Consider the following 44,229-nt stretch of genomic DNA (forward strand, 5'->3'; position numbering starts at 1 on the left):
CAGGTGTGGCAGAGCGGGGGGCCAAGCCCCAGGTATCTTTTGTGCGAAGAACAGCGCTTCGCGCGGTTCGAATGCTGTTCAACCCGTTGAGACCGGACGACTATCTTGCGTTGATCAACCCGTTGTGGACGACGCGGGAACTGCGTGGGCAGGTAGTTCGCGTCGCGCCGGAGGGCTCGGAGGCGGTGTCCGTCTTCATTCGTCCCGGCTTCGAATGGGCTGGTCACGTGCCAGGACAGTACGTCCGGCTCGGTGTTCTCATCGACGGTCGTTACCACTGGCGGGCCTATTCCTTGACGTCCGACCCGGACCCTGTCGACGGCCTGGTCAGCGTAAGTCCCAAACTCGTGCCCGAGGGGACTGTGTCGCCGTACCTTGTCGGCACCATCCGCACAGGCGACATCGTTCGTCTCAGTGAGGTCGAAGGCGAGTTCACCCTCCCCGACCCGCTGCCGGAGAAGATGGTCTTCATCAGCGCGGGCAGCGGCATCACGCCGATCATCAGTATGCTGCGCAGCCTCGACCATCACGACCAGGTTCGAGACATCGTGGTGGTTCACTCGGTTCACACCCGCGAGCAGCTCATGTTCGCGGACACCCTCGACGAGCTGGAGGCCAAGCACAACGGCCTCGCCGTGAAGCTGCGCATCACCAGCGACGAAGGCCGCATGAAGGCGACCGAATTGGACGAACTCGTGCCCGACTGGCGAGAACGTGACGCATTCTGCTCCGGCCCGGGTGAGCATCTGGACGATCTGAAGTCCTACTGGAAAGACCAGGGCGATTACGACAGATTCCACCACGAGAGTTTCCAACCGGTCATCGGGGGGAACGCGGAGGAAGGTGAAGGCGGCGTGGTCGCGTTCACCAACAGCCAGAAGAAGGTCGAATGCGACGGTGGAACGACCATTCTCGCGGCCGGTGAGGACGCCGGTCTCGACCTCACCTTCGGGTGCAGGATCGGCATCTGCCACACCTGCGTGGGAACTCTGAAATCCGGACGGATACGGGACCTTCGAAACGGGGACGTCTCAGAACCGACCGGCCAAGCGGTACGCATCTGCGTGAACACAGCGGAAGGCGACATCGAAATCGAGCTTTGACATCTTCTGGGAGGACATAGATGACGATCGACGACGCAACCAGGACCGACCCGAGCAGGACCGAACCGGTCAATCCTCTGGCGCATCTGAGCGACGAGACCATAGCCGAGCTCGCCAAGGAGTTCGACGCCATTCACGACGAGGTGTACGCGAGCCTCGGCGCCAAGGACCGCAAATACATCACGTCCGTCATCGCAGCTCAACGGCAGTTGTTGGTTGCCGGCAGAGTTCTGCTTCTGGGCTCGACGAGCAAGCCCGCCTGGGTTGCAGGTACCGCGTGCCTCGGGATCGCGAAGATTCTCGAGAACATGGAGATCGGCCACAACGTCATGCACGGTCAGTGGGACTGGATGAACGATCCGGAGATCCATTCGTCCGTGTGGGACTGGGACACCGCGTCGACGGCCCAGTCGTGGAAGCACTCGCACAACTACGTCCATCACACGTACACGAACATCCGTGGCAAGGACAAGGATCTCGGTTACGAGATCATGCGCATCGACCCCAACCAGAAATGGCACCCCGTCTATCTCGCGCAGCCGTTCTACAACGTTCTGCTGATGGCGTTCTTCGAATGGGGAGTCGCGCTGCACGATCTGGACATCGAGGCGATCCGCCGGGGCGAGAAGCCCGTGAAGGAACTGGTCCGCGATCTCAAAGGAATTGCAGGAAAGGCACGCCGGCAGTTCGTCAAGGACTACGTGGGTTGGCCGACCATCAGTGCGGGCGCGTTCGCTCTGGCGCAGCTGGCGAGCGGCGGCCGCCTGCGTGAGAGCAAGAAGTCGAGGCTAGCAGCGAAACTGCGTGGCTCCAGCCGCTTCGGAAAGTCGAAGAGGACGACCGGTTTCCTCGACTCCCGGTTCAGCGGCGTCGAGAGCACGTTCCTGGCGACCCTGGCCGCGAACTTCACCGCCAACATCATCAGGAACGTGTGGTCGCACGGCATCATCTTCTGCGGTCACTTTCCGGATCAGGCCTACACCTTCAGCCAGGAGGAAGTAGAGAACGAGACACGGGGCGGGTGGTACGTCCGTCAGTTGGTCGGCGCCGCGAACATCGACGGCGGGCCGCTGTTCCACCTGATGAGTGGCAACCTGAGTTACCAGGTCGAGCACCATCTGTACCCGGACATGCCGAGCACCAGGTACTCCGAGGTGTCGCCCAAGATCAAGGACATCTGCGAGCGGTACCAGCTCCCGTACAACACCGGACCGCTCATCCAGCAGTGGACCATGGTGCATCGCACGATCGCGCGTCTCGCCTTACCGGGTGGCAAGGCTCGGCCGAAGCCCGGACCGTACCGACCGGAGGAAGCATGGCGCCGCAAGTTCGACGATGCTCCCTCCGAGAGCGAGGCCGCGCGGTCGCGTAGCCGCGTTCCCGCAGGCCATCCGGACGCAGGTCCGGAGCACTCGTCCGGTGGCGTCGACGTCGAGCCGCCGCCCCGCGGCGACGACTGACGGTCTCGGTTCACAGCACACCATGTCGGGCGTCCTCGGTTCATGGAACCGAGGACGCCCGACGTGTGTTCCGGCTGGGTGTGCTCAGGCCTCGTGGCGTGCGTACAGGGCCCGGGCGGCGGCGTCGAACTCGGCGGCACTCATCCGGCTGTCGACGGCTCGCTTGACCAGTTCGGCATGAGTCTCGCCCGCCAACCCCGTCAACGGCTGGTCCAGATCGAGGTTCGACGGGAACGCGTACCCCTCGGCCGACGCAGCGATGACGTTCTCCACGTCACGGGTGCGGCCGCTCTCGGTCCACTCGAGCAACGTCGGGTACAGAGCCGATCCGATGGCTTCACGGTCGACGCTGTCCAGTGCGCGGCCGAACGCCGAGGAGACCTGCAGCAGATTCGCCATGCGGTAGATGTCCGTCGACGTGTTGTGACCTGCCGCATGGAAGAGCGCCGGGTTGAAGAAGACGGCGTCGCCCTCCTCCAACGGAAGCTGAATGTAGTTCTCCGCGAAGTACTCCCGGAACTCGGGCAGGTTGAACGCGATGTACCCGGCCTCGAACTTCTGGGAGTAGGGAAGGTACATCGTCGGGCCGCTCTCGATCGGCATGTCGCAGTGAGCAACTGCACCTTGAAGGGTGAGGGCGGGCGACAGACGATGGACGTGCGCACGGAATTTCGCGGCGGTGTCCGTCGACATGAAGCCGAGGTGGTAGTCGCGATGCGGGTTCTGAGCCGCACCACCGGGATTGACAACGTTGATCGCCGAGGTGACCTGATACATCGGGCCGAGCCATGCCTCGGAGACGAGAGCGAGAATGTCGTTGGAGTAGTAGCGGGCGTAGAGCTCCGGCTGGACCAAGGCCAGCTTCTGCAGCGCAGACCAGATCCTGTCGTTGGCGCCCGGCTTGGCGAAGTGATCGCCACCGACGACGCCGGTTGCGTGCTGCTGCTCGATGATTCGCCGGTACTCCGCCGTCGTCTCCGCAAGCGCGTTCTCCGACGTGAACGCCTTCTTGAACACCACGATGCCCGGACCGTTCAGCAAAGCGTCGGCGAGCTCGTCCTGGATGTCCGAGCGGGCGTCCGCATCTGCGGCCTGCGCCGTCAGTGCGGCGGCGTCGTAGATCAGGACGTTCGACGCGACGTCGGCCGCATGGGGGTAGTCCGCCAGTTCGGTGGTCTGCGCGACGAGTTCACGAAATTGGTCGATGTTGCAGTCCGATTCGCTGAGCCTGTCGGTCCGCGGGGTCTGCCGGATGTCATTGGTCATGATGAGGTTCCTCGAAGTTCGGAGGGATCGTTCCTGGATGCAAGCTTGCCAAGACAGATGTGGCCGATCAACGAAAAAAACCATCAAGATCCCCTCGAGCAACGGACGCGTTTCTCGAGGGGAATTTGATGGATCGGCCCGTTGATCGAGACCTGCGTTCCCGGGGACGATGAGCAGATGATCTCCGATGAGCCGGTGAAGTCCACGGACAATGCGCCCCGAGTCCCCGCCGACATGATCGCCGCGTGCTGGACGTCCGCAGGCAACGTGCGTCCCGACGCCTCCCCCGCGGTGAGCCCGATTCCCATCTCCGAACGGATCGCCGCCGTCGCGTCCGCGGGTTTCGCCGGGATGGGCATCGTGGCGGCGGATCTGGCCGCGATCGAGTCCGGCGTCGGATTGCACACTCTCCGAGCGATGTTGGACGATTCGCCGCTGAAGTTCGTCGAGATCGAGTTGCTGGAGAAATGGTGGATTCCGCGAGGCGAGGACGGCAACACCTTCGCCGTCCGTGACTTGCTGTTCCGCGCATCCGACGTGCTCGGTCCGACTCACATCAAGATCGGATCGGAGAACGCAGAACCTCGCGACCTCGCTCCGTACACCGAACCACTGCTGGAACTCACTCGCCAGGCCGCAGAACACGGAACGCGGATCGCGATCGAACCGATGCCGTTCTCGATCGTCTCGACCATCCCTGCCGGGGCCGATCTCGCCCGATCCACCGGTCACCCCGATTGCGGGATCATCGTCGACGCGTGGCACGTGTTTCGGGCGGGCACGACGTTGGACGAGCTGCGCGACTCGCTGACGTCGGATGTCGTGTTCGGGATCGAACTGGACGACGCCGATGCAGAGGTGGTGGGTACGTTGCTGTCCGACACGATGGACAATCGTCGGCTCTGCGGCGACGGCACGTTCGATCTCACCGGACTGGTCGGGGTCCTGCGCGACATCGGCTACACCGGTACGTGGGGTACGGAGATCCTCTCGACCGAATTCCGTTCCACTCCCCTCGATCTCGCTCTGAAACGAGCGATCGACACCGCACGCGCCTTCGTCGAGTAGTCAGAACATGTTGAACGGGGTGAGCACGCGAATCGCCGACGACTTGGCGGACACCGGCGCCAGCGCGCCTTGCGCGTGCATCAGCATTCGGCATGCTCGATTCGCGTCCGCGCGCAGGTCGTGATCGAGCACGACGGTGATCCGATGCCGGTACAGCAATTCACGGTTGTCGGCGTCCAGGTCGTGGGCCACGAACACCGAACAGTCGCGGCCGAGCTTGTCGAACGCACGCACTATCGCGGAGTTCCCCCCGCCGCACGAGTAGACGGCGACGATGTTCGGGTTACGTTCCAGCGCATCGAGAACCAAAGTCTCGACGCGCGAATCGAGCCCGTCGTTCTCCGCGATCTCCACCACCGACCGCGGACGGTTGTCGCCGGTTCCGGAGATCCGGCGCATGGCGCTTCTGAATCCGATCTCTCGTTCTTCCTCACCGCGGTAGGAGTTGCTGCTCAGGGTGATCAGCACGTCGCCGGGGGTCTCGCCCAGCATTTTGGTGACCAAGTACGCGGCCGTCTCCCCCGCTGCACGATTGTCGATCCCGACGTAGCCGACCCGTCGGCTCCCCGGCACGTCGGTGACGTGGGTGACGACAGGTATTCCGGCTGCCACGACACGGTCGATCGCGTCGACGATCTCCGGAACGGCGGGAGCCTTCACGATGACTCCGTGGGACGACCCGGCAGCGATCCGGTCCAACCGCTCGACGAGCGAGCCGACGGATCCGTGCTCCTGCAAGTGGAATCGAGCTCGGACCAACGCAGGTTCGAGAGCCGGTAGTTCGGCCTCGATCGCGCGTTTGACGGCACCCGAGAATCGATTGGGAGCGGACATGACCACGTCGAACATGAACTTGCGTCCGGCGACTCGCAGCTGAGCTCGTTGATTGTCGAGGTCTGCGATGGCCTTCTCGACCGCGTCCTTGGTCGATTCACGAACGCCTGGACGCTTGTTCAACACTCGATCGACGGTGGCTTCGCTGAGTTCGGCCTGCTGGGCTATCTCGCGCACCCGGTATCGGTGGGGCATGGGTGCTCCTGATGGGATTTCGGCATCCGTACGGCGCGAAGGTCCATCACCGTACCCGCAGAGAATATCAGCGGCCGTGAACCGTTTTTCCTGAATCCAGCATCTCGAATGCGTCGAGGATCATGCGTCGGGCCACGTCGATCCTCCGCTCGTTACCGGCGAACCGATCGAGCAGTGCCCGCTGGAAGATTCCGTCGAGCAGGATGTACGCAGCCCCGCTGTCCAGCGCCGGCTCCGTTCCTCTGAGCGCGCAGAACCTGCTCACGACGCGCCAGATCATCTCCTCGCGTCGGCCCTCGATCTCGAGTACGTCGTCCCGGAACGAACTGTCGAACAGACTCTGATTGCGCAGGTCGTACCACAGTCGATGCACCAATGCGTCCGACTCCAGTGTGTCGAAATACATGGTGCGGAATCCGGTGAGCAGCTGTTCGTCGCTCTCGGCGGCCTCGACCACTTCGTCGTACCGGGTGACGCAGATGGCTTCGTACTGGCGCACGGCGTGCGTGATCAGGTCGAGTTTGTCCGAGAAGTAGTAGTGCAGCACGCCGTGCGAGTACTCGGAGTTGAGGGCGATCTCTCGCAGTGAGGTGCGCGCATATCCCAACTCGGCGAGGGTGTGCAACGTTGCTTGCGCCAGCTCGGTCCGCTTGGCCTCGAACTTGTTCTTGGCGCGCTCCTCGATGCGGCCACGTGCGTCGGCGGCCTCGTTCATCACCCAGCCCTCCCTTCGCGACGAACACCAGCAGGTTCCAACCCTGCGGCGTCATCGCAGTGTATTCCCGACGGCGTTCGAGTTTTCTGGGCACTTGTCCAAATTTTTCTTGACGTTCGTCCAAATATTGCCATAGTGTGACTCGTGACACACAACGGGCCCGGGGTTCTTCTTCCCGAACGCCCCGATCTCGATCCCACCGTGGCCGACTCCTGTGCGCTCGGCCGATGACGAGAGGACCTACTGCCATGCCAACCGACAAGCGTGTAGTCGTGTACGGAGCGTCCGGGTACACCGGCCGCCTGATCTGTGAGTATCTGCGCGAGTACAACATTCCGTTTCTCGCGGCAGGACGCGATCACGCGCGGGTCGAGGCCATCGTGGATGCCGTCCCCGGAATCGATACCGTCGAGCACGACATCGCGGAGGTCGAACATTCCAAAGATGCACTGGTGGAGGCTTTTCGCGGAGCCGAGGTAGTACTGAACACCGTAGGCCCGTTCTCCAGATGGGGTCACGCAGTGGTCGAGGCAAGCCTGGAGATCGGGGCTCATTACACAGACACCAACGGCGAACAGGACTGGATGATCGACGTCGAGAAAAAATACGGCGCGGCGTTCGCCGAACGAAACCTCGTTCTCACACCAGGATTGGCGCAGATGTACAGCATCGGCGAGATCGCGGCGAACATCTGCCTCGAGACACCGGGGCTGGACACGCTCGACATCCAGGTGTTCTGGAAGGGGCATCCCACCGTCGCATCGACCAACACGATCCTCACCAACGCCGCATTCTCCAAGGCGTACTTCCTCGAGCAGAACGAATACGTGGAATGGCCCGCCGAGGACGGTATCTACCAGGTGGTGGTCCCCGGGCAGCACGATCTCGGCCTTGCCTTGCCGTGGGGCGGAACGTCACATCCGGTGTGGTTCAAGAACGATCCCCGCGTAGCCAATGCACGCGCACTCGGCGGCGTCATCAATCGACCGCTCATGCTCGGGGTCCCCCAGATCATCGCTGCGGCGCTCGAGCAGATGGAAGGAAAGTCCGACGCCGAAAAGTACCAGATCATCGACACCATATCGGCGTCCGTACGTAGCGAGACTCCGCCGCGAGAGAATCCACGGATCAACACCTCGTTGGATTCGGTCTACGCATCCGGACCCCTCGGACGGGTGCACACCGTCATCCACGGCAACTGCAACTACAAGCAGACGGCGTTGCTCAACGCGTACGCAGCGTCGCATCTACTTCAGGCACCGCCCCGAGCAACGGGCTTCGCGTCGAGCTGCCAAGCGTTCGGCCACCGTGAACTCCTCGGCGTACTGCGCGCGTTCGGTCTGGTTCTCGATCCCATCGTCACCGCGCACAGCTAGGCCGGGACGATGCGATTGTCCGACTATCTCGACAAAGGGATGTCCCTCGGCCGTGATGCACCGTGTATGACGATGGGTGAGTACACGCGAAGCTACGGCGACGTCCACGACGACACCGTGGCCATCGCGGGGGCGCTTCAGCGTGCAGGTATCGAGACCGGCGACCGCGTTGCCGTGCTGTCGGCCAACGATCCGCGCGCGTTGACGTGCGTGTTCGGTATCTCCCGTGCTGGGGCGGTGTGGTGCCCGGTGAACCCGCGGAACGAGGCCGACGAGAACCGCCAACTCTTCGATCTGTTCGGGTGCAGGTTTCTCTTTTTTCAGAAGGCGTTCGCGGAACTGGTGACCGAGATCCGTGACCGGCTCCCCCTGCTCGAGTGGCTGGTGTGCCTCGACGGCGATGTTCCGGGTGCACTTGCGTACGACCGATGGCTCGCCGATCACGTGGCCGAACCCGACACCAGCCGTCGCCCCGCCGACGGTCTGTGCATGATCGCCGGTACGGGCGGAACTACCGGCAGGCCGAAGGGCGTTCGCCTCACCGAGGAGAACATGATGGTCTCCACGGCCACGGCTCTGATGAGTTACCCGTTCGGCGAGCGGCCGCAGTACCTCGCGCTGGCGCCGCTGACACACTCTGCCGGGGTACTGACTTTTCCCATCCTGAGCCTGGGCGGACACGTGGTGATCATGCCCGCGCCCGACGTCGGCCGGTTCCTGGAGCTTGTCGACGAGCATGGCATCACGCACGCCTTCCTACCTCCCACCGTCGTGTACGGATTGCTCGACCACCCAGCACTGGATTCGACGGACCTGTCGTCGTTGCGGTGCCTCTGGTACGGCGCCGCACCGATGTCGCCGACCCGGCTCGAGGAAGCACTGCGACGCATCGGCCCCGTCCTCGGGCAGTTGTTCGGGCAGACGGAGGCACCCAACATGATTGCCACGCTCGCGCCGGCCGACCATTTCCGAGACGACGGTTCGATCGCCACCGAGCGGCTCGCATCGGCCGGCCGGCCGACGCCGCTCACCACGGTCGCGATCATGAGCGAAGCCGGGCTCCTGCTCGGGCCGGGCGAGCGAGGTGAAATCGTCGTCCGGGGTCCACTGGTGATGGCGGGCTATCACGAGAATCCCGACGCGACAGCAGAAGTCGGTGCGTTCGGCTGGCACCACACGGGCGATATCGGGTACCTCGACGACGACAACTTTCTGTACATCGTCGATCGAGCGAAGGACATGATCATCTCCGGCGGTTTCAACGTGTACTCCGCCGAGGTCGAGCAGGCACTTCTCGCACATCCAGCGGTGAAGGAAAGCGCCGTTGTGGGGTTGCCCGACGACAAGTGGGGAGAACGTGTCTCGGCCGCTGTGCAGCTGAGACCGGATCGACAGGCATCCGAGACCGAACTGATCGCTTTCGTGAAGAAGCGCATCGGAAGCATGAAAGCCCCCAAACAGATAGAGATCTGGGACGACCTCCCCCGCTCCAAGGTGGGGAAGATCCTCAAGACCGAAGTACGCACCACGATGCAACTCCACTCGAACACGAAAGGAAACACACCATGACCGAACTCGAGGGCAAGCGCGTGTTCGTCACCGGATCCGGCGCCGGAATCGGAAAGGCCATCTCGGCACTGTTCGTGCGACGCGGAGCCCGAGTCGTGGTCAGCGACATCGACGAGGCGGCCGCCGCCCGAGCGGCCGAGGAGATCGGCGCGGCCGGGATCGCCAACTGCGACGTCACCGACGAGGAACAAGTGCAGGCAGCCGTCGGGCAGGCCGTGGAAATCCTCGGAGGTCTCGACGTTCTGGTCAACAACGCCGGTATCGAGATCTCGTCACCGCTTCTTCAGCAGTCGACCGAGAGCTTCGACAAGATCTACGCCGTCAACGTGCGCGGGCCGTTTCTGGCCATGAAAGCCGCAATCGGGCCGCTCGTGGAGTCTCGAGGGAACATCGTCAACATAAGCTCGGTCGCCGGCATCGGCGGAAGCCCGCTGCTCGGATCCTACTGCGCCACGAAAGCTGCACTGATCCAGTTGACGCGCGTCGCGGCTGTCGAGATGCGGCCGTCCGGCGTTCGAGTCAACGCGGTGTGCCCCGGGTTCGCGGACACTGCGATGGTGGACCGACTCGTTCCGGATTTCGAGGCGGCAACACAGGTTCCGTTCGGAGACCTGGTTGCCGCCAAGCAGGGCCGACTCGGCACTCCGGAAGACATCGCCGAAGTGGCCGCGTTCCTGGCGTCGGACCGCGCATCATGGGTCACCGGTAGCCACTACGTTCTCGACGGTGGTCTCACGGCATCCCTCGTGTAGCGCGCCGCTACCGGGTGCCGGCGGCAGCGAGGTCCGCGATGGCGTCGATGTTGGTGTTGTCGATGAACGACGGACCGGTCAGCACCGCCTGGCCTCCGCCGATCGTGTTCTTGTTGTTCAGGTACAGCCACAGCGAATCGATCGCGAGGTAACCCTGTAGGTACGGCTGCTGGTCGATGGCCCATTGGACGTCGCCGGACTTGATGGCATCGACCAACGCTGCATTGGTGTCGAAGGTGGAGACAGTCGCGCCGGACCCCGCCGCGGACACCGAATCCACTGCGGTCAGTGCGATCGGCGCTCCCAGCGTGACGATCGAATCGATGCTCGGATCCTGTTGCAGTTTCGCTTGGATCGTCGATTGCACGGACGGCAGGTCCTGTCCGTTGACGTTGAGGTTCTCGATCGTCCCACCGAATCCTTCGGCGATGCCTGCGCATCGCGCTTCGAGCTGAACGGCGCCTTGTTCCTGAATCACGCAGATGGCGTTGGTCGCGCCGTCCGCCTTCAATCGTTCGCCCGCGGCGATGCCCGCGATCCGCTCGTCCTGCCCGAAGTATCCCTGCAGTCCCATGTCTTTCCAGTTGTCGTAACCGGAATTGAAGGCAACCACGGGTAGCCCCTGGTCGATTGCGGACTCGACGTTGGTCTTCATCGCGTCCGGCTTGGCCAGTGTCACGGCGATCGCGTCCACGCCCGAATCGACCGCATTCTGAACGAGATTCGCTTGGCCCGGGGCGTCGACTTCGCCGTTGTAGCGCAGTTCGATGTTGTCCTTGGCGGCCGCGGCCTCGGCGCCCTTGCGGATCAGATCCCAGAAGGTGTCGCCCGGAGGCGCGTGGGTGATCATCGCAATCGTGGCCCTGGGCGTGTCCGCAGTCCCGCCCTCTGCAGACGGGCCGGTCGATTCCGGGGCTCCCCCGGTGCTGCTGCACGCAGTGAGCACCACGGCAAGAGCTATCGATGCGGCAAGTGCGGTCGGTGCGGTGCGCGCGGTGGACGCGGCCCTGCTGCGACGATTCGTGATCACGTGTTGTCTTCCTTCTTCGATTCGAGATGCGCCGGGTACGCGCGTTGAGATGCCAGCTAGACCGAACTATTTGACCGGTCTAAACAACGAGAACGCCACCACTATGAAGCAGGTCACATCCCTCTGTCAACACCCCGCAGGCGCCTCTTCCAGCGGTTCGTCGCGCCCGAATTGGTAAATGTGATTCAGATCACAACGACGTTTGCTTTTCCCATTAGAAACCGACTGAGTATCTGCAATTTTCAATCACACACAGAAGAGGTGCTCCGATGAGCTTCATCGACAAGGCCAAGAACGCAGCAGAAGACGCATTGGGCAAGGCCAAGGAGGTCGTGGGTGACGCGACCAACAACAAGGACCTCGAGGCCGAGGGCAAGAAGGACCAGGGATCGGCGGGCGTGAAGAAGGTCGGCGAGAACATCAAGGACACGTTCAAGTAACCACCGTTCAGGCCCGCCAGGGTCCCCGCACACGCCGGGACCCTGCGGGCCGAACCCTTCGACACGACAACCGCGCCACCGCCAAGTTTCACACTCCGAGTTCCAATTCAGCCCCGAGGAAGCATCATGACCACCACCGACTCCACCTCCGTACGCCCCGCACCACGCCGCCGCGGAGGAATCACCTCCAAGCTCGCGCTGATCGTCGCCCTGATTCTGGCCATCGCGCTCGTCGTGTTCGTGCTCCAGAACACGGTGCACACCCGGATCAACTTCATCGGTTGGAACTTCGACCTCGCGCAAGGTGTGTCCCTACTGGGCGCTGCGGCAGTCGGCGCGGTCATCGCCCTCGCGGTGGTTGCGGCTCTGCGGCTTCGACGCGCGGTGCGTTGACCGATGCTTCCACTTCTGGCTCGAAAGTACTTGTACCGGTACCTGTTCGTCGCGATCGCGCTGCCGATTCTCGCGCGAATTCTGGTGCTCGGGGGTCTGGCAATCGAGAGGCGATCCGGCAAGCCGAACTTGATCTCCAAGGTGTTGACGAAAAGCGGGAGGTTCGCCGAGCGCCGAGCGGAAAAGGCCTCCGGTAAGCACGCCGCATGATGACGTAGGCGGTTACTCGTGTCGACGGCGATCGGAGTCGACACTCGGGAACAATCGGTAACAGTCGATGGTTCTCTTCCTCATGGCTCCGATCACCGTCGACATCTGGTCCGATATCGCCTGCCCGTGGTGCTTCATTGGCAAGCGCCGCTTCGAGGAAGGCCTCGCGGCATCCGGCCAGGACGGAAACGTCCACGTCGTGTACCACAGCTTCGAGCTTGCGCCCGACACCCCAGTGGACTTCGACGGTTCCGAGGTCGACTTTCTGTCGGGGCACAAGGGCATCCCCGCCGATCAGGTCCAGCAGATGCTCGCGCACGTCGAAAATATCGCCGCGTCCGTCGGGCTGAACTACGACTTCGACGCGCTGCAACACACCAAGACGCTCAAGGCGCATGAACTTCTGCATTACGCCAAAGCGCACAACAGGCAGCTCGAGCTTGCCGAGCGCCTGTTCCTGGCCTACTTCACCGAGGGCAGGCACGTCGGACGGATATCCGATTTGGCCGACCTCGCCGCCGATGTCGGACTCGACCGGGCGGACGCCGAAGCCGCTCTGACGGCGGGCAGGTATTCGGATGCCGTCGCTTCCGACATCGACCAAGCCCGCACCTTCGGCATCAACGGTGTCCCCTTCTTCGTGATCAACGGCAAGTACGGGGTGTCGGGTGCACAGGAGCCCAGCGCGTTCGCTGATGTCCTACGCACCGTAGCCGCAGAAACCACAGCCGACACCGCCGCGGCCGATGTCTGACCCGGCATCAGGGGCCGCTTCGGGCACGTCGTTCCGCATGCTCGGTGAACCCGCCGAGGCATGCGCGGGCGGCGTGTGCGCATGGCCCCCGGCGGGTGAAGAAGAGCTCTCCGACGCCCCGGCCGACCCGACGTAGCGAACCAGCGCTGCATCGCGTGGTGACTTCAGCGAGATGCCGTGGTCACTAGACTGGCGGCCGTGTCCAGTATCGATCAGCCTCACTCGGATCGACCGCCGGCCGAGCCGTCCGGAACCGGCCGCCGCCAACAGGACCGGAGCCGGGAGACCCAGGGCAAGATCCTGAGTGCGGCAGTCACGGTGCTGATCGAGCACGGGTACTCGGGAGCGTCGACCCTGCGGATCCAGCAGCAGGCCGGGGTGTCTCGCGGCCGATTGTTGCATCACTTTCCCTCGCGCGAGAAGTTGCTCAGTGCGGCAGTCCACCACTTGGCGCTCGAGCGCATCCGTGGTCTGCACATCAGCTCGGACATTCCCCAGGAACTCAAGGCGCGGATTCGGGCAGCTATCGACGCGATGTGGTCGAACTACAGCCAGCCCTACTTCTGGGCATCGAACGAGCTGTGGAATGCTGCGCGCACCAACGACGAGCTGCGAGCCGAGCTCCGGCCCGTGGAACAGCGAATGGGTCAGGTCATCCGTGATCGGACCGACGCACTGTTCGGTCCGGAGTGCACGACCCGACCCGGCTACAAGCAGATGAGGGAACTCCTCCTGACAAGCATGCGCGGAACCGCCATGACCTACACGTTCGATCCACACGATCCGACGACCGATCGCCATCTCAGCCAGTGGTACTCACACGCGGAAAGCGTTCTACTGCACTAGAAATGCACGTAATCGACGGGCCCGGATCACCGGCCGACCATCGAAATCTCTTGTTTGCAGGCTCACCGGCGAGAGCGTCTGTGCGGCTCGCTCGGACCGTGGTCCACCGGACATCCCGTGGGAAACGTCCCGAGTTCCGAGATCCGATACCCAGCGGGATAGGAACGGACCGCCTTCTGATCGCGGGCGCGGTATGCCGTCGTACGCGGAGGGAGGAGCCGGACCACACGTGCGCGCGCCTTCACCATGGCTTCGGCAACCGACCGTTCGAGCTTCGTCGGCCCCGGGTAATGGAAGGCGTCGAGCAGAGGCTTGTCCATCAGCGCGTATGCCATTCGCCGAAAGACCTTCTTCGGCAGGAACTTGTACGGCGCGAACGTGGACATGAGGTCGAGGGTGGCGTCGGCGACGGCGGTGCTGCCCACGTCGTAGGCGAAGTGCTGCTGCTCGTACTCGTCCATGTAACTGGCGAACTGGTCGTAGGTCTCGGGGATCTCTTTGATTCCCATGTGCCGCCCCAGAGTGCGGTAGTACATGACCATCGCGTCGCGCTCACCCACTCCGACCGGACGCCATCCGAACCTCTCGAGCCAGCGGACCGGCACGACCACGAACGTCGCGAGAACATACAGAAAATCTTCGTTGGAGATGTCGTACGCACCGTGCATTCGATTCATCCGACGGATCGCCGTGCGGCCGTCGACGCTCGCGAACCCCGACTCGACGACCTGGTCGAGGATCAGATTGGTGTCGTCGTAGCGCTGCTGTACACGTTCGGTGAACTCGCCCGTCGCGGCCAGCAGGCTTCCGACGGTCGGGACTGCGTAGGTGCGGAACAATGCAAAGCTGAGGGCCTGAACCGTGTCCCACGGGAACGCGTAGGAGTAGTGCAGGCGGTATATCTCTTCGTAATCGGTGGTCGGGTCCAGAGACTCGATTCTCGTGGTCCACGGATCGTGAAACATGCGCACTCCGATGCAGTCACAGTGACCTCACTCGCTCACTGGTGAATGTAAGGGTTGACGCTTAATCAGTCAACAGTGACCGTTTACGAGTCCGGCGACGCACGACGAAGCCGAGAACCAGGACATCCCCGACCCGGTTCTCGGCACAGAAGTCGGCTAGCGCCCGATGCAGCCTTGAAGAGTGGTGAAGCTACCCGCGAGACTGAGACCGGTGCAGACTGCACCAGTCGGCGTCAGCGTGACGGTTCCGCCAGGACCTGCCACCGCAATCGACAACCCCGGCCCCACCCCTTCGTTCACGGCCGAACTGCCCGGCCCGAACGAGATCGCTGCCGGGCCCGCACCGGCGGTGGCGTCGGACACCGCGGTGCCGCCGTTCAGACCGAGTGCGAGTGCCGCTGCCTGTTCGAGCGCCGCCGCAGAGCCCCAGCCCTCGAATCCGTAACCTGCGGCCGCACTCGTTCCGTCGGCGACGCTGTCGCACTGCGACTGGCCTTCCACCGCGGCTTCCGATGCTCCGCCGGGGGCCGTGGTACACCCGACGGGCGCGGCCGAAGCGGCGGCGGGAGCGAGAAATGACATGCCTGCGGCCAGACCCAGAGTTGCTGCACCACCGAAGAGCTTCGTGAGCGTTCTCATCTTGACGCCTTCCTTCGAACGACTTGGAGATCGAGTACCTGCCTCACGCTGCTCCGCCGACAGCACGACCGTCGATCGCGAATATCTCGAATCAGCATCGACCTGGTCACGTCAAGGTAACACCGCTCCCTGTCGATGAACCGGGAACTCCAGAACCCGCGTCGGGTAGGCCGCGATTGATCGGCCGCCGCCCGGGTACACGAACCTCATGAGCGCACCAGCGCACGCCGCTGTATCCCCGACCTTGCCCACACCGGACGGCGAAGTGTCCGCGTCCGTTGTCGATTACCTGTCCGGCACGACCACGTCGGTGGCCACCACTTTCGACGTCGATCCCGTCGGCCGGGACGCGCAACTGGCGCTGACCATCTGCTACGAACTCCACTATCGCGGATTCCACGGCATCGACGACGACTTCGAGTGGGACCCTGCAATTCTGGCGTTCCGGCGATCGATCGAAGAGCCGTTCCTGGCGCACGTCCGCGAGTCCGTCGAGGACGGCGTCGACGCGGTTGCCGAGATGGACGCTCTGTCCATCGAACCGAGGAGCGGCAGCGGTCCGTCCTGGTTTCTCAGAGACGAGGGAACGTGGGACCACATGCGCGAATACTTCGCCCATCGGTCGCTCTACCACCTCAAGGAAGCCGATCCGCACGCCTGGGCCATACCTCGGCTGATCGGTCAGGCGAAGGCGTCGTACGTCGCCGTCGAGTTCGACGAATACGGCGGTGGCCGCGGCGATCACGTCCACCAGCAGTTGTGGAGCGCACTGATGGACGCGGCCGATCTCGACTCGTCGTATCTGGGTTATCTCGACCGTGTACCAGCGCAGACCCTGGTCTGGGTGAACTTGATGTCGTTGTTCGGCCTGCATCGGAGCTTGCGCGGAGCGACGGTGGGCCACTTGGCCGCAACGGAGATCACGTCCTCGCCGGGTTCCCGACGGTTCGTCGACGGTCTGCGCAGGCTCGGGGCTCCCGAAGCGTGCGTGGCCTTCTACGCCGAACACGTCGAAGCCGACGCGGTTCACGAGCAGGTCTTGCGTCATGATGTCGTCGGGGATCTTCTGCGCCGGGAGCCCGAACTGGAACGTGACGTGGTGTTCGGGATGCGCGCTCTGTCCTACGTCGAGGATGCCCTCGCCGACCACATCATGGGTGCGTGGCAGAAGGGCAAGTCGTCATTGATGCACCAGTGACGCGATGCAACGGTGACGCCTCGAGTCATGCGGGCCGTTGCTTGCGTCGGTGGCTCGTGTCGCACAGCGGGTAGGTCTTGCTGCGCTTGCACGTACAGATCGCGACCGCGAACCGGTCGGACGTCGTGTGGGTTCCGTCATCTGTTTCGATGTCCACGGGACCCGACACGATGATCGGTCCGTTGGCCACGACCCGGATCGATGTTCGCGCGCGGTCACCGCTTGTCGGCACGGATGACCACCAATCGTTCCGTCCGTTGACCGGTGCGCGCGATACCCACGTTCTCGAGCCACTCGGCGCGCGACGACATGACCGGACCGTAGCCGATCGTGCGCGAATCGACGATCGCCGCGGACATACCTCGCGCCGCCAGCATCGATACCGTGAGCTGCGGATCCGCGAACTCGGACTGGACCGCCAGCAGCGTGCCACCCGTAGACAACATGTCGAATACGTTGTTGCACAAGGTATCGAGCACGAGACGGCCGGTAGGGCCCGCGTCCCAGGCCCGGGCCGGGCCGAGCTCGACGGGCACGTTGTCCGACGGTACGTACGGCGGATTGCACACCACCACGTCGAACGGCCCTGTTCGTCGAGCATCGTCGAACGACCCCAGCCGCACGTCCACGTTCAACCCGGCATTGCGGGCGTTCTTCTGGGCACACGTCGCTGCGACGGGATCGATGTCGAACGCGTGCACGCCTCGAGCCCCCGACCGTGCGGCATGAACCGCGAGCACCCCCGAGCCGGTACACATGTCCACGACCCGAGCACCCACGGCAATTCCCGACGCAGTGAGGGCCTCGGCCAGCAGCCACGAATCCTCTTGCGGTCGATACACACCCGGATCGACCGCCACGTCGAAGAACTTCTGCATCTCGTGACCGGCACGGACTGCCGTCGTGTTCGCCATAGGGTAGGTATGCCGCCTGGCGAAAGACCCAAACCTCGAGGATCCGCGCCACCCGAACCATGGGTCGTTCTCGCTCTCGGCTGACGTTTGAGTTGTCCGGTTCGGGGAATCCGTCCCGAAGCAGCGAGGGTCTTCGGTTGAGCGTGCAGCCGACAACTCTTCATTTTCCAGTCGAAATTTTCGTCCTGCCGACGCCGGTCGCGCCCGGAGCACATCTCTCCTGCCGTGATTCGCCTCCGTCGCGGCTTGCGCAGGCGTCGGGACGCGAGAACAGGTGATTGCCGTGATGGATCGTGACCGATACCGAGCGGAGTGGTCGACGCTGCACGGGGGTCTCGACGCGTCGTCTTCGCGTTTGATCGACGGCTGGCTCGGGATCATGTACCTCTGCGCTGCCCCCTTCGTTCGACGGCGTGTCTCCCCGACGACCGTGACGGTCTTGGCGCTGGTGTGTGCGGCGATCGCGGTGGCGGCGAGTGCATTCGGTCGCTGGGGCGTACTGGCGGCAATGGTGCTGATTCTGGCGTCGACCCTGCTGGACGGCGTGGACGGTGCGGTGGCCGTCATGTCCGACCGCGCATCCGCGTGGGGGTCGGTCCTCGATTCCACCGCTGATCGCGTCAGCGATCTGTGTTTCTATGCGTGCGCCGCCGTAGTGGGTGTGCCGCTGCCGCTGATCGCGACGATGGCAGCCTCCACGCTCGTCCACGAATCCGTTCGCGCCCGAGCGGCCGCAGTCGGCATGCCGGAGGCGGGCGTGCTCACCGTGTGGGAACGACCGTCTCGCGCTGTCACCGTGTTGCTGATACTCGGCGCGAACATGATCTTCCCGGAGCAGACCTGGACTTCCGCGGCAGGTGGAGCCGTCGGAGCCGGATTGGCGCTCATCGGGTTGTTTCAACTCCTGGTGGTGGTGCATCGTCGGCTCGCGGCCCCTGCGCAACAACCTGCGCGGTCGCCTGGGTGAACGTCCAGCCCGTGATGAGCAGGACATGGAGCACCCACATCCACAGACCGATCGCGATCGCGGCTCCCACAGTGGTCAGGCCTCCGAACGGGGCGCCGAGCGACACCGGAATCGCCAGAAACAGAACGAAGCCCTGAACGAAGCCTGCGATGAACGACGCTGTGACCGCGGCACACCACCAGACGACGGTAAACGGAATGTCCTCTGCCGCAACTATCGAATACGCACCCGCGACCAGGACACCGAGCACGAGCCACACGACGACGAAGCCCAACCACACGCGCAGCAACAAGGCCGCTACTCCCCCGCCCGTCGTCGCATCGGCGAGCCATTCTGCCGACGCCAGCACTCCCAGGAGCAGAAGCGGCGCGACCACTGCCACCGGCACCAGGGCAAGCCGGCCTCGCCAACCGTCGAAGGATGTGGGGCGAGGTCGCCTCCGCGAGGTCAGCGCTCGGCGCAGGCCCTCGCCGTAGAACGTGGCAGGGAAGATCGCCAGTACACAGTGCAGCAGACTCAACTCGGCTCCCGCCGAAACCAGCTGCAGCACAACGCTCCGCGCCCCGAGCGCGTCGGGTAGCAACGATGCGACGTCGTCGCCTCTCGCTTCGACCCACGACGCCGACGTGACCAGAGCACAAGCTCGCAAGGACAACAGCAGCAAGGGCACCACCGCGATGGCACCGTAGAACGTCAGTGTGGCGGCCAGAGCGCTCGAGTCTCGTGTAGCCGAAATTTCCTTGTATCGCGCGACCGTCGCCGACGCTCGTCGCCTGACGGATCCGAGGTTCCGAGTGCTGGGCAGTATGTTCATGATCTGTTGCCAATTCCCCGCGAGCCCGGTGATCAACCCCAGCGCTGGTTTTCGCGCGACCTACCTGGGTATGCCTCGCACAATGACATTCGACGGTACTCCCGCACCCACTGCCTTTTCTGCGCCTCGACATGGGCCGGAGGTGACCGACACCGTCGATGTTCTGATCATCGGAGGCGGCAATGCCGGCGTCAGCACCGCCGCTCGTCTGCTGCGAGAACACGTGACCGACAGCGTTGCCATCATCGAGCCACAACAAGTGCACACGTACCGGCCGATGCTGTCCTACGTCGGATCAGGCCAGGCTCGCCTGGCCGATGCGCAGAAGACGCAGCGGTCGGTAACTCCCGACGGGTGCAGGTGGATCGAGGACTCGGTGGTCTCGATCGATGCGGAGTCCAGAACGGTGCGCGCCGGTTCGGGCCGCGAGTACAAGTACACCGACCTGATCATCGCGGCTGGTCTCGTGCCGGATCTGGATGAGCTTCCCAACGTGTTCGATGCCCTCGAGACTCCCGCTGTCGCCAGCAACTATCTCGACCGCGCGGAGAAGACCGCGGCGCTCGTCGACTCGATTGCTCTGCCCGGGCACGCTGTGTTCACGCTGCCACGACCACCGGTCAGTTGCAGCGGCACCACACTGAAGCCGCTGTTTCTTGCCGCGTCGCAGTGGCAACGAGACGGCCGCCTGCCGAGGATCGACATCACACTCGTCGTCGACCGCTCGTATCTGGTCGGTGTTCCTGCCTTGGACGACATCCTGCGCCGCAGGCTCGACGAACTGGGTGTGCGAGTTCTGTTCGACACCAGCATTTCCGGAATCGAGGCGGACCACCAGCGCCTGCACGTTCACGGCGGCGGTAGCCAGAACCGCATCGACTACGACTTCCTTCACCTCGTCCCGCGGTTTCGTGGGCCGAGCTGGCTGGCGGACCTCGCCGACGACACACCTGCCCACCTCGTCGACATCGACCCGATGACCTTCAGGCACGTTCGCCACGACTCCGTGTGGTCACTAGGTGACATCGCCGCAACCGGCACCGACCCGTCGGGAGGCGCCCTCCGCAAGCAAGCTGCGACTCTCGTCGACAACATCGCGGCTGCCCGGCGGTCGCAGCCGTTGGCCTCGTACGACGGTTACACCGTTGCACCTGTGGCGGTCGATTCGCATACCCTGATCGCGGGGGAATTCGACCGAGATTTCGTGGTCTCGTCCTCACTTCCGAGTTTCCTCGATCCGCTCAAACCGCGTAGGTCGGCATTTCTTTTCGACCGCTACGCCTTGCCGCAGGCCTACTGGCGCAGGATTCTCCGCGGACGTCTGTGACGCCGGTGCTGAACAGTCGTACGAGCCGCACGGTTTGGACGACCATGTTTGTGGACACCCACACCACATGACCGCTGAGCTCTACACCGCCCTGGTAACCGCGACGGAAGCAGGAGTGACGTCCGACGACGGATTCCTGTCACTCGACGTCCACGAGCCCGAAAAGCTCGGCGGGCCAGGAGAAACCACCAATCCCGAACAGTTGATGGCCGCAGCCTTGGCCAGCTGCCTCGTCCAATCGCTGCGCATCGCCGTCGGTACGGTCGAAGGAAGCATGGACTCCGTCGCCGTCGAAGGCAAAGTTGTTCTCACCGACTCCGACGGTTCCGGCTACGACGCCAGATTCTCACTGAAGGTCCAGCTACCCGACGTCGAGGATCCCGATGCCGTACTTGCACAAGCTGTCTCGATCTGTCCGTTCTTGAAGGTCATCGAGTCCGTCGATGTGAGTCTGGGCTGATTCTCGCTCGACCATCCCGACACGTCGTCGGGTAGCCCCCTGCCTCTGCGGACTTTGTGGGAAAGTATTCCCACCGACGACCGCGAGGGGAACCCGTGACACAGACTCATCCCGGACTGCACCGTCAACGGGTGCCAGCCGAGCACCGTGTGCTCGGTCTCGACCGAAGAACGCTCGCGCCAGCGCTTTTGGTCATCGCGGTCTTTCTCGTTCTTACCGTCGCTGTACCGCGCGTCGATGCGGCCATCGGCTGGAACGATCCCGTGCGCGCCGGTCAACAACTAGCGCTCACGGACACGATTGCCTTCACGCCGAGGACAGGCTGGGAGGTCGAGACCGGGTTTCGTGTGGGCGAAAAAGACCGGAGATCCGGCGACGCCACCGTATCAGGGGACGGCGTCACGTTTCAGGTGACGGCGGACTCCTTCGACGGGACACCGGACGATTTGGTGGACCAGGTGGAAAAGGTCACCTCGCGCACCACCGACCCGTCGTTCCGCGTCGACGGAGACCGGGCCACTCTGACCACAGCAGCCGGGCAGACCGGTGTCGTGCAGGCCTACAGCAGCGTCCGCGGAGACGGACTGGTCGCGGCGTTCGTTGTCGACGGCACCGGCCTGAAGATCACGACGTACGGTCCGCCCACTCAGATGACCGCGGCGGCAACCGATATCAAGGACATGATCTCCAGCATCCAGACCGTCGACGGGAGCAACCGATGAGTGACGCCGTGACAGACACCGCGTCGTCCGAGGCCGAGCACCGTCGGCAGGAGGCGCTCGAGGTCTCCGGGTGGGGTGAACGATTCGAATTCGTACAACCCCACAACCTGTCGTTCTGGGTGTACATCGCGCTCACTGCAGTCGGAGCGTTTCAGGCTTGGGCGTTCTTCGCACCGGGAGCCGGGTTCTACGCCGAGGGATTCGCCGTGTCCGCGGTGCTGTGCACTCTGTGCGGACTCGCGTGGTTCGCGTGGTTCCGTCACATCGACCGGTGGGAACGGCAGCCAGGCCGACTGGTCGCGGCAGCACTGCTGTGGGGCGCAATCCCCGCCACCTTCGCGTTCGCGATGACGGTCAACACTGCGATGCTCAGCATCTACCCGAAGCTGTTCGGCCAAGCATGGAGCGCGAATTGGGCTGCAGGCGCGACTGCACCGATCACCGAGGAAGCGGCCAAGCTCTGCGGATTCATCCTGCTGATGAGCCTTGCCCCGCGGCTGATCCGAACGGCCAACGACGGTCTCATTCTGGGCGCCTTCATCGGACTCGGATTCGCAATGTTCGAGGACTTCCTCTACGCAGCCAACGCCACTGCCCGGACGTTCGGAACCGACCCGGTCGGAAATGCCGTCCACATGTCGCTCACGCGGATTGCCGTCAGTTTCGTCTCGCACCCTCTCTTCAGTGCGCTGGTGTGCGCAGGCGCGGTGTACCTCATCGGGACGAAAGCACAACCACGCAAGATCGGGCGTGGTCTCGCCTTCGTTGCGGCGGGGGTGTTCCTGCACTTCACCTGGGACGACGCCACCGGGCTCGGCGGAGGTAATCCGCTTCTGTTGTTCGGCGTCATGTTCGCGTCCGTCGTCATCGCATTCACGGTGCTGACGATCGCGTTCCGCCGAGCAGCACCACGCGAGTACCAATTCGTCCGCGACATTCTGGCTCCCGAGGTCGATGCAGGATTCCTCACCGACGCCGAGGTGGACGGCGTTCTGGACAGAAAGGCCAGAAAGGCATTCCGCGCGTCGTCGCCCGATCGACGGGCCCGGAAAGCGCGTAAGCATCTTCGACGCGCAATCCTGGACCTCGCACACGACATCGCGAGCGCCAAGGGCGCGGACACCGAAGCGGTGCGGCACTCGCGTGCCGAGGTCGAACGTCTTCGCGCCGAGGACGGCATCGGGCAGCCACTCGGCAGTTAGGTGATCGGCGGCGGATTACGCCTTCGCCACGAGCGGTGCGACCTCGGTCCCCAGTAGTTCGATTCCTCGGAGCAGATCTCCGTGCGCGAGGCGAGGATTCGTCATCTGCAACGACAACCGATCGACACCGCCCAGCTGCTCACCCACGCGCAGGATCTTGTCTGCGACGGTCTTCGGGTCTCCCATGAAGAAGGCTCCGTTGGGGCCAGACGTCGCGTCGAACTGTTCCCGAGTGGGGCGTGCGAAGCCGCGCTCGCGTGAGACCTTGGTGAACATCTCGTGCCAGCCGGGGTAAATGGTGTCCGCTGCCGCTTGCGTCGACTCGGCCACGAAACCGAACACATGTAGTCCGACCTGCAGCTTTTCGGGTGCGTGCCCGGCCTCCGCGCCTGCACGTCGATAGAGATCGACGAGCGGCGCGAACTGTCGGGGTTCGCCGCCGATGATCGCGATCATCAGGGGAAGACCCAACAACCCGGCTCGAACGAAGGACTCGGGAGTTCCTCCGACGCCGACCCAGATCGGCAGCGGATCCTGTACCGGCCGGGGGAAGATGCTCTGCCTGTTCAGAGCCGGTCGGTGACGCCCGGACCACGTGACTTCCACGTTCTCGCGGATCTCGAGCAGCAGTTCGAGCTTCTCGGCGAAGAGCGAGTCGTAGTCGCGTAGATCCAGGCCGAACAGCGGGAAGGATTCGGTGAACGATCCGCGGCCGACGACCAGGTCGATCCGCCCCTTCGAAATGAGGTCGAGAGTGGCGAATTCCTGGAACACGCGTACTGGATCGTCCGCGCTGAGCACTTTCACTGCACTGCCGAGCCGGATGCGTTCCGTGCGAGCAGCCGCGGCCGCCAGGATGATCGACGGCGCCGAATCGTAGTACTCGCTCCGATGGTGCTCGCCGATGCCGAACGAATACAACCCGACCCGGTCCGCGAGGGCGATCTCCTCCAGCAGATGGCCCATTCGCTCGGACGGGCCGATCACGCGTTCATCGGTCGGGTCCGTCACGGAGGAGACGAAGCTGTCTACGCCCAGGTGCATTGTTCGACCTCTCGATTCGGGGCGGACAGGCCCACCCGTGTCGATTGTAGATTCAACCATCATCGCCGACGGTCCCTGTCGGCCCCTCACCGGTTGCCCTAGCCTTGACGTGATCGTCTCACTGTCCGCACACCCACACCTTCAAGCCGACAAGGGAGCACCCATGACAACGTGGCTCATCACCGGATGCTCGACGGGCCTCGGAAGGCATCTGGCCGAGACAGCATTGGCACGTGGTCATCAGGTGGTGGTGACCGCGCGCGACGTATCGAAGGTCGCCGACATCGCTGCCCGCTACCCCGACACCTCACTCGCGATCGCTCTGGACGTCACCGACGACACTCAGGTCTCTGCTGCCGTCGACGCCGCTACCGAGAGGTTCGGTGCAGTCGACGTACTCGTCAACAATGCGGGCTACGGATATCGCTCCGCGGTCGAAGAGGGCGAGGACGGTCCGGTCCGCCGGTTGTTCGACACCCATGTCTTCGGTACCGTGCGCACGATCAAGGCCGTTCTGCCGGGAATGCGCGCCCGTCGCTCCGGAACGATCGTCAACATCTCGTCGATCGGAGCGCGCCTTTCACCCGCCGGGTCCGGGTATTACGCCGCGGTCAAAGCCGCCATCGAGGCGCTCACACTGTCGCTTCGTCGAGAGGTCGCCCCCCTGGGCATCCGCGCCCTCACGGTCGAACCCGGCGCGTTTCGCACGGACTTCGCGGGCAGATCCCTGACCCAGTCCGCCTCCCCCATCGCCGAGTACGCAGCCACGGCCGGTGCGCGCCGGATCGAGAACGACACAGCGCACGGCAACCAGCCAGGTGACCCGGTCAAGGCAGCACAAGCTGTCGTCGACGCAGTCGAATCCGAAGATCCCCCGTTCCTGCTGCTCCTCGGCAACGACGCGGTCGACGGATTCACCGGTGCGCTCGACGCCCTGCGCGCCGACGCCGAGTCGTGGGAATCCGTTTCACGAAGCACAGATTTCGACTTCTGAACTGCACGCGATTCAGTCGTTCTGCGGGTTGTCTTCGTAGGTGACGGTGATTTCCTGGAACCCTTTGTTGCGTTGAGCTTCCGCTTGCCCGGTGTACGAGTTCTTGTCGCCCTCGGTGAGTTCGACATTGTCGGTGAACGGTGTCAGCAGCGCGCGCGGATGAAGGTGGTCTACTCGAACTGCGTTGATCTCGATACAGATCACGATCAGAACCGACGCCACGTACAGAAAACCCAACAGCCCCAGCACGATTGCGAACACACCGTTGCTTGTGCTGACGTTGCCGACGACGTAGCGGATGTAGATACCGCCGAAGGATTGCAGAGCCTGCCAGATCACCGCGGCTGCAACGGCTCCGGGCAGCACGTCGCGGACACTCAATGGCCGCGCGGTTCCGATACGGAACGCGGCAGCGAACACCGCACTGTTGAGCGCGATCGCGCCCAGGATCGCCGACACACCACCGGCGAAGCCGAACAGGCCGGACGACGCGACGACGTTCAGCACGGTCAAACCGATGATCGCGCTGCCGACGGTGCTGAGCAGCAGCAGCCCGCGCACTCGGGCGCGAATCGGGTCCGGCTGGTTGTTGCGCGGGACGGACCACGCAGTGTTCAACGCGTGTTGCACCGCCAGTGACACCCCGAGACCGCCGTACAACGAGCCGGCCACACCGATCACGATTGCCGTGACGCCGCCACTGAGCCGGTCGGGCTCGCCGAGCTGGTCTCCGATGACCGGGATCTGACTCATCGCCGAGTCGAGGATGCGTTCCTGCAGATCGGGATTGCCCGCCAGCACGATGCCGAGCAGGGTGGTGAACAGCAGCAGCAGCGGGAACAGCGACAGAAACGCGTAGTAGGCGATCAATGCCGCCAGGTATCCGCCGCGGTCGTCGAGGAATTTGTAGACGACCGCGAGCGGGAACCCTGCTGCCGGGTGCTTGCGCTGGAACCCGTCGATGCGAGAGACCATCAGCGGTCGAAGAGGGACTTCGATTCGATGCTCCGCGCCAGTGCCCGCACTGCGCGAGTCGGCGCGGCCTTCAGCTGACGCTGACGACGGTTTCTCCTGGCAATGACGAACGCGATCGTCCCGGCGCCGATCACAGCGGCGACGACGGCCACGGTTCGAGGAGATGTCGCCGTGTCCACGACGCTGTCGACGTCGACCTCGCGGACCTTGGATGCTGCATTGTCGGCCAAGTCCGTGACCGACGCCTTGGCGTCGGCTGCGGTCGATGCCGCGGTGTCGGCGAGCGAGGAGGCTGCTTTGGTTGCCGAATCGGCCGCGTCGGATACGACGTCTGCTGCCTTGTCAGCGACCTCCGACGCCTTGTCGCCCAGTTCCTCGGCGCCGTCGGACACGGTGTCGGCGAGTTGATGGGCATTGCCCTTGGCCTTCTGCGCCGCCCCGCTACCGCGGAGTTCGTCGTCGCCGGTGGCGTTGCCGATGCGCTCCTTCGCATCACCGGCGAGTTCGTCGGCCTTGTGTTGCGCTTTGTCGATGAAGTCGGACATCAGGTTCCTCCATGTCGTTCGCGACGTCGCACAGCGTGTACGGCGTTCGAGGGTCGATCGGCCGGTGGGAACCGGCAGCTTTAAGTCGGTTCGAACGAAGAAAAACAAACGCGAAGAAGTAAGTGATCTGCGCCACACTACCTGCGAGCGATCCATGAAGCTCTCGGCCGCGAATTGATTGAAGAAAAAAGGTCCGACCAGTGTGTTTTGTACGCGACGCCACACGTTTGCCTCGGCACGACCCGTGCCAGAATCAGCTCCTCGATTCGACCTCCGATGTCGAATCCGAACAAGTACGGAAGTAGGTCGTCTGTGGGCGCGAAGTCGATAGTCGAAAGCTGGTCCGACATCAGACGGCCGAACAGCGGGTCCGACACCGATCGGACCTGCCAGAACATCGTCGACCTGGCCGTGGCGACCGTGGGATGCACGGGTGCGTCGATCACTGCGATGACCGACCGTGCCCGACCCATCATCGTCGCCGCGACCGATCCAGCGGTGATGCGCACAGCTCTGGAGGTCGCGTCGATCACCGGGTACTCGGCGACCGAGGCGGTCATCGACGGCCGAAGAGCCGTCGTGGTCGACGACATGGCCACCGAATTAGACCGTCCGGAGTATTCCCAGGAGATCTTGGCTCGTACCGGGGTGCGCTCGACAGCGAGCTTCCTACTGCTTCTCGACGACGTCGAGCTGGGGGTGATGACGTTCTACTCGACGGAACCACGCACGTTCACACACGACGTCCTGGATCGGTGTGCACGTTTCGCTGACCAGTCGGCCCTTCGGTTGGCATACGCCGGTGCACGGGAGCGGGCAGACCACCTGGCCTCCGCGCTTGTTCGTAGCCGTGAGATCGGCATCGCGATCGGAGTCGTCATGGCCACGGCCAAGGTGGATCGCGACGCTGCTTTCGACATGCTTCGTCGGGAGTCGTCGCTCACCAATCGCAAGCTGCACGAGATCGCGTCCGAGACCGCAAGAACAGGAGAAGTGCCGGGACTCCGCGTGCCGTGAACCGGTCGTACACTTCGGCCATGGACTGGGTCTTCGACGCCGAGGTGTTCCAGTGGCGCGGTCCCGCGCCGTTCTACTTCGCGGCCACTCCCGCGCACGTCGACGACTTTCTGCACGCTCACCTCGGTGAGCTGACCTACGGATGGGGCGTCATCCCCGCTCGGGTGAAGATCGGTGACACCGAAATCGAGACTTCTCTGATCCCGAAGGACGGTGCATACCTGGTGCCGTTGAAGGTCGCGCTACGCCGCCCCGAGGACATCGACGACGGTGACCACGTGGAAATTCACCTGTCCGTGGGGCGCTGTGAGCAACAGATCCCGGTGCTCAGTCGGCCTGATCCGCTCGTGCCATGACGCCCTGGTAGTCGTCCAGATCTATTTCCTCCGCGATCACGGTCTTGGTCCCGTTGTAGACGTCGCGGTCGATCTCGTCGTCGGCGTTGGCAACGAGCATCGCCACGAACGTGTCACCGTTGACATTGAGGAAGGTACGGAAGATTCCGGCGAACCAATCGACTGCGATCAGCAGCCCGACGGCTTCGAACGGCAGGCCGAGCGAGGTGGCCAGGAACATCGCGACGACGGGAAATCCGCCCGGAACGGTGATGGTGCCCATGTTGAGGAGGATCGCCAATCCCATACCGAGGGCGATCTGTCCGATGCTCAGGTCGATGTTTCCGGCTTGCGCGAGGAACATCACCACGATCATGTAGTTCAGGACCGCGCCGTAGGAACCCATCGTCAGGCCGATGGACAGCGTGAAGTTGGCGACCTTCTGACTTACTCCCACCTTTTCGACAGTGTTCTTGAGCACCGTCGGGAAGGTGACGGCCGAACTCGTCGTCGTCACTGCGACGATGGTCTGCTCGGTGAGCTTGTTCGGCAGCTTCCATGGGCTGAGACGAGTTCGTGCTGCCACGACAGCGACGAACAGCGCGAACAGGACGATGACGCCGATGAGTGTCGTGCCCAGATACTTCAGCGCCGTCGAGACCACCGAGAAGCCGACGTCTCCTGCGAGAGCTGCCAGTAGACAGAACACGCCGATGGGGGCGATCACCATGACGAGACGGATCATCGTGAGGACGATCTGTTGAATCTGATCGAACAGCCTCAGGACGCCGGTGTCGCCGGTCTTGTTCACGTGGATGCGCAGTGCGATTCCGAACAGCAGCGAGAAGACGATGATCGGCACCATCGTCGCGGTGGACATCGCGTCGAACACGTTGGTGGACACGAAGTTCAGCAGCGTGTCCTGCCATCCGAGTGCTTCCCCCGCCGATTCCTCCAGGCTCGGGTCCAACTCTTGCGTGAACACCATTCCCGACCCCGGCCGCACGAGACTGCTGAGCACCCAAGCCAAGACAGCCGCAACGAACGAGAACCCGATCATCCACTTGAACGTTCGGAACGCGATCTTTCCGGTACCGGTGCCCGACATGGATCCGGTGGCGACGATGACCGATGCCATCACCAACGGAACGATGGACATCTGGATCAGACGGATGAACAGGTCTCCGATGAACTTCAGGTTCGCTGCCCACTCACCGACGAGCAGACCGAAGACAATGCCGCCGATCGCAGCGAGACCGATCTGTGCAGCGGGATGCCTCAAAGACTTCATGCCTCAAACTAAGACGAGCCCGCTACCGGGCCGTGACCGTCGTATTGCACTCGCATTACGGCCTCGAAGCGCGGCCGATTCCCGACGATGCGCCGGTCACGATTGCTGTCTTCATCCTTGCCCCTGTTCCGCCCGCGCGAGTGCGCGGAGCTTTCCCACTGACATGCGAAGCCCGTACGCCACCAGAGTCTTTCGACCGTCCGGGTGCGTCCAGCGCAGCAGGGCCGACCCGTCGTCCACCGAACCGGTGACAATTTCCGGTTCACCGACGAGTGGCAGCGGACCTACCGCCTTGATGGACAACCCGAGCACCTCGGTCCAGAAGTAGTCGTCGACCGGAGCGCACCGAGCGGCTGCTCCGAGCGCGGATGCTGCAGCAACCCTGCCCTGAGCCACAGCGTTGGACCAGAACGGTCCGCGTCGGGGATATCTCGACGGCTCCCGGAAGTACGTGACGTCGCCGGCAGCGAACACGTCGGGTACCGACGTCGAGCAGTCCTCTCCTATCCCCACACCGTCTCGATCCGCAACGCCGGTACCGTCGAGCCAGTCGGAGGCCGGCACCTCCCCCACACAACTGACAACGACATCGGCATGCAGCGCAGTGCGATCCGGCAGGACGATCCCGTCCACGGGACTGCCGGACAGCGTTACCGGCCCCGCAGGGCGCAGCATACTTCCGCTGTTCTCCGCCAGGCGCTCTTCGATGGCCGCAGCAAGGAAGCTTCCGAGAACTCGCTCCAGAGGAGGATCCACGTCGACGACCGTTGTCTCGATAGTGCGTCGGACGCACGCCGAGGCGATTTCCATTCCGAGGAAGCCTGCGCCGACGATGATCGCCGACGATGCCGCGTCCAGCCGGGAACGCAGGACCCGTGCGTCGTCATGGGTTCTGACGACCAGTTCCCCCGCTTGGCCGACCCGAGCCAGGCGTCGAGCATCGGCGCCTGTCGCGACGACGAGTGTGCCGTACTCGACGTCGGTTCCGTCCGAGAGAGCAACGGTCTTTCGGTCTGGGTTCAACCGTGTTGCAGCAGAGTTCAGTTCGGTGATGTCCAAGTCGGACAGATCCCACCGGGCCGACGTGCCGCTGCCGTAGTTCAGGACGTGCTTGGAGAGCGGCGGCCGTGAGTACGACCCGTCCGGATCCCCACCGATCATGACGATGTCCCCGTCGTGACCGAGGGCTCGGAGCTCACGGGCGGCCGGGCAACCGGCTGTCGACCGACCGACGACGACGATCGGAGCTGCGTTCATTTCTGTTCGCGCAGCGCGGCCACCGGGCAGGCGCCGATCGCGGACCGCACCGCAGCGACCTGCTCCTCGGGCACGTCCTGGTGGTCGTACGCGTAGTGCAGTTCGCCGTCGTCGTCGAGGCTGAACACCTCGTGTGCGGCCTCTTCACACAGTCCGTGGCCTTCACAGCGATCCCAGTCGACGTCGATCCTCATGCTTGCTCTCCCCTGCTCGGTACCAGCTCGAGCGGTAGCCGTTCGAGCCGGTGAATGATGTTGTTGACGGCCCACTTCGGCTCTCCGGTCAGTTCGATTCGTTCGACCCGACGCGCCAGCGCCTGCAGCATCGATCGTGCTTCCAACCGTGCCAAACCCTGGCCGGCGCAACCGTGCACGCCGGACCCGAAGCCGAGCTGCCGAGCAGCATCGCGGGTGATGTCGAACGAGTCGGGTCGATCCCATTCGGCAGCATCACGGTTGGCCGAGGCGTAAATCACCAACAGGCGGCTCCCACGCGGAATCGGAACTCCACCGATGTCGACGTCGCGCGCTGCTTTGCGCGAGAACGCGCGTAGCGGCGACTCGAACCGGACCACCTCGTTGACGGCGCCTGGGATGAGCGTGGGGTCGGCCCGCACCGCCTGCCACTGCTCCGGGTGCTGCGAGAACAGGTACAGCGCACTCGAGATGGCTCCGATGGTGGTGTCCAGAGATGGCGCCATGTAATCCACCATCAACGCAGGGCACGCCTTCGGGTCGATCGTGCCCTCGTCGGCGGCAGTGAGCACATCGCCGCCCATGCTTCCTTCCAGCACCGATCTGTTCTTCACGACGCGACGTGCGAACGCCATCATTTCCGCCACGGCCTTCGCAGCACCGACCGACCGGCAATTCACCGGTCCCATTGCGTCGAATGTCGCTCCGGCCCAGCGCAACAGCTCCTCGCGGCCGTCCTCCGGCCATCCGACCAGATCGGGAACGACCGACAGCGGAAGGATCATCGCCAAGTCCTCGACCCCATCGACGTCCAGCATCGACATCGCTCGATCGACCACTCCGTCGGCGGCCTCCTCCACTGTCGTGGTCATCTTTCTCAGGGCTTTGGGGGTCATGCGGTGCGCCAGAACGGATCTCTTGGTCGCATGGTCGTCCGCGTCGCTGTTAAGCGTCGTGCCGCGCCCCAGGCGATTCGCGACGGCGTTGAGCGACACTCCGTCGCCGGAGATGAACGACTCGTCGTCCAGCAGCACCGCCTTGCAGTCCGCGTAACGCGATACGGCATAGACGCGTTGGTGCGGCAACCACACCGCAGGACCCAAGGCGCGCAGCCGCTGGTAGTGGGGATACGGGTCGACGATCGCGTCGACGTCGTAGATGTTCTGTCGGTATCGGGGGACCGACGAGTCAACGGTCACCGGAGCTCCTGACAATTCGATAGGCGCAACTCGGCAACCGAGTGTGCAGTGACGGCACCGACCGGCCTGCGGCCATCACGGTTCTGTCCGGCCGCACGATGGCAGCGTTGGCGCGGCGTCGATGCAGCCACATCCCGAGTTCCGAGGATTGCGGGACCTCCAGTGCGGTTGCGCCTCGGCGGACAACTTCCGTGTTCTGCTCGCGGGTGAGCGGTGTGGTGGAGACGAACAGGAAGCACCCTGGGGCAACGTCGTCGACCCTCCTCCCGCGATCGACGACGGCGTTGGGACACAGCGATCCGGCGAGCCCACGCGACAATACTTTTCGCGTAACGAAATTGGAGGGCGACAGGCGCGGCGAGGTACTGTCGGTCACCTGTGCTCCGATCATGGGTAGGTGTCCGAGGACGGGCGCGACGGACTTGCGCACGGCGTCGGTGATCGCTCCCCCACCGGTCATTGCCCTCCCGATTGCCACGGCCAATCGAATCGACGACGTCACGTGAGGTTTGCGCTCCGCTTCGTAGGAGTCGAGAGTGTCGTCGGCGAAGGATCCGTTCATGACGCCTACCAGTTTCCAGACCAGGTTCATCGCGTCGCGCACACCCGCGCCCATGCCCTGCCCGATGAACGGCGGCGTCAGGTGCGCTGCGTCGCCGAGCACGAAGATGCGACGATCGCGCCACCGGTCGACCACTCGGGCACGGAAGGTGTACTCGGTGGATCTGATCAGGTGCAGTGCGTCCCGATCCGCAGTACCTAGCCATGGCGTCAGCAGAGGGCGGACACTGTCGAGATCATCGAAATCGTCGGCAGTTTCGGTGTCGCGGAGCCGGAATTCCCACCGATGACGGGTGTGGCCGATACGCATGTAGGTTGCGGCGCGTTCGGTGTCGCACACCTGGTGCACACCCTCCCACAAATCGAGCTCGGCCTCGGTGGCGATGTCGATCACCAGCCATCGTTGCTCGAAGCCGAGGTCGAGCATTCTCGATCCGATCGATGACCGCACGGTGCTGTTCGCTCCGTCGCATCCGAGTACATAGTCCGCGGTGACGGCACAGCGTTCTCCAGTGCGTGTATCGAGGTATGTCACGACGCAGTGGTCCCGCCTGTTCGCGACGTCGACGACGGTGCAGCCGCCTGCCATGTGGACGCCGGCGAGCGAGGACAGCCGCGACCGCATGAGATGCTCGAGGTCGGGTTGATCGAACATGTTGGCCTGCGGAAAGCCGTGCGGCCTGAGGTCGGGGTCTCGATCGAACACTGCGAGCGTCGTGAGGCGTCGGTCGACCAACTGCAACCCGCGGGCCGGTCTGGAGATCGCCGCGAACTCTTCGGCCAACCCGAGGCCACCGAGTATTCGGTAGACCTCGTCGTCCATGTGCACCGCCCGAGGCTGCGGGTACACACCCTCCCAGCGGTCCATGATGGAACAGCTGATTCCGTACTGCGCCAACAACAGTGCGGCCGTCATCCCGGTGGGCCCCGAGCCGATGATCACGACCGGGTGGTGATCGACGGACTCAGGCATACCGAACCCTGGTCCGTTGAATGCCGAGATCGAGTGCCCCATCGGGTGTCGACACGGCCAGTTCCAGCACATCGCCGTCCTGCAGATACGACGGGTTGGACGACTGTTTCTTGAAGAAGATCTTCCATTTGAGTGCGGGAGGGAGGAGCGAGCCGATGATCTCGATCGGTTTGGCGGGCGCCGTCAGCGCTGTCCCGCCTGGAGTGCCCGTCAGCAAGAGATCACCCGGGTCCATACGCTGAAATCGTGTCAACGTTCGCAACGTGTCCAACGGGTGGTAGATCATGTCCGCGACCGTGCTGTTCTGCCGTACTTCACCGTTCACGCGCAGGGTGAGGCAGAGATCGGTGAAGCGGCTGAAGTCGCCCGCCTCGAGGAGCAGCAACACCGGTCCGGCGGGCGTGAACGTGGGGTACGACTTTCCCTCGTAGAACTGAGTTTTTGGCAGTTGTACGTCCCGGGCGGACACATCGTTGGTGATGACGAGAGCTGCAATGTAGTCGGCCATGTTGTTCTCGTCGAGTGCCGTGCCCACGGTCATCGATGCGCCGAAGACGAGCCCGATCTCGATCTCGTAATCGAGCAGTTGCACATGCGCGGGCTTGACGATGTCGTCTGCCGGACCACTGATGGACCCCGATGCCTTGCGGAAGAACGTCAGCGGCACCGTCTCCGGGTTCATCCCCGAATCCCTCACGTGTGTCACGTAATTGGTCATCTGCGCGACGACCCTGCACGGCGCGGTCACCGGTGAGACCAGCGCCAGACCCTCCACCGACGCGGTCGCCGAACCGCGGCGTGCGGCGTCGATCGCGGCCCGGTCGGCAAGGAGCTCGGCTGTCGTCACCGCGTCGGTGCCGACTCGGACGGCGCCGCCTGGCGTGTGCACCCACCAGGCGTCGACGGTACGGAGAATCGAAACAGTCATGAGTTGGCTACTTTCAGCAGGCCCCGCAAGCGCTGGGCGTCGAATTCGTTGTCGTGTCGTAGCGACGAGATGATCGACCGCAGTTCCCCCAACGATTGCCGTCCGGGCGCGATGCCGAGGAAATCTCGTGTTGCCGGCGGTCCCCATTGGGCGAGGCCCGACGCAGTCATCGGGGCCCAACCGGGTTCGAGCGAGCTGTCGAACAGGTCGCCGTCGCTGAAGTGCTCGACCAGGAAACCGTCGGGATCGCGCCAATAATCGAAGATCTGGCTTCCCTGGATGTGTCGGCCGATCCCCCACGAGTGGCGGTAGCCGCGTTCGGTCAGGAACTCGCTTCCCGCGGCGATAGCGTCGAGATCACACACCTGGTAGGCCGAGTGCACGTATCGATCCGAGGGTCCCAGTGTCATCGCCACGGTGTGGTGGTCGGTCGGGGTGTCGCCGCGGTCGCAGCGGATGAAGCTCATCACCGGTCCACGTTCGCGCTGATTCTCGTAGAAGAGAAAGTCACTCACGATGAGCCCGAGGTGTTCCAGGTACCAGTTCAGGTTTTCGAGATATCGAGTGCGCGAGAGGACGACGTGACCGATGCGCTCGACGAGCGCTGGTTCATGGGGAGTTCGGCACGTCGCGTTGACGCGAGTACGACTCCCGCCGTCGTTGTGGGGGTGGATGCGCTGGCCGGTCAGCGCGGGAAGAGCCCGGGTGCCGGCGACCACGCGTACCGGTTGTCCGCTCGGATCGTGGAGAGTGACCCCGATACCGCCGATGCTCTCGTGCAGTCGATCGACTCGCCGTCCGGTTGCCTTGCCCAGCCGAAGTACGTCGGACTCGTCGACGGCCTGGAACGCCGCGCCGACGAAGCGGGTTCGCGTGCCTCTGCGGATGACGACGCACGGCGAACCGCCTTGCGTGCCCCGGAGGTCAAGCTCCTGGGACGAACGATGGGTCACGGTGAACCCGAATGCCGACGCGAATGCCTCGGCACGGAGAAGGTCCGGTTTGCAGAATTCCAGCCAGGCGATGTCGTGAACTTTGACGATCGGATTCTTTGCCCGCCCTGGGTGCTCCCCTGGCAGCGCGCCCTGGTCGACGTGCATGTCCTTGTGCGCGTCCGCCATCGTTGTTCCCTCCCTCGTCCACTTTCTGACGATATCGTCACCTATGAGCGAGCCGTCAGTCAAGGGTTCTGACTAAATCGTCAGCTATGAGGGTGGTCTAATGTGGCGACGGACATTCACGCGAAGAGGGGTGCGACCAGCAGAATGACCACTGCAGGAAACCGGCTCGAACGCCGCAAGGCTCGTACCCGCTCCGCGCTGATCACAGCTGCGCAGCGGTTCATCGCCGACGGTAAACCCAACGCGCCGATCCTGGAGATAACGCAAGCCGCCGACGTGGGAATGGGCTCGTTCTACAACCACTTCGACAGCAGAGACGAATTGTTCGCTGCCGCAGTCGAGAGCGCACTGGAGTCCCTCGGGGACTACCTGGATTCACTCACCGTCGAACTCAGCGACCCAGCGGAGATATTTGCACAGTCCTTCCGCATCACAGGACGGCTCTTCCGCCTGCAACCCGAGCTGAGCCGGGTTCTGGTCAACTCTGGACCATCCCTCATCACCTCGACGAAGGGCCTGGCTCCGCGGGCTGCACGCGACATAGCCGCAGCTACCGATGCCGGCAGATTCGTCGCCCCTGATACGGACCTCGCCATGGCGTTGGTCGCCGGATCTCTCCTCGGCCTCGGGCAACTACTCCTGCAGCAACCCGACCGCGACGACGCAGCCGCCGCCGACGCCATGACGGCTGGAATCCTTGTCTCACTCGGACTTTCACGCGCCGAGGCCGAAGAACTGTGCAGCCGGCCCATACCGTTGGGCGCTGCCGATCTCGACCAGCCCTGACCGTCGCGGTCTCGGGGGTGCGGAAACGCGACTCAGCCTCCCTGAACGTACGTCTCCACGTGAGCGCCGGTGACCACTCCGACATTCGGCACAAGCGCACCCCACCCCGAGCTGCATGTACCCGATGCCTGACCTGTCGGCCCGAACGAGCTGGTCGACGCGGTGTACGGCCCGACCGCGTAGAACGGGAAGGCATTGGGGATGCCATGAAGACCCCAGCATTCGATGCTGAGGAAATACTCTCTCCGGGGCGGAGCTCCGGTGTCGTGACAGGTTACCGATGCGCTGAAAGAGTCGTGCACGACGGCACAGTCCTGCGGGCCGGCAGACGCCACCCCGGAAGTCGAGATCGAAGCGGTGGCCAGACCGCACATGACGACGCTAACTCGTGCGGCTGCAATAAGCTTGCTTCTCATAGGTAGTAATTCGCCGGCGCGTGACACGCCGTTACGTCCGGAAGCAAGTAGTCAGCCCGCTGCACTTCTCGTCGCTCTCGACAAATGCAGGCAGTTCTCGCCCACATTGTGAACATATGGCAGTGATGCAGCCTACATCGCCGGCCATAGGCTTTCGTCACGCCGAAAAGCGGGGACGAGTGTTCGGACCCCGACGTTCTCTGATCGGCGTTCTCGAAAGAATTCGGCGTCCACGCCGCCGTCGATGAAACGTCTACAGTCCCGCTTCGAGAGGAACCCCATGACCGGTGCAGCCGACGCTCGTATCGAGAGCCTGGAAAGAACTTCACCCGAGCGGGCGCGCACACGTCGAAAGGCGCTGATCGCCGGCGCAACGGGGAACATCGTCGAGTGGTTCGATTTCACAATTTACGGCTTCAGCGCCGCAGTTCTCGCCACAGTTTTCTTCCCTGCCGAGTTCGGCAGCGGCGCTCTGCTCGCCACCTTTGCACTCTACGGTGTCGCGTTCCTCGCCAGGCCCGCAGGCGGCGTGGTTTTCGGCAGGCTGGGCGACCGGTTCGGCCGCCGAGGATCCCTGTCCTTGGCAATTACGCTCATGGGTTGCTCGACAGCGGCTATCGGGCTTCTGCCGACCTACGCCTCCATCGGCGCTGCTGCCCCACTACTCCTGCTGGTCTGCAGATTGGTTCAGGGTTTCTCGGCCGGCGGCGAATACACCGGAGCAGCCACCTTCGTCGTCGAACACGCGCCATACCACCGTCGGGGACTTTACGCCGGAATCATTGCCGGTTCGTCCTTCGTCGGCAGCATTCTCGCGACAATCACGGTACTGACGTTCAATTCGGTTGGCACAGAGTACTTCCTGGACGGTGGGTGGCGTTGGCCGTTCATCATCGGAGGGGTTGTCGCAATTGCCGGCCTGTTCATGAGGCTTGCGGTCGACGAAACACCGGCTTTCACCGAGATGAAAGAAAAAGAAGCTCTTCTCACTCGCCCCCTGGCCGATCTGTTACGCAATCACTGGCGGTCTCTGGTCACTGCGTTCGTCTACTTCGCGTCGCTCGGTGTCGCTACTCATATGCTCATCGGTTACATGCCGACATTCCTGACACACGCTGCAGGAGTGTCGAGCACAGCTGCATTGATGCTGACGTCCGGTGCCCTGGTGCTCGCGGTTCCTCTGTACATCGCCTTCGGCGCAACTGTCGACCGGATAGGCAGGCGTCCCCTGGTCAGAATCGGAATGGTTGCATCGGTTCTTGTCGCGGTTCCCAGCTATGTTCTGATCGGCACGGGAAACATCGTCGCAATCGCAGGTGCGTTGATCGTCTTGGTTATCGTGCAATCCTTGCTTGCCTCAGCTCTTCTCGCGGTCCTCGAGATGATGCCGACGAATGCTCGATTCACGGGTACCGCACTGCCGTACAACTTTGCGTACGCGCTCTTTGCCGGTACCGCGCCTTTGGTATGCGAGACGCTGGTCAACACCACGGGCAGCAACCTGTCGCCGGCGTTCTATGCAACCGCGGTCGCTTCGATTGCGCTTCCGGTCCTCTGGCGCGGCATACCGGAATCGAGAATCGCAGGGACGGACCGCCCTTTGCACAGCTGAGAAACCCAACGATGCAGTGGCACCTCCCGAAGCAATCGATCGAACCGGGACTCGACATATGTCGATGGTCCCGTGCCCAAGTCGCAACGCGCGGCCACTGTCCGTTCCGGTGGTCACGCACCATGATGGGACCTGGGCGAAAGCACATGAAAGACATGCGTCATCGTTGCCATTACGGAGGAGACATCCGAAGAGGCGAAGACCGGGAGGTTGTGTGACGGAAACGTGGTACGCAGGAGGAAGAGTCGCAGACGGATCCGGTGTCGAACCATCCGCGGTGGATGTCTGCGTGAGTAACGGGATCATCACCGCCCTCGGCGATGCACCAGCAGGCGCGACAACGGTGGATCTGGATGGCAGGTTGGTCACCCCCGGACTGATCGACGCGCACGTTCACCTCGGTCTGTCCAGTCCCATCAGAGCACAGTTCGGATTCGAACTGTCTGCCGCCGAGATCGCGGCCGACATATTCGCCTCGGCTGGCTTCGCCCTCGATGCCGGCTTCACGACCGTTCGCGACACCGGTGGCATAGACCGCGGTGTCGTCGACGTCATCGCCAAGGGCAAGGTGCGGGGTCCGCACGTCGTGTCCTGTGGCCCTGTCCAATGCCAGGTCGGCGGGCACGGATACTACGGCGCCGATTGGGAACCCACAGAATTGTGGACACAGCATCACATTCCCGGGCTGTGTGCGCTGTCGCTGATGTCCGGCAACGCCGACGAACTCAGGAAGAACGTGCGTGAGACGTTTCGCCGGGGTGCCACGTTTCTGAAGTTGTGCGTTACCGGTGGAGTCGTGGGCGGGCACGACCGGCTCGCGGACACCCAGTTCACCGTCGAGGAAATCGCGGTCGCCGTGCAGGAAGCCGCAGCACGAGGCACGTACGTCACAGTGCATGCGCACGGTAAGGAAGGGATTCGCAACGCAGTACAGGCGGGGGTGCGCTGCGTAGAACACGGCACCGATATCGACGAGCAGACAGCGGCTCTGATGCTCGAGCACGACGTCGCTATGGTGCCCACCTTCTCCGTGATCGACCAACTGTTGAACGACGGGGTGGCGGATGTCGATCCCGCGACTGTCGAACGAGTAGCAGGAGTTCGAGAGCGGATGGCGGCCGCTCTCGAGGTTGCCCGCGCGTCCGGCCTACGCATCGGCCTCGGTTCCGACCTCATCGGTCCGAATCAGCAACGGCGCGGCGACGAGTTGCGCGTGCGTTCGGAGTTGGAATCGCCGATGCAGGCCTTGGTGTCCGCAACGAGCGTCAATGCAAACATCCTCGGCGTGGGCGACACCGTGGGCATGGTGCGGGTTGGAATGCGAGCAGACCTGACCGTCTGGCAGGAAGACCCTCTCGAAGACCCCGATGTCTTCGCCGATCCCGAGATGGCCGTCCTCGTAGTCAAGAGCGGCACGACAGCAAAGGACATTCGTTGAGCGCGATATTGCATGGTTGCCTTCCGGACACCGAATACCTCGAAGTGGAGTCACGCTCAGGCAACCGGTACGGAATCTGGATCACCACACCTCCCGGATACGAAGAATCCAGCGAATCAGTGCCACTGGTCTACGTGTTGGACGGCAACTGGACCGTGGGTTTCACCGCTCCGCTCATCGTCACGCAACGCGATCCGTATCTGAGCATTGCGCCCTACATTCAAGTCACCGTCGGCTACGCCGGTGACGAGGCATCGGACTGGGCGCGGCTTCGCAACCGCGACCTCGTGCCGCCCGGGGAACCTATCGGCGATGACGTAGTGGCTGCATTGGAGTCTGCACGCGAAACCGGGGCGATGAGTCAACGGGACATCGACGCCTACATCGAGCAACACTCGGACTGCAATGCGGATACGTTTCTGGACTTTCTGACCGACGAACTGCACCCTCGTCTGCACTCTCACCTTCGCGTCAGCGACACCGGTCACGGGCTGTTCGGGTTCTCGTACGGTGGGCTCTTCGCGTTGTACGCGTGGCTTCGCGGCGGAACTCCCTTCTCGACGGTCGGCGCGGGAACACCGGGGATCAGCAGCGCAGACAGCCAACTGTTCGACATGATCGGAAACCTTCCGGAAGCGAGCGACGGCGGCCCAGGCGCCGGACGTCTCCACGTCACTCTGAACAAGGTAGAACTCTGGGGCGATGTCCCCGTGTATCGCGGCTTGGCCCGAAATGTCCTCAGAGCGCTCGAGGGACTGCGCGCACAAGGTCGTTCGGAGCTCCTGTCGACTTCGATGCTCGACGAGACGCACGTCACCGGAGTACAGGCATCCTTCTTGAGCTATCTGAAGGAATGTCATGTCCGGTGATCGAGCGAGGTGGTCTCGGACCGCGCTGCACTAGCATCAAGGTGCCTGTCGAGAGTTGCGAGGAGAGTCCACATGTCCATCGACGAACTGCAGCTCCTCGTCGACGACCTGGCCGGGCGACTCCGCCGTTCTGTGGCCATCGACGACCCGTCCATCCGACTCCTTGCGTCCAGTCGACACTTCGGCGACGAAGACTCCCTGCGCGTCGCATCGATTCTGAATCGAGCGGTACCCGAAGAGGTTTCGCGGCCACTTCTCGCTCTCGGCATCGGCACCTGGATCAAACCGGGTAGCGCGCGGCCCGATGTGCCGGGGAGCGAGAAGCGACTCTGTGTACCTGTGCGGTGCAAGAGTCTGCTTCTCGGTTTCCTCTGGCTGATCGACAGTGAAGAGAACCCTCTGACCGAGTCCGACGTCGAAATGGCTGAGGACACTGCCTCGCGCGCGGGCATTGTGCTGTACGAACGACTTCTGCGTCATGAGCGGTCGAATGCTCGTCGCGAATCGATTCTCCGCAACCTCGTCAGCTCAACTCCAGAGGTCAGGACGCAGGCCGTCGAGGATGTAGTCACCGACCAGCTGTTCGCCCCGCGACCGATGCTTTATCAGGTCATCGCAGCGCAACGCGACACTGCACACTCGGTGGAAGCATCGGACGACATAGCGGTACAGGTCGCGATGCAGGAAGCGCTGGACACTCTTCCGACCGGCGCCGGTCTGATGGTGGCAGACAAGTCCCGCGCGTGGATCCTTCTTGCATTCGAGAATATTCCGACGCCACAACAATTGAAGCGCGTCACCGAACGCGCGGATTATCGCTTTCGCCAACTGAGTGGTCGGGACAGTCGATTCGTCCTCGGCGTCGGCGACACCGTGAACGAGCTCAGCGCGGTATACCGCGCCTATCGCAGCGCGACGGCCGCAGCTCGCGCTGCACTGCTCGTCCCCTCGCTCGGCGACGTGGCGAGATGGGGCCACCTGGGTCCCTACGACGTCCTACTGCGACTGTCCCGTGACGAAATCATCGGAGCTTCACAGGTTTCACCTGTGAAGGCACTCGAAGCCGCGGACAAGCAACAGGTACTGACGACTACCCTCGGCGCATTCTTCGACAATGCGTGCGATATTCGACGCACCGCGGAACTGCTGCGAATTCACCGTGCGACGCTCTACCAGCGACTCAAACGCATCGAGCAGATCACCGGTTGCAGTTTCGACAACGGCGACGACCGACTCTCTCTGCACCTCGGCTTGAAGATGAAGTCCATAGCCGAAGCACACGACTCGTCGATCGGCTGACTGTTCCGTACGGGCGCCGTACGCGACAAATTCTGTTCGTAGTCAACCGAAGTATCCACAAATGGAGATAGCGTCGCCCTCCGGTCTAGGCAAAACTTGTGGTTGTAGCGGTTCGCTTCGTGTACACCGTCGCAACAACAAATCTGGAGGAACGATGCCCCGATCGACCGATGCGATAGTTGTGGGAGCCGGGGTGATCGGCAACTCCATCGCTTACGAACTTGCTGCTCGTGGTTACGAAGTCCTGGTCCTCGACAAGGAGGGAGGTTCCGGGTTCGGTTCCACCAGCGCCTCCAGCGCGGTCATACGCTACAACTATTCGACGTACGACGGGATGGCTGCAGCATGGGAGGCCGCGCACTGTTGGAAGAGCTGGCGCGAACATCTGGACGACTCCGCCCGCGGACCAATTGCCCAGTTCCACGAATGTGGAATGGTATTCCTCGATGTGGACCTCGCCCCACGTGAACGTACGGTTCGACTCTTCGACAAGATCGGGGTGAGGTACGAGCTGTGGGACTCGAAAACGTTGGGCGATCGGATCCCAGGAATCGATGTCGGGTCTTACTACCCTCCCAAACCTGTTGACAGCGAGGAATTCTATGCCGACACCCACACCTCGCTCGGAGCGGTGTTCACACCTGAAGCCGGCTTCGTCGACGACCCCCAGCTTGCGGCGGCCAACTTGGGCGCTGCCGCGGCAGCGAAAGGCGCGATCCATTCGTTCCGCACCACAGTGATCGGCATCGAACAACATGCCTCGCGGCAGTGGGCCCTTCGACTGGACAACGGCGACACCGTCGAAACCTCGGTCGTGGTCAACGCTGCTGGGCCGTGGTCGAATGCGCTGAACGCAATGGCAGGAGTGGGATCGGATTTCACCGTCACCGTTCGCCCCCTCAGGCAGGAGGTTCATCATGTCTCGGCGCCGACAGGCTACAACCACCATGCGCGACTCGGGCCGATGATCGCCGATCTCGATCTGGGAACCTATATGCGACCAGAACACGGCGGTGGCTTTCTGATAGGTGGTACCGAGCCCGAGTGCGATCCATTGGAATGGATCGACGACCCCGACACCGCAAACCCGAACCGCACTGCCGCTCGTTTTCAGGCGCAGGTCCTCAGAGCAGCTCGGCGTCTTCCACATTTGCCGGTACCGTCCCAGCCCAAAGGAATTGCCGGCGTGTACGACGCTGCCTCGGACTGGACGCCGATCTATGACAAGACCGATCGACCGGGCTTCTACGTAGCGATGGGCACCAGCGGTAATCAATTCAAGAACGCACCTGTCGTCGGCCGAATGCTGGCTACTCTGATCGAGAAAGTCGAGGCGGGGCACGACCACGATCTCGATCCAGTTGTCTACACGGGTCCGCACACCGGTGTGCAGATACATCTCGGATCCTTCTCCAGGCGCAGGGAATTCAATACCGAGTCCACCGGAACTGTCCTGGGTTAGGCAATGCATCTGGACCACATCGGTCGACCACCGCACCAACACCTGAACTCATGCACGATGATTCTTCGGAAGGGCTTTCGAACATGACACTCAGCACGCAATCCGTCGCGGGCGTCGCAGACACAACAGTCTTCGACCGGACCGATGCACTCGAGGGATTGCCACACGAGCAGGTCGTCTTCTGCGAGGATCACGCCACGGGCCTGCAGTCGATTATCGCGATCCATTCGACCACCCTGGGTCCCGCCCTGGGTGGCACCCGGTTCTACCCCTACTCGGACCAGGGGGCCGCTTTGACGGACGTACTCCGCTTGTCACGTGGGATGACCTACAAAGCGGCAATCGCAGGCGTTCCACTCGGTGGCGGCAAAGCCGTGATCATCGGCGATCCGCGGGACTGACGAGGCTCAGCGAAGTTCCCCAACCACGCTCACCGAAATTCCCCACTCGTGAGCGGTGTTCACTGTAGCGGTTGGCGCGTTCCTGTGGCGGCTTTGCGGAGTTTCTCCGATCGTGCGTTGTGGTCGCGGAGTCGGTAGGAATCTCCGTCGAGGTTGAGCACAACGGAGCGGTGCAGGAGTCGGTCGAGCATGGCTGCGGCGACGGTGTTGTCGCCGAGAACTTCACCCCACGATCCGACGCCGCGGTTGGTGGTCATCACGATCGAGGTCTTCATATACCGTTGCGAGACAAC

Annotated in this window: 47 protein-coding genes and 1 pseudogene; 28 read left to right on the plus strand and 20 right to left on the minus strand. The window is 63.3% G+C overall.

Annotated elements, in window-relative coordinates; genetic code table 11:
• The first annotated feature begins 5 nt into the window (after nucleotides 1-5).
• Both H292_RS0113365 and H292_RS0113370 read left to right on the plus strand, forming a co-directional pair.
• Complete coding sequence (locus H292_RS0113365) at nucleotides 6-1,103, plus strand: ferredoxin reductase (RefSeq protein ID WP_170947461.1); 1,098 nt, start codon at nucleotides 6-8, stop codon at nucleotides 1,101-1,103.
• 20 nt (nucleotides 1,104-1,123) lie between these two features.
• Nucleotides 1,124-2,563, plus strand: a complete 1,440-nt coding sequence (locus H292_RS0113370; protein ID WP_019664837.1) for a fatty acid desaturase family protein — start codon at nucleotides 1,124-1,126, stop codon at nucleotides 2,561-2,563.
• A gap of 84 nt (nucleotides 2,564-2,647) precedes the next feature.
• Here the strand turns inward: H292_RS0113370 and H292_RS0113375 are convergent, their stop codons facing one another.
• Nucleotides 2,648-3,829, minus strand: coding sequence for a phytanoyl-CoA dioxygenase family protein (locus tag H292_RS0113375; protein WP_020111737.1), 1,182 nt, complete (start codon nucleotides 3,827-3,829; stop codon nucleotides 2,648-2,650).
• Between the two features lie 177 nt (nucleotides 3,830-4,006).
• Here H292_RS0113375 and H292_RS0113380 point away from each other — a divergent pair, with 177 nt between their 5' ends.
• A complete protein-coding gene (locus H292_RS0113380; RefSeq protein WP_020111738.1) occupies nucleotides 4,007-4,897 on the plus strand; it encodes a sugar phosphate isomerase/epimerase family protein in 891 nt (296 codons plus the stop codon).
• Here the strand turns inward: H292_RS0113380 and H292_RS0113385 are convergent, their stop codons facing one another.
• Both H292_RS0113385 and H292_RS0113390 read right to left on the minus strand, forming a co-directional pair.
• Nucleotides 4,898-5,926 (minus strand): LacI family DNA-binding transcriptional regulator, encoded by a 1,029-nt coding sequence (locus H292_RS0113385; RefSeq protein ID WP_026347749.1) that lies wholly within the window; start codon nucleotides 5,924-5,926, stop codon nucleotides 4,898-4,900.
• A gap of 67 nt (nucleotides 5,927-5,993) precedes the next feature.
• On the minus strand, nucleotides 5,994-6,641 hold the full coding sequence (locus H292_RS0113390) for a TetR/AcrR family transcriptional regulator (protein WP_020111739.1): 648 nt from the start codon (nucleotides 6,639-6,641) through the stop codon (nucleotides 5,994-5,996).
• 248 nt (nucleotides 6,642-6,889) lie between these two features.
• Here H292_RS0113390 and H292_RS0113395 point away from each other — a divergent pair, with 248 nt between their 5' ends.
• The 3 genes from H292_RS0113395 to H292_RS0113405 are packed head-to-tail and all read left to right on the plus strand — an operon-like array spanning nucleotide 6,890 to nucleotide 10,338.
• Complete coding sequence (locus tag H292_RS0113395) at nucleotides 6,890-8,017, plus strand: DUF5938 domain-containing protein (protein WP_020111740.1); 1,128 nt, start codon at nucleotides 6,890-6,892, stop codon at nucleotides 8,015-8,017.
• A gap of 9 nt (nucleotides 8,018-8,026) precedes the next feature.
• Nucleotides 8,027-9,586 carry an AMP-binding protein gene (locus H292_RS0113400; RefSeq protein WP_020111741.1) on the plus strand — a complete coding sequence of 520 codons (1,560 nt, stop codon included), beginning with the start codon at nucleotides 8,027-8,029 and terminating at the stop codon, nucleotides 9,584-9,586.
• A complete protein-coding gene (locus H292_RS0113405) occupies nucleotides 9,583-10,338 on the plus strand; it encodes an SDR family NAD(P)-dependent oxidoreductase (protein ID WP_020111742.1) in 756 nt (251 codons plus the stop codon). Before H292_RS0113400 ends, H292_RS0113405 begins: the two co-directional genes overlap by 4 nt.
• Before the next feature lie 7 nt (nucleotides 10,339-10,345).
• On the opposite strand, the gene H292_RS0113410 is transcribed toward H292_RS0113405, so the two are convergent.
• A complete protein-coding gene (locus tag H292_RS0113410) occupies nucleotides 10,346-11,368 on the minus strand; it encodes a substrate-binding domain-containing protein (protein ID WP_020111743.1) in 1,023 nt (340 codons plus the stop codon).
• Nucleotides 11,369-11,637: 269 nt separating this feature from the next.
• Here H292_RS0113410 and H292_RS0113415 point away from each other — a divergent pair, with 269 nt between their 5' ends.
• The 6 genes from H292_RS0113415 (at nucleotide 11,638) to H292_RS0113435 (ending at nucleotide 14,011) form a co-directional block, all read left to right on the plus strand.
• Nucleotides 11,638-11,808 (plus strand): CsbD family protein, encoded by a 171-nt coding sequence (locus H292_RS0113415; protein ID WP_019664848.1) that lies wholly within the window; start codon nucleotides 11,638-11,640, stop codon nucleotides 11,806-11,808.
• A 126-nt stretch (nucleotides 11,809-11,934) separates the two neighbouring features.
• The gene (locus H292_RS0113420; protein WP_019664849.1) at nucleotides 11,935-12,201 is read left to right on the plus strand and encodes a lipopolysaccharide assembly protein LapA domain-containing protein; all 267 of its coding nucleotides are present in this window, start codon (nucleotides 11,935-11,937) and stop codon (nucleotides 12,199-12,201) included.
• Between the two features lie 3 nt (nucleotides 12,202-12,204).
• Entirely contained in the window at nucleotides 12,205-12,411 is a 207-nt protein-coding gene (locus H292_RS0113425) for a hypothetical protein (RefSeq protein ID WP_020111744.1), read from the plus strand.
• A gap of 67 nt (nucleotides 12,412-12,478) precedes the next feature.
• Complete coding sequence (locus tag H292_RS0113430) at nucleotides 12,479-13,165, plus strand: DsbA family oxidoreductase (protein WP_019664851.1); 687 nt, start codon at nucleotides 12,479-12,481, stop codon at nucleotides 13,163-13,165.
• Nucleotides 13,158-13,301 (plus strand): hypothetical protein, encoded by a 144-nt coding sequence (locus tag H292_RS28165; protein ID WP_155290387.1) that lies wholly within the window; start codon nucleotides 13,158-13,160, stop codon nucleotides 13,299-13,301. The genes H292_RS0113430 and H292_RS28165 overlap by 8 nt, the downstream gene beginning before the upstream one ends.
• Before the next feature lie 62 nt (nucleotides 13,302-13,363).
• On the plus strand, nucleotides 13,364-14,011 hold the full coding sequence (locus H292_RS0113435) for a TetR/AcrR family transcriptional regulator (RefSeq protein ID WP_019664852.1): 648 nt from the start codon (nucleotides 13,364-13,366) through the stop codon (nucleotides 14,009-14,011).
• A gap of 62 nt (nucleotides 14,012-14,073) precedes the next feature.
• On the opposite strand, the gene H292_RS0113440 is transcribed toward H292_RS0113435, so the two are convergent.
• Complete coding sequence (locus H292_RS0113440; protein WP_020111745.1) at nucleotides 14,074-14,976, minus strand: oxygenase MpaB family protein; 903 nt, start codon at nucleotides 14,974-14,976, stop codon at nucleotides 14,074-14,076.
• A gap of 156 nt (nucleotides 14,977-15,132) precedes the next feature.
• Nucleotides 15,133-15,615, minus strand: coding sequence for a DUF6764 family protein (locus H292_RS0113445; RefSeq protein ID WP_020111746.1), 483 nt, complete (start codon nucleotides 15,613-15,615; stop codon nucleotides 15,133-15,135).
• A gap of 208 nt (nucleotides 15,616-15,823) precedes the next feature.
• Here H292_RS0113445 and H292_RS0113450 point away from each other — a divergent pair, with 208 nt between their 5' ends.
• On the plus strand, nucleotides 15,824-16,813 hold the full coding sequence (locus H292_RS0113450; RefSeq protein ID WP_019664854.1) for an iron-containing redox enzyme family protein: 990 nt from the start codon (nucleotides 15,824-15,826) through the stop codon (nucleotides 16,811-16,813).
• 25 nt (nucleotides 16,814-16,838) lie between these two features.
• Here H292_RS0113450 and H292_RS27140 read toward each other — a convergent pair whose 3' ends face one another.
• Nucleotides 16,839-17,003 carry a CDGSH iron-sulfur domain-containing protein gene (locus H292_RS27140; RefSeq protein ID WP_019664855.1) on the minus strand — a complete coding sequence of 55 codons (165 nt, stop codon included), beginning with the start codon at nucleotides 17,001-17,003 and terminating at the stop codon, nucleotides 16,839-16,841.
• A 25-nt stretch (nucleotides 17,004-17,028) separates the two neighbouring features.
• Nucleotides 17,029-17,727 (minus strand): HemK2/MTQ2 family protein methyltransferase, encoded by a 699-nt coding sequence (locus H292_RS0113460; protein ID WP_020111747.1) that lies wholly within the window; start codon nucleotides 17,725-17,727, stop codon nucleotides 17,029-17,031.
• 286 nt (nucleotides 17,728-18,013) lie between these two features.
• On the opposite strand from H292_RS0113460, the gene H292_RS0113465 reads away from it, so the two are divergent.
• On the plus strand, nucleotides 18,014-18,694 hold the full coding sequence (locus H292_RS0113465; RefSeq protein WP_230621120.1) for a CDP-alcohol phosphatidyltransferase family protein: 681 nt from the start codon (nucleotides 18,014-18,016) through the stop codon (nucleotides 18,692-18,694).
• On the opposite strand, the gene H292_RS0113470 is transcribed toward H292_RS0113465, so the two are convergent.
• A complete protein-coding gene (locus H292_RS0113470; RefSeq protein ID WP_020111749.1) occupies nucleotides 18,612-19,508 on the minus strand; it encodes a YhjD/YihY/BrkB family envelope integrity protein in 897 nt (298 codons plus the stop codon). The two genes, H292_RS0113465 and H292_RS0113470, sit on opposite strands and share 83 nt — an antisense overlap.
• A gap of 142 nt (nucleotides 19,509-19,650) precedes the next feature.
• On the opposite strand from H292_RS0113470, the gene H292_RS0113475 reads away from it, so the two are divergent.
• The 4 genes from H292_RS0113475 (at nucleotide 19,651) to H292_RS0113490 (ending at nucleotide 23,219) form a co-directional block, all read left to right on the plus strand.
• Nucleotides 19,651-20,835 carry an NAD(P)/FAD-dependent oxidoreductase gene (locus H292_RS0113475; RefSeq protein ID WP_019664859.1) on the plus strand — a complete coding sequence of 395 codons (1,185 nt, stop codon included), beginning with the start codon at nucleotides 19,651-19,653 and terminating at the stop codon, nucleotides 20,833-20,835.
• 67 nt (nucleotides 20,836-20,902) lie between these two features.
• Complete coding sequence (locus H292_RS0113480; protein ID WP_020111750.1) at nucleotides 20,903-21,295, plus strand: OsmC family protein; 393 nt, start codon at nucleotides 20,903-20,905, stop codon at nucleotides 21,293-21,295.
• A 131-nt stretch (nucleotides 21,296-21,426) separates the two neighbouring features.
• On the plus strand, nucleotides 21,427-22,017 hold the full coding sequence (locus tag H292_RS0113485) for a hypothetical protein (protein WP_143545119.1): 591 nt from the start codon (nucleotides 21,427-21,429) through the stop codon (nucleotides 22,015-22,017).
• Nucleotides 22,014-23,219 carry a PrsW family intramembrane metalloprotease gene (locus H292_RS0113490; RefSeq protein ID WP_020111752.1) on the plus strand — a complete coding sequence of 402 codons (1,206 nt, stop codon included), beginning with the start codon at nucleotides 22,014-22,016 and terminating at the stop codon, nucleotides 23,217-23,219. The genes H292_RS0113485 and H292_RS0113490 overlap by 4 nt, the downstream gene beginning before the upstream one ends.
• A 15-nt stretch (nucleotides 23,220-23,234) precedes the next feature.
• On the opposite strand, the gene H292_RS0113495 is transcribed toward H292_RS0113490, so the two are convergent.
• A complete protein-coding gene (locus H292_RS0113495) occupies nucleotides 23,235-24,263 on the minus strand; it encodes an LLM class flavin-dependent oxidoreductase (RefSeq protein WP_019664862.1) in 1,029 nt (342 codons plus the stop codon).
• 163 nt (nucleotides 24,264-24,426) lie between these two features.
• Here H292_RS0113495 and H292_RS0113500 point away from each other — a divergent pair, with 163 nt between their 5' ends.
• Nucleotides 24,427-25,257 (plus strand): oxidoreductase, encoded by an 831-nt coding sequence (locus H292_RS0113500; protein WP_027498807.1) that lies wholly within the window; start codon nucleotides 24,427-24,429, stop codon nucleotides 25,255-25,257.
• Nucleotides 25,258-25,269: 12 nt separating this feature from the next.
• On the opposite strand, the gene H292_RS0113505 is transcribed toward H292_RS0113500, so the two are convergent.
• Together H292_RS0113505 and H292_RS0113510 are read right to left on the minus strand one after the other, a co-directional pair.
• Complete coding sequence (locus H292_RS0113505; protein ID WP_019664864.1) at nucleotides 25,270-26,232, minus strand: YihY/virulence factor BrkB family protein; 963 nt, start codon at nucleotides 26,230-26,232, stop codon at nucleotides 25,270-25,272.
• Nucleotides 26,232-26,777, minus strand: coding sequence for a CsbD family protein (locus H292_RS0113510; protein ID WP_019664865.1), 546 nt, complete (start codon nucleotides 26,775-26,777; stop codon nucleotides 26,232-26,234). Before H292_RS0113510 ends, H292_RS0113505 begins: the two co-directional genes overlap by 1 nt.
• Before the next feature lie 312 nt (nucleotides 26,778-27,089).
• Here H292_RS0113510 and H292_RS0113515 point away from each other — a divergent pair, with 312 nt between their 5' ends.
• Nucleotides 27,090-27,794 (plus strand): GAF and ANTAR domain-containing protein, encoded by a 705-nt coding sequence (locus H292_RS0113515; protein WP_231383834.1) that lies wholly within the window; start codon nucleotides 27,090-27,092, stop codon nucleotides 27,792-27,794.
• 20 nt (nucleotides 27,795-27,814) lie between these two features.
• Entirely contained in the window at nucleotides 27,815-28,150 is a 336-nt protein-coding gene (locus H292_RS0113520) for a DUF1905 domain-containing protein (RefSeq protein WP_020111755.1), read from the plus strand.
• On the opposite strand, the gene H292_RS0113525 is transcribed toward H292_RS0113520, so the two are convergent.
• From H292_RS0113525 to H292_RS0113555, 7 genes are all read right to left on the minus strand, one after another.
• Nucleotides 28,122-29,420 (minus strand): dicarboxylate/amino acid:cation symporter, encoded by a 1,299-nt coding sequence (locus H292_RS0113525; protein WP_020111756.1) that lies wholly within the window; start codon nucleotides 29,418-29,420, stop codon nucleotides 28,122-28,124. The genes H292_RS0113520 and H292_RS0113525 overlap by 29 nt on opposite strands.
• Before the next feature lie 111 nt (nucleotides 29,421-29,531).
• Nucleotides 29,532-30,677, minus strand: coding sequence for an NAD(P)/FAD-dependent oxidoreductase (locus H292_RS0113530; RefSeq protein ID WP_020111757.1), 1,146 nt, complete (start codon nucleotides 30,675-30,677; stop codon nucleotides 29,532-29,534).
• Nucleotides 30,674-30,871: a ferredoxin gene (locus tag H292_RS0113535; protein WP_019664872.1), complete on the minus strand. Its 198-nt coding sequence runs from the start codon at nucleotides 30,869-30,871 to the stop codon at nucleotides 30,674-30,676. Before H292_RS0113535 ends, H292_RS0113530 begins: the two co-directional genes overlap by 4 nt.
• Complete coding sequence (locus tag H292_RS0113540) at nucleotides 30,868-32,070, minus strand: cytochrome P450 (protein ID WP_020111758.1); 1,203 nt, start codon at nucleotides 32,068-32,070, stop codon at nucleotides 30,868-30,870. Before H292_RS0113540 ends, H292_RS0113535 begins: the two co-directional genes overlap by 4 nt.
• Nucleotides 32,060-33,604 carry a bifunctional 3-(3-hydroxy-phenyl)propionate/3-hydroxycinnamic acid hydroxylase MhpA gene (mhpA, locus tag H292_RS0113545; RefSeq protein ID WP_020111759.1) on the minus strand — a complete coding sequence of 515 codons (1,545 nt, stop codon included), beginning with the start codon at nucleotides 33,602-33,604 and terminating at the stop codon, nucleotides 32,060-32,062. Before mhpA ends, H292_RS0113540 begins: the two co-directional genes overlap by 11 nt.
• On the minus strand, nucleotides 33,597-34,532 hold the full coding sequence (locus H292_RS0113550; protein WP_027498808.1) for a fumarylacetoacetate hydrolase family protein: 936 nt from the start codon (nucleotides 34,530-34,532) through the stop codon (nucleotides 33,597-33,599). Before H292_RS0113550 ends, mhpA begins: the two co-directional genes overlap by 8 nt.
• Nucleotides 34,529-35,653, minus strand: coding sequence for a VOC family protein (locus H292_RS0113555; RefSeq protein ID WP_020111761.1), 1,125 nt, complete (start codon nucleotides 35,651-35,653; stop codon nucleotides 34,529-34,531). Before H292_RS0113555 ends, H292_RS0113550 begins: the two co-directional genes overlap by 4 nt.
• Nucleotides 35,654-35,797: 144 nt before the next feature.
• Here H292_RS0113555 and H292_RS0113560 point away from each other — a divergent pair, with 144 nt between their 5' ends.
• The 7 genes and pseudogenes from H292_RS0113560 to H292_RS0113595 all read left to right on the plus strand — a co-directional run.
• Nucleotides 35,798-36,439 (plus strand): TetR/AcrR family transcriptional regulator, encoded by a 642-nt coding sequence (locus H292_RS0113560; RefSeq protein ID WP_037188415.1) that lies wholly within the window; start codon nucleotides 35,798-35,800, stop codon nucleotides 36,437-36,439.
• Nucleotides 36,440-37,135: 696 nt separating this feature from the next.
• Nucleotides 37,136-38,467: an MFS transporter gene (locus H292_RS0113570; protein ID WP_020111763.1), complete on the plus strand. Its 1,332-nt coding sequence runs from the start codon at nucleotides 37,136-37,138 to the stop codon at nucleotides 38,465-38,467.
• Between the two features lie 289 nt (nucleotides 38,468-38,756).
• Nucleotides 38,757-39,905, plus strand: a complete 1,149-nt coding sequence (locus H292_RS0113575) for a metal-dependent hydrolase family protein (protein WP_231383835.1) — start codon at nucleotides 38,757-38,759, stop codon at nucleotides 39,903-39,905.
• A complete protein-coding gene (locus tag H292_RS0113580; RefSeq protein WP_027498809.1) occupies nucleotides 39,902-40,774 on the plus strand; it encodes an alpha/beta hydrolase in 873 nt (290 codons plus the stop codon). Before H292_RS0113575 ends, H292_RS0113580 begins: the two co-directional genes overlap by 4 nt.
• 72 nt (nucleotides 40,775-40,846) lie before the next feature.
• Nucleotides 40,847-42,073 carry a PucR family transcriptional regulator gene (locus tag H292_RS0113585; protein WP_020111766.1) on the plus strand — a complete coding sequence of 409 codons (1,227 nt, stop codon included), beginning with the start codon at nucleotides 40,847-40,849 and terminating at the stop codon, nucleotides 42,071-42,073.
• A gap of 154 nt (nucleotides 42,074-42,227) precedes the next feature.
• Complete coding sequence (locus H292_RS0113590) at nucleotides 42,228-43,535, plus strand: NAD(P)/FAD-dependent oxidoreductase (RefSeq protein ID WP_027498810.1); 1,308 nt, start codon at nucleotides 42,228-42,230, stop codon at nucleotides 43,533-43,535.
• Between the two features lie 83 nt (nucleotides 43,536-43,618).
• Nucleotides 43,619-43,927 (plus strand): annotated as a pseudogene (locus tag H292_RS0113595) (Glu/Leu/Phe/Val dehydrogenase dimerization domain-containing protein); the annotation flags it as partial.
• Nucleotides 43,928-43,995: 68 nt separating this feature from the next.
• Here H292_RS0113595 and H292_RS0113600 read toward each other — a convergent pair.
• On the minus strand, nucleotides 43,996-44,229 hold a 234-nt coding region (locus tag H292_RS0113600; RefSeq protein ID WP_196806170.1), incomplete at its 5' end, for an ATP-binding protein.

It is taken from the genome of Rhodococcus sp. 114MFTsu3.1 (genome assembly GCF_000383555.1).
Lineage (GTDB): Bacteria > Actinomycetota > Actinomycetes > Mycobacteriales > Mycobacteriaceae > Rhodococcoides > Rhodococcoides fascians_E.

Excerpts from the sequence above, each read along its gene's own strand:
- H292_RS0113370 (WP_019664837.1), top strand. The coding sequence starts at position 1,124 with ATGACGATCGACGACGCAACCAGGACCGACCCGAGCAGGACCGAACCG.
- H292_RS0113375 (WP_020111737.1), bottom strand. The coding sequence starts at position 3,829 with ATGACCAATGACATCCGGCAGACCCCGCGGACCGACAGGCTCAGCGAA.
- H292_RS0113380 (WP_020111738.1), top strand. The coding sequence starts at position 4,007 with ATGATCTCCGATGAGCCGGTGAAGTCCACGGACAATGCGCCCCGAGTC.
- H292_RS0113385 (WP_026347749.1), bottom strand. The coding sequence starts at position 5,926 with ATGCCCCACCGATACCGGGTGCGCGAGATAGCCCAGCAGGCCGAACTC.
- H292_RS0113390 (WP_020111739.1), bottom strand. The coding sequence starts at position 6,641 with ATGAACGAGGCCGCCGACGCACGTGGCCGCATCGAGGAGCGCGCCAAG.
- H292_RS0113395 (WP_020111740.1), top strand. The coding sequence starts at position 6,890 with ATGCCAACCGACAAGCGTGTAGTCGTGTACGGAGCGTCCGGGTACACC.
- H292_RS0113400 (WP_020111741.1), top strand. The coding sequence starts at position 8,027 with ATGCGATTGTCCGACTATCTCGACAAAGGGATGTCCCTCGGCCGTGAT.
- H292_RS0113405 (WP_020111742.1), top strand. The coding sequence starts at position 9,583 with ATGACCGAACTCGAGGGCAAGCGCGTGTTCGTCACCGGATCCGGCGCC.
- H292_RS0113415 (WP_019664848.1), top strand. The coding sequence starts at position 11,638 with ATGAGCTTCATCGACAAGGCCAAGAACGCAGCAGAAGACGCATTGGGC.
- H292_RS0113420 (WP_019664849.1), top strand. The coding sequence starts at position 11,935 with ATGACCACCACCGACTCCACCTCCGTACGCCCCGCACCACGCCGCCGC.
- H292_RS0113425 (WP_020111744.1), top strand. The coding sequence starts at position 12,205 with ATGCTTCCACTTCTGGCTCGAAAGTACTTGTACCGGTACCTGTTCGTC.
- H292_RS0113430 (WP_019664851.1), top strand. The coding sequence starts at position 12,479 with ATGGTTCTCTTCCTCATGGCTCCGATCACCGTCGACATCTGGTCCGAT.
- H292_RS28165 (WP_155290387.1), top strand. The coding sequence starts at position 13,158 with ATGTCTGACCCGGCATCAGGGGCCGCTTCGGGCACGTCGTTCCGCATG.
- H292_RS0113440 (WP_020111745.1), bottom strand. The coding sequence starts at position 14,976 with ATGTTTCACGATCCGTGGACCACGAGAATCGAGTCTCTGGACCCGACC.
- H292_RS0113445 (WP_020111746.1), bottom strand. The coding sequence starts at position 15,615 with ATGAGAACGCTCACGAAGCTCTTCGGTGGTGCAGCAACTCTGGGTCTG.
- H292_RS0113450 (WP_019664854.1), top strand. The coding sequence starts at position 15,824 with ATGAGCGCACCAGCGCACGCCGCTGTATCCCCGACCTTGCCCACACCG.
- H292_RS0113460 (WP_020111747.1), bottom strand. The coding sequence starts at position 17,727 with ATGGCGAACACGACGGCAGTCCGTGCCGGTCACGAGATGCAGAAGTTC.
- H292_RS0113465 (WP_230621120.1), top strand. The coding sequence starts at position 18,014 with ATGGATCGTGACCGATACCGAGCGGAGTGGTCGACGCTGCACGGGGGT.
- H292_RS0113470 (WP_020111749.1), bottom strand. The coding sequence starts at position 19,508 with ATGAACATACTGCCCAGCACTCGGAACCTCGGATCCGTCAGGCGACGA.
- H292_RS0113480 (WP_020111750.1), top strand. The coding sequence starts at position 20,903 with ATGACCGCTGAGCTCTACACCGCCCTGGTAACCGCGACGGAAGCAGGA.
- H292_RS0113490 (WP_020111752.1), top strand. The coding sequence starts at position 22,014 with ATGAGTGACGCCGTGACAGACACCGCGTCGTCCGAGGCCGAGCACCGT.
- H292_RS0113495 (WP_019664862.1), bottom strand. The coding sequence starts at position 24,263 with ATGCACCTGGGCGTAGACAGCTTCGTCTCCTCCGTGACGGACCCGACC.
- H292_RS0113500 (WP_027498807.1), top strand. The coding sequence starts at position 24,427 with ATGACAACGTGGCTCATCACCGGATGCTCGACGGGCCTCGGAAGGCAT.
- H292_RS0113505 (WP_019664864.1), bottom strand. The coding sequence starts at position 26,232 with ATGGTCTCTCGCATCGACGGGTTCCAGCGCAAGCACCCGGCAGCAGGG.
- H292_RS0113510 (WP_019664865.1), bottom strand. The coding sequence starts at position 26,777 with ATGTCCGACTTCATCGACAAAGCGCAACACAAGGCCGACGAACTCGCC.
- H292_RS0113520 (WP_020111755.1), top strand. The coding sequence starts at position 27,815 with ATGGACTGGGTCTTCGACGCCGAGGTGTTCCAGTGGCGCGGTCCCGCG.
- H292_RS0113525 (WP_020111756.1), bottom strand. The coding sequence starts at position 29,420 with ATGAAGTCTTTGAGGCATCCCGCTGCACAGATCGGTCTCGCTGCGATC.
- H292_RS0113530 (WP_020111757.1), bottom strand. The coding sequence starts at position 30,677 with ATGAACGCAGCTCCGATCGTCGTCGTCGGTCGGTCGACAGCCGGTTGC.
- H292_RS0113535 (WP_019664872.1), bottom strand. The coding sequence starts at position 30,871 with ATGAGGATCGACGTCGACTGGGATCGCTGTGAAGGCCACGGACTGTGT.
- mhpA (WP_020111759.1), bottom strand. The coding sequence starts at position 33,604 with ATGCCTGAGTCCGTCGATCACCACCCGGTCGTGATCATCGGCTCGGGG.
- H292_RS0113550 (WP_027498808.1), bottom strand. The coding sequence starts at position 34,532 with ATGACTGTTTCGATTCTCCGTACCGTCGACGCCTGGTGGGTGCACACG.
- H292_RS0113555 (WP_020111761.1), bottom strand. The coding sequence starts at position 35,653 with ATGGCGGACGCGCACAAGGACATGCACGTCGACCAGGGCGCGCTGCCA.
- H292_RS0113560 (WP_037188415.1), top strand. The coding sequence starts at position 35,798 with ATGACCACTGCAGGAAACCGGCTCGAACGCCGCAAGGCTCGTACCCGC.
- H292_RS0113570 (WP_020111763.1), top strand. The coding sequence starts at position 37,136 with ATGACCGGTGCAGCCGACGCTCGTATCGAGAGCCTGGAAAGAACTTCA.
- H292_RS0113585 (WP_020111766.1), top strand. The coding sequence starts at position 40,847 with ATGTCCATCGACGAACTGCAGCTCCTCGTCGACGACCTGGCCGGGCGA.
- H292_RS0113590 (WP_027498810.1), top strand. The coding sequence starts at position 42,228 with ATGCCCCGATCGACCGATGCGATAGTTGTGGGAGCCGGGGTGATCGGC.